Raw genomic sequence first — 55695 nt, 5'->3', positions numbered from 1 at the left:
CGCGAACATCGACCCCGAACTGCGCGGCCAGCCCTTCACCTGGGCGCCCAGGTCCTTGATCAGGAACGGCACGCCCTTGAACGGCCCATCGGGCAGGTCGCCGGCGGCGGCCTTGCGGGCGTCGTCATAGGCCTTCCAGACCACGGCGTTCAGGGTCGGGTTATGCGCCTCGATCCGCTCGATGGCCGCCTCGACCAGCTCGCCGGGTGAGACCTTGCCGGTCTTGACCAGCTGGGCCAAGCCCAGGCCGTCGTGCTCGGCGTATTCGCTGAAGGCCATGTCTCTCTCCCGATGTGTTCTGATTTTTCGCAAGCTTTGCACACCACTCTCCCTCACGCGAGTGGGGGAGTGGCTTTGGCGAGCGCTGCAAGCGAGCCAAACCGAGGGGGTCCCTCTGCCGCTGGAACGCCAATCCCTGACCGCCGGCGCTGCCCCGCCTCCTGGTCCGTCGCTCACGCTCCGAATCGTCCTTCGCCCCCTCGCGGGGGCGGAGAGCGAACGCTAGCCCGCCATCAGCGCGCCGCCAGGAAGGCCAGCTTCTCCACCGGCCCGAGCGACCCGGCGTCCCGCCTCAGGTCCCCAAACGCCCCCTCGGCCGCGTCGAGCGCCATGGAGATGTCCTCCTCGCTCATCGCCGCGCAGAGGAACATGTTGTGCCAGGGGTGCACGTACACACCCCGCGCCAGCATGGCGCTAGACCAGGCGAAGCCGAGACGCAGGTCCGGGTCGTCATCGAACAGGAACAGCGGCATGGTCGCCGGTCCCGTCTGGCGGAAGCCGAAGCCGGCCGCCGCCGCCCGCTCCGACAGCCCGGCGCGAAGGGTCTCGCCCAGCCGCTGCATCCGCTCGAGATAGTCTGTCTCCCGCACCAGGCGCAGGGTCTCCAGCCCGGCCGCCATCGCCGCCCCGGCGAACCAGAAGCTGCCCGTCACATAGATCGAGGCCGCCGCCTTGCGGGCCTTGTCGTTGCCCAGAAGGGCCGAGATCGGATGGCCGTTGGCGATGCACTTGCCCCAGGTCGACAGGTCCGGCGCCACCCCGATGGCCGCCCAGCTGCAGTCGCGGGCCACCCGCAGACCCGCCCGGACATCGTCGACCACCAGCAAGGCGCCGCGTTCGTCGGCCAGTTCCCGCGCCCGGCGGGCGTAGGCGGCGTCCGGGGCGGCCTGGTCGATGAAGGCGTCATGGCGGAACGGGGCGGCGAAGATGGCCGCCAGGTCATCGCCCGCCGCCGCGACCGCCGCCTCCAGGCTGGCGATATCGTTGTAGGCGCAGAAATGCTGATGGGCCTTGTCGCTGGGGACCACTCCGGCCGGCCGTGGCGTGCACCAGGGCGCGGCCCCGTGATAGGCGCCCCGCGCCAGCACCAGGCCCTTAGCGCCGGTATGGGCGCGGGCGGCCATCATGGCCATGGTGGTGGCGTCCGTGCCGTTCTTGCAGAACATCGCCCAGTCGGCGTGGCCGACCATGGCCACCATCGCCTCGGCCAGTTCGACCATCAGGGCGGTGGGGCCGGTCAGGGCGTCGCCGGTTTCCAGCTGGCGGACGTAGGCGGCGTTGATCGAGGCGTGGCCATAGCCGAACAGGTTCGGCCCATAGGCGCACATCAGGTCCAGGTAGCGTCGCCCGTCGGCGTCCGTCAGGTGGGCGCCCTCGCCGCCGGTGAAGAACTGCGGATAGTCATCGGGCAGCAGCCCGATCGACTGGTGGCCGTACATGCCGCCCGGGATCACCGCCTCGGCGCGGCGGCGCAGGGCCTTGTCGACGGGTCCGGACATGGTGGGCCTCCCTTTTTGGCCCACGATATACCGGCGTCAGCGGAGCGCCAGCGCCTCGCCGAGGATGGCGACGAACAGCTGGATGTTGGCTTCCAGGTTCTTGCGGCTGACCCCCTCGTCGAGGATCACATACCGGCTGAGGCTGACGGTCCGGGGATCATCCCGCGTCGCCTTCACCGCCGGATAGTCGAGCCGTGTCAGCGCCGCCTGGGCCTTGGCTGGTGTGTCGTAGGTCACGAAGGCCACCAGGCTGACGCCCTTGCATCGCGTGGCGGCGCCCGCGCCGCTGCAGGCCGCGCCATAGAGGGCGAAGTTGGCGCCGCCGCTCTGGACGATCAGGAAGGGGTCGCCGTTGTCCAGTTTATCGACCTGGGCCACGGTCAGCCCGGCCATGCCGCCAACCAGCGACCGCATCTCCGGCGCGCTCCAGCTGGAAACGAGCGGCTGGGCCCACGCCGGCCCGCAGGCCAGCGCCGCCGCCAAGACGATCCCCGCCCCCAGCCGCATCAGTTGGGATGCCGCCGCAGCCAGGTCGCGGCATAGCCGCAGATCGGCACGATCGTCTCGCCCTTGGCCCTGGCGTCGGCCTGGACCCCACGCATCAGCCGGTCGGAGGTCCCCTTGCCCCGCAGCGGCACGGGCGAGAACACATAATCGATGATAAGCCGGCCGTCCTCGCGCCGATAGTCGGCGTAGGCGGTCAGCCCCTCCTCTTCCAGTTCGTAGCGGCCGGCGGCCTGGTTGTCGGTCACGTGGGTCATCATAACGAATATAGCGCCTCGCGCGGCCGGATGATCCCCGTTATCGTCGGGAAAATCGCCACAGTGTCTCCAAGGATTCTCATGCGCCACCTCCTCGCCAGCGCCACCGTGATCGCCGCTCTGGCCCTGCTGGGCGCCTGCGACAAGGATCCGGCCAAGACCGACGCCAAGCCGGCAACGAAGACCAAGGTCACCGGCGGCGAGGGCCCGCCGCCTCGCGAACTGGGACAATGGCAGCATGTGGTCACAGCCCGCGGCCAGACCCGAACCATGTCCATCTGCCTGGACAAGGAAACCGAGCAGCGGGTCAGCTGGCTGAGCGTCGCCGATGCCGGCGACTGCAGCCAGCGGGAGTACAGCCGCCAGGCCGACGGCACCTGGACCTTCTACACCGTGTGCAAGACCAGCGTCGGCGGCGAGACGACCACCTCCGGCGCGGCAAAGGGCGATTTCACCAAGGATTTCACCGTGATAGCGACCCTGACCACGGTCGGCGCCAATCAAGCCGCGGCCAATGGCACCGTCGATATGGCCGTGCAACTCAAGCACCTGGGTCCCTGCCCCGCCGGCCACCGCGGCGGCGACGTCCAGATCGCAGGCGTGCCCGGTGTCCGCAACATCAACGACCAGGGAGCGGGCCGGTAGGCTCAGACCAACTCCACCGCCATTGCGGTCGCCTCGCCGCCGCCGATGCACAGGCTGGCCAGGCCCCGCTTGCCGCCGCGCGCCTTGAGGGCGCTGAGCAGGGTGGCGAGAATACGCGCGCCCGAGGCGCCGATGGGATGGCCCAGCGCCGTCGCGCCGCCGTTGACGTTCAGCTTGTCGCGCGGGATGCCCAGCTCCCGCTGGGCGATCATGGCCACCACGGCGAAGGCCTCGTTGACCTCGAACAGATCGACGTCCTCGACACTCCAGCCGGCCTTGTTCAGCGCCTTCCGCATGGCCGGCACCGGAGCGGTGGTGAACTGACCCGGCTCATGGGCGTGGGCCGCATGGGCCACCACGCGGGCGACGATCGGCATGCCCAGCGCCCTGGCCACCGACTCGCGGGTCATCACCAGGGCGGCGGCGCCGTCACTGATCGAGCTGGCGTTGGCCGCGGTAATCGTGCCGTCCGACGCGAAGGCGGGCTTCAAGGTCGGAATCTTGGCCGCGTCGCCCTTGGGCGGCTGCTCGTCCTGGCTGACCGTCTCGACGCCCTTGCGGGTCTTGACCTCGACCGGAACGATCTCCGCTTCGAAGGCCCCGCTGTCGATCGCCGCCTTGGCCCGGTTCAGGCTCTCGATGGCGTAGGCGTCCTGGTCCTCGCGGGTGAATTGGTAGCTGCGGGCCGAATCCTCGGCGAAGGCCCCCATCAGCTTGCCGGGCGTGTAGGCGTCCTCGAGGCCATCGAGATACATGCTGTCCTTGATCGTATCATGCCCGATCCGCGCCCCGCCCCGGTGCTTGGTCAGCAGGTAGGGCGCCCCGGACATGCTCTCCATGCCGCCGGCCACGATAATGTCGGCGCTGCCCGCGGCCAGGGCGTCGTGCGCCATGATCGCCGCCTGCATCCCGCTGCCGCACATCTTGTTGACCGTGGTCGCCTCGACCGACAGGGGCAACCCGGCGTTCAACGCCGCCTGCCGCGCCGGCGCCTGCCCCAGCCCCGCCGGCAGCACGCACCCCATGAAGATCTGCTCGACCTTGTCGCCGGAGATCCCGGCCCGATCCAACGCCGCCTTGACCGCCACGGCCCCCAGATCAGTGGCCTTCACGCCGGACAAAACCCCCTGGAACCCCCCCATCGGGGTACGCGCGAATGAGGCAATGACGACAGGATCGGCGGACATGTTGGCTTTCCCTCGAAGTTCAGGCCAGGTTCAGGCGCGGGCTGTCATGTGAGCCATGTATCGGCCCGCGACAAGACCCGCGGGAGCTTTGGGTCCCCCCACCCGTTCAGGTGGCCCCGGTTGAAGGAGTACCGCGATGTTCAAGCCCGCCCTGTTGGCGTCCGCCGCCGCCCTGGCGCTGACCCTGGCCGCCTGCGACCAGCCGGCCAAGACGCCGCCCGTGGCCGAGGGGCCAACCTCCGAACAGCTGGCCATCGACCTGACCGAGGACGTCGCCCCCCTGGCCGAGAACCTCCCCGACGCCCCGGCCGTACCCGTCCTGGCCGCCGCCGCCCCCGCCGCCCAGCGCGACTACTGGCAGGATGTCGCCGCCGCGGACGGCTACTACGCGGACGAGGCTCCGGACTATTATTACGAGTATGACGATGTCGATCCCGTCTACTGGGAGGACGAGAACGATGGCTGGCGGGTGATGGAGCCCCTGCCCTACGGCGGTGAGCGCTATTATTACTATCGGGCCGGCGAGGATGAGCCCTGGTTCGTTCGGGACCCGGATTTCGGCTACGCCTATGCCGGCGGGGCGCTGGCGGTGGTCTATGACAGCTATGGTCGGCCTCTGCCCTATGAGTATCGGCGCAGCCGCTCGAACTATGCCAGCCGCTACTATGTGCGGGCCGCCGAACTGCGGCGCGCGGCCCGGCGGGCCGAGCGCCGGCGGGTTGAGAACGCGACCTGGCGCCGCCGCGAGGTGATCGCGCAGCGCGAGCGCGAGCGCTGGAACGATGTCTATGACCGCCGGGGCGACGACTGGCGCCGGGCCGACCGGCGCGAGCGGCGGGACGACCTGCCCCCGCCGTTGGTGGTCGCGCGCCGCGCCGAGGCGCTGGAGCGCCGCCGCCAGGATCAGCTGGATCAAGCCCGCGCCGAGCGTGAACGGCGCACCGTCGAGGCGCGGCAGGAGGCTCAGCAACGGGCCGTGGAGCAGCGCCGCGAGGATCGCCGCGAGCAGAAGCAGGATCGGCTGGAACAGAAGCAGGAACAGCGCCAGGAGCAGCTTCAACAGAAGCAGGAACAACGCCAGGATCGGATCGAGCAGAAGCAAGGGCGTCGTCAGGACCGTCTGGAACAGAAGCAGGAGCAGCGCCAGGATCGGATCGAGCAGAAGCAAGAGCGTCGTCAGGACCGTCTGGAACAGAAGCAGGAGCAGCGCCAGGAGCAGCTTCAGCAGAAGCAGGAGCGCCAGCAGGAGAAGCAGGAGCGCCAGCAGGAGAAGCAGGAGCGCCGCCAGGACCGCCAGGAGCAGAAGCAGGACAACCAGGCCCAACGCCAGGCTCAGCAGCGCGCACAGCAGGAACAGCAGGCCGCCCGTCAGGCCCAACAGCGACAGCAACAGCAGGAGCAGCAGGCCGCCCGCCAGCGTCAGCAGCAGGAGCAACAGGCGGGCCGTCAGGCTCAACAGCGCCAGCAGCAGGAACAGCAGGCTGAGCGCCAGGCCCAGCAGCAGCGGCAACAGCAGGAGCAGCAGGCGGCTCGTCAGGCGCAGCAGCGCCAGCAGCAGGAGCAGCAGGCCGCCCGCCGCGCTGAACAGCAGGCGGCGCAGCAGGCCGCCCAGCAGCAGCGGCAGCAACAGCAACAGGCGGCGCAACAACAGCGCCAGGAGCAGAAGGCCGCCCAGCAGCAGCAGAAGCAGGAACAGAAGGCTGATCGGCAGGAAGAAAAGGCCAAGCGGCGCGAGGAGAAGGCCGCCGCCAAGGCCGCGCGCCAGGGCGACGGTCAGGAGTAGCCGGCTAGGCCCCTCCCCGCCTGGGAGGGGCCGCCCGTTCTCCGTCTTTAATCAAAACCCCCCTTGCCTTCCCTGCGGGGAAGGATCACTTTGACGGTTATGGGCCGAACCGCCGATTATTCCCGTCAGACCTGCCCCATCGCCGCGACGCTGGAAGTGGTCGGCGATCCCTGGACCCTGCTGATCCTGCGCGACGCCTTCAACGGGGTGCGGCGGTTCGAACAGTGGCAGGAACGGCTGGGGGTGGCACGCAACGTGCTGGCCTCGCGGCTGAAGGCGCTGGTCGCCCACGGGGTGCTGGAACCCCGGCAATACTCCGACCGCCCGCCCCGCCAGGAATACCTCCTCACCGCGCGAGGTCGCGATCTGCGCCCCGTGCTTCTGACCCTCTACGACTGGGGCGAGCGGCATGTGTACGGCGAGGGCAACGGGCCGTTCGTGATGACCCATGACGGCCATCCGTTCCGCCCCAAGATGGTCTGCGCCACCTGTGACGAGGCCCCCGGCGAGCGCGACCTGCGCCGCACCGACCAGGACGTCGCCGCCCCGACGGTGGGCGAGGCTCTGGCGCGGGCCGCCGGCTGAACAGGCCCCACAGGCTGGCCTGCGCCGCCCTGGCGGCGGCGAGCGGCCTGTTTTCCGTCCCCGCCCTGGCCGCCGACTGCTGGTTCGAGAACGGCGCGGTGGTGGTCCCCGCCGAGGTGGCCGGGATCGCCGGCGACTATCTGATCGACCCTTCCGCCCCCACCACCCTGATCCACGAGACCCGCGCCCAGACCGAAGGCTTCGCGGCGGTCGACCTGGTGGCGGCGGTGCGCATCGACGGGCTGAGGATCAAGGCCCTGCCGGTGAAGGTGGCCGACCTGGACGGCCGCGCACCGGGGTTCGACACCCCCATCGCCGGGGTGATTGGGGCCGACGTCCTGGCCGGGCAGGTGGTGGACCTGGATTTCAAGCCCTGCCGGGTGAGCATACAGCCGCGGAGCGCAACGCGCCTGGGCGGACGGACCCTGCCCCTGGTCATGGTCGGCGGAACACCGACGGTGCGGGCGTCGGCGTCGGACGATCGGCGAGCGCGGTCCGGCCTGTTCGCCATCGACTGGAGCTCCGCGGGCTTGGTGCGGCTGAACGACCGGATCGCCGCCCTGAAGCCGCCGCGCGATGCGCTGGACCCGCTGGCCCGCAACGCCGCCCCCGCGCGATTGCGAGCGCTGTCGGTGGCCGACGCCCTCTATGAGGAGGCCGAGGCGGGGCTGATCGCCGGGCTGGACCCGGCGCTGACCGGCTCGCTGGGTGCCGACTTCTGGTCGCGTTGGCGGGTTCGGCTGGACATGAGGCGTGGCGTGGTGGTCCTGTTCCCCAAAACTTGAGGGGAAACGGCATGAACCCGGTGGAGACGGCCCGGAGCTTCCAGGCGGAAGCGCGCGAGCGGGCGCGGGAAATCGAGGACGCTCGACGCATGCCGGCCGATCTGGCCGGCAAGCTGGCCGGCGCAGGCCTCCTCAGGATGCTGATTCCCAGGTCCCTGGGCGGGCTGGAAAGTGAACCGCTCGAGGTAGCCGGCGCCATCGAGGCGCTCAGCGAAGCCGACGCCTCGACCGGCTGGTGCCTGATGATCGCCTCGACCACCGCGATGATGTCGGCGCGCCTCCCGCCCGATCAGGCCGCCGAGGTGTTCGGAGATCCGGGCGCCATCGCCGGCGGTGTGTTCGCCCCCATGGGCCGGGCCATCGACGAAGGCGACTGCTGGCGGGTCACCGGCCGTTGGAAATGGGGCAGCGGGTCTCAGAATGCCGCCTGGATCGCCGGCGGGGCGATGCTGATGGGCGAGGACGGGCCCCAGCGTGACGCCGCGGGCCAGCCGCAGCACCGGATGATGTTGTTTCCCGCCGCCGAGGTGGAGTTCATCGATACCTGGCGCACGGCCGGCCTGTGCGGCACCGGCAGTCTCGATTTCGCGGTCAGGGACGTGCTGGTCCCCAAGGGCCGGTCGGTGGCGCTGCAGTCCGACCCGCCGCTGGCCGATGGGGCGGTGTTCCGCTTCCCGCCGTTCGGCATGTTGGCGCTGGGCATCGCCGCCGTGGCCCTGGGCAACGCCAAGGGCGCCCTGGACGATTTTTCGGCCATAGCCGCCGCGTCCTCCTCGCAGGGCTCTCGCCGAACTCTGGCCGAGCGCAATGTGGTGCAGGCCGAGTTCGCCCGTGCGGCCGCCGAGGTAGAAGCGGCCCGCGCCGGGGTATTCGGGGCGGCAGAGCGGGTCTGGACAGCGGTGCGGGACGAGGGCGGGGCGACGCTGGCCGACCGCGCCCGGCTGCGGCTGGCCTGCGCCCACGCCGCGCGGACCTGCGCGGAGGCGACACGGCGGGTTTATGATCTGGGCGGCGGGGCGGCGGTATTCCTGGACAGTCCCTTGCAGCGGCGCTTCCGCGACGCCCATGTGATCCCGCACCACATCATGGTCTCCTCGCAGATCTTCGAACTGGCCGGCCGCGCCCTGCTGGGCCAGCCGACCCGCGAGGACGAGCTGTAACCAACTCTGGGCGGTATTGCGGGGCGGCTGGCAACCCGCACCGCGTATCAGCGTTTCAGCAACCATCGGGTCCCGGGACGGGGAGGCCCGCGCGTGCGGCCGTCAAGGCCGTTCAATCGTTTGGGAGCTGAAAAACGATGAGACATATACTGACGATCACCATGGCCAGTGCCCTGGCCATGAGCGCGGGCGCCGCCCTGGCCCAGCAGCGCTATCCGGCGCCGCAGACCTACGAACAATGGCAGGACCAGCAGGAAGACTACCGCCAAGAGCAGCGCGAGTACGAGCAGGCCCGCCGCGAGTGGGAACGCCGCCAGGCCGACTATGAGCGCCGCCAGGCCAACTACCAGCAGCGTCGCCAGGACTATGAGGCCCGCCGCGCCCAGTGGGAGCGCGACCGCGCCGACTACGATCGCCGGTACGGCTACGGCGCCTATGTTCGCCGCTACGGCGAATGGCGCTACGACCCGAACGCCCGCGTCGACTATGGCTATGACCGCGGCGGCCCCGGCCGTGACCGGGACGGCTACGGCCTCGACCGCGATGGCCGCGACTACTATGCCGGCTGGCGGCACGAGGACTGCGAGCGTCGCGAAGACCGCGGCCAGGTGATCGGCGGCCTGTTCGGCGCCCTGGCCGGCGCGGCCATCGGCTCGAACGTCGTCGACAACGAAGCCCAGACAGAAGGCACCGTGCTGGGCGCCATCGTAGGCGGCGCGATCGGGGCCAACATCGGCGAGAAGTCGGCCGCCTGCGACACGGACGGCTACTATTACACCTACGCCCAGACCTACGAGTACCGTGAGCCGCGCTATCGGGCCGGTTCGCGCAGCGGTCGATATGACCGCGACTGGTACATCCGCAACCGCTGCCGCCTGGCCGTGGCGCCGACCGATTACCGCGGCCGGACCGACTATCGCTACGTGCGCGTCTGTCCCGACCGCCGTGGCCGCTACCGGATCACCAGCTAAGCGCTGGAGGAAGGTTTGAGGGAGGGGCCGTCCGTCTGGGCGGCCCCTTTCCGTTGGGGGTCAGTTGGCAGCCGCGTAGGCGTCGATCGCCTGGAGGTGGAGTGCCACCCGTTCCTCATCGAGGAAGCTGCCGGTGAAGCTGTTCTTGGCCAGAAGGATCAGGTCTTCCCTGGTCAGGCCCAGGGATCCCGTCACGGCCCGGTAGTTGTCGCCGACATAGCCGCCGAAATAGGCCGGGTCGTCGCTGTTGATGGTGGCGTGCAGGCCCAGGTCCAGCATGCGTTTGAGCGGATGGTTGGCCAGATCCTCGACCACGCAAAGTTTGTGGTTCGACAACGGACAGACGGTCAGGGTCATGTCCATCGCCGCCAGGCGTGCGGTGAGGGCGGGGTCTTCCAGGCTGCGGTTGCCGTGGTCGATGCGGTCAACCTTCAGCAGGTCCAGCGCTTCCCAGACATATTCAGGTGGGCCTTCCTCGCCGGCGTGGGCGACCTTCAGCAGGCCGCGTTCGCCCGCCGCCTTGAACACCTTTGCAAACTTCGAGGGCGGATGGCCGACCTCCGAAGAGTCCAGGCCCACCCCGGCGATGCGGTCGAGATAGGGCTCGGCGGCCTTGAGGGTCTCGAAGGCGGCGTCCTCCTCCAGGTGTCGCAGGAAGCAGAGGATCAGCTTGCTGGAGATGCCATGCTTGGTCTGGGCCGCCTTCATGCCCGACAGCAGGCCGTCGGCGGCGATGCTGAACGGCAGGCCGCGGTCGGTGTGGGTCTGAGGATCGAAGAAGATCTCGGCGTGCACCCCGCCGTCGGCAGACAGTCGGTCGAAATAGGCCATGGCCAGGTCGTGGAAGTCCTGTTCCGTCTGCAGCACCCCCGCGCCCTGGTAGTAGATGTCCAGGAAGTCCTGCAGGTTGGAGAAGGCGTAGGCCGCCCGGACCTCCTCCACGGTCTTGAACGGCAGGTCTACGCGGTTGCGGCGACCGAACTCGAACATCTGCTCGGGCTCCAGGCTGCCTTCGATATGCAGGTGCAGTTCGGCCTTCGGCAGGCCGGCGATGAAGGCGTCAAGATCGGTCATGGAAACTCCAGCAGGTCGGCCGTCGATTTCATGATGGCTCGGAGGCGGGGTCAAGAGCGCTGAATGTCGGGCAATCGACAAATAACCGCGGTCGCCGACCAGGCGAATTAAGAGTAGGCCAAAGCGCCAGCATACAGTATACTGTTAGCTATCGTCGGGATTACACAGTGAGCCACCGACGCCTGAGAGACAGATAGGAGCTCCCGCTTCAGAACTGACGGAGCTACCCGTGCGTATCTTTTCTTTTTACATCCATGATACCCGCTACAGCGTGCCGACGCTTCAGATCGTCAATGCGCCGGACGAGGATCAGGCCCGCGAGATCGCCCAACAGCGGCTCGACGAGTCGATGGCCCACCTCGCCATCGAGGTGGTGGAAGACGACAGGCGGTTGTTCGAGCTGACCCGGGGCTGAGCTCCGGTATTCGCCCCCTCTTGCCAAGCAACAGGTTCGGGACCACTATCTCCGCTCAAAGGCCCCCTGCCGGCGAAAACCGGCGGGGGCTTTTTCGTTTCTGGAGAGCCCACGGGCCAACTACGCATGTCACTCAATCGTCAAGGTCACATCCGGCTGACGTCCCACCCGGGCGTCGGCGGCGCCAGCCGCTTCCCCCTGAACTGGGGCGCCCCCACCGCGCAGGAGCGCGGCCCGGTGGTCGCCACCGTCAACGCGGGTGTCGACCGCAACGCCATCGGCGCCCACGGCGGCGCCTATAGCGTCTATCGCGCCCTGGCCATTTCCTCGGGGGCGATGAACCCCCTGGCCCGTCCCGACCTCACCGACACCTCGCCGGTGGTCGATATCGGCCCACACGATCAGTGGAAGAACGCCGAAAAGATCGTCAGCCTCGATCCCTGGGGTCACCGGGTGTCGGTCGATTTCGCGCGGGAGATCGCCGAGGGCGTCGATATCCGTCCTACCATCGCGATCACCAAGGCCCGGCTGACCCTGCCGGAGATTTCCGAGGCCATTGCCGCCGGCCGGCTGAAGGTGGACGGCGACATCGTCCATGAGGGCGGCGACGTGGCGGTGACCAAGGCGGCCATCGACCCGGTGTGGTATCTGCCCGGCATCGCCGAGCGGTTCGAGGTCGAGGAGACCCAGCTGCGCCGGACCCTGTTCGAACAGACCGGCGGCATGTACCCCGAGCTGGTCACCCGGCCGGACATGAAGGTGTTCCTGCCCCCGATCGGCGGCATCACCCTCTACATCTTCGGCGACCCGGCCTTCATCGGCCGCGAGGACAAGCGCCTGACCTGCCGCGTTCATGACGAGTGCAATGGGTCGGACGTGTTCGGCTCTGACATCTGCACCTGCCGCCCCTACCTGACCCACGGGATCGAGGAGTGCGTGCGCGAGGCCCAGAACGGCGGATCGGGCCTGATCGTCTACAATCGCAAGGAAGGCCGGGCGCTGGGCGAAGTGACCAAGTTCCTGGTCTACAACGCCCGCAAGCGCCAGCCTGGCGGCGACCAGGCGGCCACCTACTTCGAGCGCACCGAATGCGTCGCCGGGGTGCAGGACGCCCGCTTTCAGCAGCTGATGCCCGACATCATCCACTGGCTGGGCATCAAGCGGATCGACCGGTTCGTCTCGATGTCCAACATGAAGTTCGACGCCCTGGCGCAGGGCGGGATCGAGATCAAGGAACGGGTGCCGATCCCCGCCGACCTGATCCCCGACGACGCCAGTGTCGAGATGGAGGCCAAGAAGGCCGCCGGCTACTACACGCCGGAACCGCCGCCGAGCGCCGAGGACCTGACCAAGGTTGTCGGTCGTGGGTTGGACAAGTTCTAGGCACGAACCTGCTGGATGACCTTCCAACAATGAGCTCGGGCGCTGTTTCCTTGCCCCTCTCCCGCGAGGGAGAAGGTTTACGAACGCCAACCGTCAAACACCGTAAACCCTCCCCCTACCCCCTCCCTCAGGAAGGGGGGCGCTAAGATGCCCAATCAACTGAGATCACCCGACCCCATGGGCAGGGAAGACGTGAACATGACCGACACCGAAGCCGCCCTCTCCCTCCTCAACGCCGCCGCGGTCCGTCAACGCGCCCATGAGATGCTGGCCCTGGCCATCGACGGCGACCTCTCAGACTGGCGGGTCGATCTGACCCAGCTGGAGCCGGTCGCCGACCGGGTCACCGCCGTCATCCGCAGCCAGTATCCATCGCTGCAGGTGCCGTTCCACGCGCGCTGGCGCCACTTCGTGGTCGGCGGCCGGGACCTGTGGGCCGAGCTGGCCGGCCGCAACGACTGGGTCGACGCCGCGCACAGGGGTCGGGCCGCCTTCGACCTGGCGATCACCTCAGTGCTCCTCGACGCCGGCGCCGGGCCGGCCTGGCGCTATAGCGACGCGGCTACCGGCACGATCACCAGCCGCTCGGAAGGGCTGGCCGTGGCGTCCCTGCGGCTGTTCGAATCCGGCGCCTTCTCGACCTGCCCCGACCCCTTGCGCGCCGACAATCTGTCGGCCCTGACCACCAAGACTCTTGCCAAGGGCTTCCAGGTCAGCGACGCCAACCCGTTGCTCGGCCTCGACGGCCGCGCCGATCTGCTGCGGCGCCTCGGCGACCAGTGCGCCGCCCGGCCCGACCTGTTCGGCGCCAAGGACAGCCCCCGCCCCGGCGGCCTGTTCGACGCCCTGGCGGCGCGGGCGACCGACGGGCGGCTGCCGGCGCCGGTGATCCTTGAAGTGCTTCTGGAAGCGCTGGGGCCGATCTGGCGCAATCGCCTGACCCTGGGCGGTGTCGACCTGGGCGACACCTGGCGACATCCGGCGATGCGGCGGGACGATCCGACGGACAACCTGGTTCCCATCCACAAGCTCAGCCAGTGGCTGGCCTACAGCCTGATCGAGCCGCTGCTGGACGCCGGGATCGAGGTGTTCGACATCGATGGCCTCACGGGTCTGGCCGAATACCGCAACGGCGGCCTGTTCATGGACGGGGGTGTGCTGGTGCTGAAGGACCCCAGCCAGCAGCCGCTGAGCCAGGACGTCTCCCGCCCCCTGATCGTCGGCTGGCGCAGCCTGACCGTCGCCCTGCTCGACCGCATCGCCCCGATGGTGCGCGCGCGGCTGGGGGTGGCCGAGGCCGACTTCCCTCTTGCGCGGGTGCTGGAGGGCGGCACCTGGGCGACGGGCCGGATTTTGGCCCGTGAGCTGCGAGACGATGGCGGCCCGCCCCTGCAGATCGTCAGCGATGGGACGGTATTCTGATGTACGACCGCCGCACCGTCACCGTGGTCGACCATCCCCTGGTGCAGCACAAGCTGACCCGGCTGCGCGACCGCCAGACCTCGACCAAGACCTTCCGCGAGCTCATGCGCGAGCTCAGCACTCTGCTTTGCTACGAGGTCACCCGCGACCTGGAGCTTGAGCAGCACGCCATCGAGACGCCGTTGGAGGCCATGGAGGCCCCGCAGATCGCCGGCAAGAAGCTGGTCTTCGCCCCGATCCTGCGGGCCGGCGAGGGCATGCTGGAAGGGATGCTGAACCTGGTCCCCAGCGCCCGGGTGGCCCACATCGGCCTGTATCGCGACCCGACCACCATGGTGGCCGTGGAATACTATCTGAAGGTCCCCGAGACGCTGGCCGAACGGGAGGTGATCGTCATCAATCCCCTGCTGGCCACCGGCGGCACCGCCTGCGCGGCCGTCGAGCGCCTGAAGGAACAGGGGGCCCGGGATCTGCGGTTCGTCTGCATCCTCGCCTGCCCCGAAGGGCTCGGGCGGCTGCAGGGCGAGCACCCGGACGTGCAGGTCTGGTGCGCCGGGGTGGACCGGGGACTGGACGCTCGGGGCTTCATCGTGCCGGGCATCGGCGATGCGGGCGACCGACTGTACGGGACGCGCTAGCTCCCCCTCCCCCACACCCCGTCATCCTCGCACTTGTTGCGAGGACCCATGATCACGGACCCGTGCGGTGAGGATCACGACGGGGCCTACGCCAAACGCCTGCGCGTATGGGTCCTCGCAACAAGTGCGAGGATGACGGAAGGGGGGGGGTAGCGGCGCCTACAGCCGCCAGACGTTGACGCATCCCCCAGCGATCGCCGCCAGGTGCAGCCGCCCGTCGATGGTCGCGGCGATCAGGGTCGGCTTGCCGCCGGCGGCGCGGCCGTCGCAGGTCGGGGCGGGGATGCTGACGTCGACCGGTGCGCCGCCGGGCGCCACCCGCACCACGCGGTCGTCCTGAACCAGCAGCAGCTCGGCGCCGTCATAGGCCACGGAGGAAATCGTGCCGGGCGGCAGGTCGCCCAGCGCTTTGGCCTTCAGGGTTTCGCCGACCAGTTCGATACGGCCGATCCGGTGGGTCCCGGCCTGCTTGCCGCTGACGAACCAGACCGGGCCGCGCGGAGTGACGGCCGAGGCGATGATCTCGGTGGTGAAGGGGGTGAAGGCCTCCGGCAGGCAGACCGAGGGCCCGGGCGCGACCTTCAAGGCCGCATCGATGCGGGTCAGGGAGAAGCCGGCCCGGCGGCCGCACTCGCCCTCCTCGGCCAGCCGGGTGAGCAGGCTCCAGCCGCCGCTGCCGTCGGCCATCATCTGCGAGGGGCCGACCTCGGCGGGACCGCCCGGCCAATCGGCCACCTGCGCCTCGCGCAGGTAGGTACCCGGCTTGTAGCGGACCAAGCGATAGCCCGGTGTCTCGACGAACGGCGGCGCCTTGGCCCAGACCAGCATGGTCAGGGAGCCGTCGGCGTTCTCGGTCGCCGCCACAGGCCAAGCGGCGTTGTGCAGCACCTTGCTGTGCTCGGAAATCGGCAAGGCGGCGTCGAGATCGCCCAGCACCATCCTGCCCCGCCGCTGGGGCTCCATGAAGCCGCCGGTCTTGGGCTTCTCCACCGCCAGCAGCCAGCGGCCGCCGGTCTGGGCCGGTGTGACCCAGCCCTGTTTGGCCCAACTGACTACGGTCCGGTCGCCCTCCAGCGGGACCATCCCCTCCTCGCCGATCAGCGCCAGGCCGCCGGCCGTGCGCACCAGCCGCCCCTCGGCCTTGCCGGAGACCTGTTTGGCCAGCACCCGCTCGGGCTCGGCGGCCAAGGACGATGTCGCCAGGCCGGCCACGGCCAGAGCGGCGAGGATGGTCTTGAGCATGGGGCGCCTCCTGACCCTACTATGGAGGCGAAGCGGCTACAGCCGCCAGATGTTTAGGCAGGTTCCGTCCGGTTCGCGCGCCGCCAGAGTGGCGTGGGCGACGCCGTCGATGGTGTCGAGGTGCAGGATGGCGTTCTTCCCGGGCGGTCCGTCGCAGCCGGCGTGAGTCAGCGCGAACTCATCGGCCGCCCCGTCCGGCGCCACGCGATAGAGGCTCCAGCCGTCGATACGGTCGCGGGCCAGGTAGACCGTCCCGTCGGCGGCGACCGCGAACGGCGGGCGATAGAAGCCGCCGCGCCCGCCCGTGGTCCCCAGCAAGGCTTTCAGCGACGGGCCGGCGGGGCCTTCGGTCACCTGAAACAGACGGATCGACCAGGAGTCACGCGCGCTGACGAACCAGTCGCCATGAGCGCCGGCCTCAATGCTGACCCGCCCCAATTTGCTGGGCAGGCAGAGGTATTGCCGCCGGACGATCTTCAGGTCGGCGCCGATGGTGGTCAGCACCACGCCATCGACGCCCTTGCCGCACGCCTCGCCGGCCTTTCCATGGCTATCCAGCAGCGACAGCATCCGCCAGGAGCCGTCCGGGCGGGCCGACAGGGTGGCGTCGCCCATCGAGCCGATACGCCAGTCCTGGCTGGCGACCACGCCCTCGGTCGGCGACCACAGGACCATGCGGTGACCCCGCCCCTGGACCAGCGGCAGGCCCTTGGTCCACAGCACCACGCCGAGCCGGCCGCCCGCCTGCTCCGTCGCCGACAGCGGCCAGCCAACGGCCTGTACGGCTTTCGCCGGGCGGCCAGTGATCCGACGGGCGGGGTCGAGGGACCGGACAACGATGCGGCCACGCATCTGGGGATCGAAATAGCCGCCATGGCCCGCTTCGTCCGCGGCCAGTATCCAGCGCGGCGCCGCGACCAACACGCCCCTCCCCTCGCCGAGGTCGATGTCCTCGCCGCCTTCCAGCGCCTGCAGACCCCACGGCCCGGCCCAGCCCAGCCCCTGGCTGGTGCGGACCAGGCTGCCCCAGTGAGTCACCGGCTTGAACGCCACCTTGGCCGACAGCTCATGCCGGGGCTCGGCCGCCCGGCCTGGACCCGCCAGGAGCGCCATGGCCACGCCCAGGATCACCGCTATCGACCGCATTCCATGCCCCCCCAACTCCGATGCGCCCATCTCTATGAGCGAATATGGCCATCCTTGGCCCCCAGGGAACCGCCTGAACCGTTGCCGGAACGCCGCGGTCATCCGAACATTGTCTTCAGGGGCTCGCCTGACAGGAGTCAGGATGGCGCCTTGTTTGGGAACGTGCGTTAACCTTCGGGGCGAAAGCTATTCATGGGGTCTGGGTCTGTGACGACGGGGCGTAGGGTCGGAGCGGTCGCGTTTGCGTTGATGGGCGTGTTGGGCATGGCGGCCCTGGGGCCGGCCTCTGCCCAGCCGCAGCCCTATCGGCCCGGAGGTCCTGCGACGTCCGCGGCTACGGCGATCAATCCCACCCCCGAACAGGCCGCGCAGTTGCGCCGCGCGCTCGACAACGCCCAAGTCCACGGTTTTCCGGTCGGCGCCTTCACCCCGCGGGGAAATGACAACGCCGCCCTAGTGGCCGCCACCCTGCGCTATGCCAAGGCCGTGCGGACCGGCCGGCTGCCGACCTCGGGCTTCCGCCAGGACTGGGGGCTGCGGCCGGGCGCCTATGATCCGGCGCCGGGCCTGGCCCAGGCGGTGGCAAGCAATAGGGTGCAGGCCTGGCTGAACAGCCTGGCGCCGCCCTACACCGGCTATCAGACCCTGCAGAAGGGACTGGTCCAGTACCGCGAGATTCGCGATCGGGGCGGCTGGAGCCCCCTGGCCAATGTCGACCTGAAGCCCGGCGCCACCGGTCCAGCCGTCGAGGCCCTGCGCGAACGCCTGGCCATGGAAGACCCGGCTGTGCCGGAAGTGACCCGCGTGGCCCCGGCCGGCGCCCCCGCCGGCGCGGCCCGCACCATTGCCGTCTATGACGAGGCCATGGCCGAGGCCGTGAGCCGGGCCCAGCGGCGGTTCGGCTATCAGCCGACCGGGGTGCTGACCGCCGGCATCCGGGCCCAGCTGAACGTGCCGGTCCAGCAGCGGATCGAACAGATCCTGGCCAATATGGAGCGCTGGCGCTGGCTACCGCAGGTGCTGCCCGAGCACCGCATCCAGGTGAACATCGCCGACGCCCGCCTGACCGTGTTCGAGGGCGACCAGCCGACCATGTCCATGCGGGCGGTGACCGGCAAACCGGGGTCTGAGACCCCGATGCTTCACTCCACCATCCACAGCATCGTGCTGAACCCGCCCTGGAACGTGCCGGCGGGGATCGCCCGCAACGAGCTGCTGCCCAAGGGTCGGGGCTATCTGGCCGCCAACGGCTTCCGCATCCTGCCGGGCGGCGGGCTGCAGCAGGCGCCGGGGCCGGGCAGCGCGCTGGGCCTGATCAAGTTCGACTTCCAGAACCCCTACGCGGTCTATCTGCACGACACCCCCAGCAAGGGCCGGTTCGCCAGCTATAGCCGGCTGGCCAGCCACGGCTGCGTGCGGCTGGAGAAGCCGCTGGCTCTGGCGCGCCACGTCCTGGCCGGCGATCCCTACTGGACGCCTGAGCAGATCGACGCGACCATCGCCGGGGGCAAGACCACCCGGGCGCAGGTGCAGCGGCCGGTGGATGTGTTCCTGCTCTACTGGACCGCTTACGTGACCAACGATGGCCAGGTGAACTTCCGCGCCGACCCCTATGGCTGGGACGGCCTGTTGATGCAGCGGATCGCTGCCGCGGGCGGGGCCGTCGCGTGACAAGCCGGCGGACCCTGCTGCGGGCCGGCGGCGGAGCGCTGGCGGCTGCGTCGTTCGGGCTGACGGCCCTGGCTCAGGAGGAGCCGCCGGGCGAGCCGCAGAGCGCCGAGGACCTCAATCTCGCCCCGACCCCGCTTCGACCGCCGCCGGATGGGCCGCGCCGGCTGAAGTTCCGCCACCTGCATACGCTCGAGGAACTAGACGTCACCTACTGGGCCGAGGGCCGGTACGTCTGGGACGGGCTGATGAGCGTCAAGAAGCTGCTGCGCGACTTCCGGTCGGGCGAGGAGCATCCGATCGATGTCCGCCTGCTCGACATCCTGTTCACCCTGCAGCAGCAGTTCGGCTCGACCGAACCCTATCGCATCATCTCCGCCTTCCGCTCGCCGGTGACCAACGCCGCCCTGCAGGATCGCAGCGCGCAGGCCAACGGCAAGAGCGAGGTCGCCACCAAGTCCATGCATATGGAAGGCAAGGCGATGGATGTGCGGCTCAACGACGTGGCGCTGACCGCCTATCGCGACGCCGCCCTGGCGTTGAAGGGCGGCGGCGTCGGCTGGTATCCGGACAGCGGATTTGTGCACGTAGACATTGGCCGGGTGCGAACCTGGCAAGGGACCTGAGGAAGACTGGAATGGCTGAGAAGCGTGGCGGCGGCGGTTTCTTCTGGGGGATTGTCGGCTTCCTGATCGGGGTGGCGGCGACTCTTGCGCTTCTCGCTTTCATGAGCCGGGAGACCACCCTGGGCCCTGATCCGCGCACCGCCGCCGACGAAGCGGCCGAGGACGCCCGCGAATTGCCGGCCCCCACCGTCCCGGCTCCGGAAGTCGCCGCCCCGAAGGCGGAGACCCGGGCCCCGGTTCAGCCCCGCGTCGAACGTGGGATCGATCCCTCGACGGACGACCAGCTGGTCGATGATGCGGCGTCGGCCGGCATGACCTCGCGCGCGCCGCCGCCTGAGGAATAGGCGGACCCTGCGGAAGCAAACCGGCGCGCCGCGCCAGCGGTTCGCGAATGATTCTCAAGTGACCCTGAAGGCCTTGTCCCGTACCGACTCACGGGTCTAACGTCTGTTTAACAAGGCATTCTGTGCGGGCGTAGGGCGTGGTCGCCCGGTAGCGGCTTCGTCTCACCTCCCAGACACGGGAGCGGGGGAAGAGGAGCGTTCCGCAGTTGGAACCGACGAATATCGAGTCGCCTGATTACTTTCATAAAGTGGTCGATTGCCAGTGGGCCTGTCCGGCCCATACGCCGGTGCCCGAATACATCCGGATGATCGCCCAGGGCCGGTTCGCCGACGCCTACATGGTCAACTGGAAGTCCAACGTCTTCCCGGGGATCCTGGGCCGCACCTGCGACCGCCCGTGCGAGCCGGCCTGCCGGCGCGGGCGGGTCGAGGAGGAGCCGGTCGCCATCTGCCGCCTCAAGCGCGTGGCCGCCGACAACAAGGGCGAGCTGAACGGGCGCATGCCCAAGCCCGCCGAAGCCTGGAACGGCAAGACGGTGGCCTGCGTCGGGGCCGGCCCGGCCAGCCTGACGGTCGCCCGCGATCTGGCCCCGCTCGGCTACAGGGTCGTGGTCATCGACCGCGACGCCAAGGGCGGCGGCATGATCCGCAGCCAGATCCCCCGCTTCCGCCTGCCCGAGGAGGTGATCGACGAAGAGGTCGGCTACATCACCGCCATGGGGCCGGAGCTGGTGCTGAACCGGGAAGTCACCAGCCTCAAGGGCCTGCTGGCCGAGCCCTATGACGCCATCTTCGTCGGCACCGGCGCGCCGCGCGGCCGCGATCTGGACGTGCCCGGCCGGGCCGAGGCCGCCGCCAACATCCATATCGGCATCGACTGGCTCTCATCCGTATCCTTCGGCCATATCGAGAAGATCGGCCGGCGGGTGATCGTGCTGGGCGGCGGCAACACCGCCATGGACTGCTGCCGCACCTCGCGGCGGCTGGGCGGCGAGGACGTCAAGGTCATCGTCCGCAGCGGCTTCGACGAGATGAAGGCCTCTCCCTGGGAGAAGGAGGACGCGATGCACGAAGGCATCCCCATCCTCAACTTCCTGGTCCCCAAGAGCTTTACCCACGAGGCTGGAAAGCTGACCGGCGTCTGGTTCGAGAAGGTCGGCTGGCAGACTGGCGAGGATGGCCGCAGGTCGCTGAAGCCCACCGGCGAGCCGGACCAGCATTTCGAATGCGACGACGTGCTGGTCGCCATCGGCCAGGAAAACAGCTTCCCCTGGATCGAGCGCGAGGTCCTCGACTTCGACAAATGGGGCATGCCGGTGGTCGGCGAGACCACCTTCCAGTCGTCCAACCCCAAGGTCTTCTTCGGCGGCGACGCCGCCTTCGGCCCCAAGAACATTATCTGGGCGGTGGCCCAGGGCCATGAGGCGGCGGTCAGCATCGACCTCTACTGCCGCGGCCAGGACGTCGGCCTTCGGCCGCCGCCGGGGGTGACCCTGGCCAGCCAGAAGATGGGCATCCACGAGTGGAGCTATGACAACGACATCTCGCTCGACGAGCGCAAGAAGGTGCCGTTACTGGAAACCACCCTGGCCCTGTCCTCGGTGAAGGCCGAAGTCGAGCTCGGCTTCGACATGGCCCTGGCCTATGCCGAAACCCAGCGCTGCCTCAACTGCGACGTCCAGACGGTGTTCAGCGCCCCGGCCTGTATCGAATGCGACGCCTGCGTCGATATCTGCCCCACCGACTGCATCACCTTCACGGCCAATGCCGACGAGCCGGACCTGCGCGCCAGCCTCAAGGCCCCGGCCCTAAACCTGACCCAGGACCTCTATGTCTCCACCGCCCTGCCGACCGGCCGGGTGATGGTGAAGGACGAGGACGTCTGCCTCCACTGCGGCCTCTGCGCCGAACGTTGCCCGACCGGCGCCTGGGACATGCAGAAGTTCCTGCTCAACACCACGCAAGCGGGGGGATGCCGCTAATGCCCATCACCGCTGTGAATGATTTCGTGGTGAAGTTTGCCAACGTCAACGGCTCGGGCTCGGCCAGCGCCAACGGCCTGTTCGTCAAGTCGATCCTGCGCATGGGGGTGGCCGTCGCCGCCCGCAACATCTTCCCCTCCAACATCCAGGGCCTGCCGACCTGGTACGAGGTGCGGATCAGCGGTGAGGGGTGGCTGGGCCGCCGGGGCGGGGTGGATCTGATGGTCGCCATGAACCCCCAGACCTGGGACCGGGATCTCGCCGAAATCGAGCCCGGCGGCTACCTGTTCTACGACTCCACCCGGCCGATGCCGCCGGAGCGCTTCCGCAACGACATCACGGTCATCGGCGCCCCGCTCCAGCGAATCTGCAACACCGCCTACAGCGACCCGCGCCAACGCCAGCTGTTCAAGAACATCATCTACATCGGGGTGCTGACCTATCTGCTGGGCATCGAGAACGAGGTCATCGAGACCCTGCTGGCCGAGCAGTTCGCCAAGAAGCCCAAGTTGATCCCGGCCAACATCGAGGCCTTCCACATGGGCGTCGAGTACGCCCGCGAGAACCTCAAGCCGCTGGGGCTGCAGGTGCAGCGCGCAGACGCCGTCGGCGACCGGATCTTCGTCGAGGGCAACGCCGCCGCCGCCCTGGGCGCCGTTTACGGCGGGGCCACCGTCTGCGCCTGGTACCCAATCACCCCCTCGACCAGCCTGGCCGAGGCCTTCACCGACTGGTGCGAGCAGCTGCGGGTCGACCCGGTCACCGAGGAGGCCAAATACGCCATCGTCCAGGCCGAGGATGAGATCGCCTCGATCGGCATGGTGGTCGGCGCCGGCTGGAACGGCGCCCGCGCCTTCACCTGCACCTCCGGCCCCGGCATCAGCCTGATGCAGGAGTTCATCGGGCTCAGCTACTTCGCCGAGATTCCGGCGGTGATCTTCGACGTCCAGCGCGGCGGCCCCTCCACCGGCATGCCGACCCGCACCCAGCAGTCGGACATCCTCAGCGCCGCCTACGCCAGCCATGGCGACACCAAGCATGTCCTGCTGCTGCCCCGCGATCCGGGCGAATGCTTCGAGTTCGGCGCCCAGGCCTTCGACCTCGCCGACCGGCTGCAGACCACGGTCTTCGTCATGCTCGATCTCGACATGGGCATGAACGAGTGGCTGACCGAACCCTTCCAATGGGATGACGCCAAGCAGCTCGACCGCGGCAAGGTGATGACCGCTGAGATGCTGGAGGCGGGTCGCGACTTCGGCCGCTACCTCGATGTGGACGGCGATGGGGTGCCGTTCCGCACCTATCCCGGCACCCACGCCAGCAAAGGCGCCTACTTCACCCGAGGCACCAGCCGCGACCGCTACGCCCGCTACAGCGAGGAGGGCGCGGTCTATGTCGACAACATGGAACGGCTGCTGAAGAAGTTCGAGACGGCCAAGTCCCTGGTCCCCGCCCCCATCGAGGCCAGGGCCAGCAGGCCCACCCGCTTCGGCGTCATCCACTACGGCTCCACCGGCCCGGCCATGGATGAGGCGATGGCGGCGCTGGAGGCCAAGGGCCTTTATGTCGACGCTTTGCGCATCCGCGCCTTCCCCTTTCCCGGCGAGGTGTTCGACTTCATCGAGCGCCATGACTTGGTGTTCGTCATCGAACAGAACCGCGACGCCCAGCTGCGCACCTTGCTGATGACCGAGGGCGGGGTCGATCCGGCCCGGCTGGTCAAGATCCTGCACTATGAGGGGGCGCCGATTACCGCCCGCTTCATCACCAAGGAAATCTCGGCCCTGATGGGCGCGCCCGTTCAGAGCGAGATGGCCCAATGACCTACATCGCCAAGCCGAAATTCGCCCACCCCTCGTTGCAGCCCAACGCCGTCGGCTACACCCGCCGCGACTATGAGGGCCGGGTCTCCACCCTCTGCGCCGGCTGCGGCCACGACAGCATCAGCGCCGCCATTGTCCAGGCCTGTTTCGAGCTGGACCTTGAGCCCCACCGCCTGGCCAAGCTCAGCGGAATCGGCTGCTCGTCCAAGACCCCCGACTACTTCCTGGGGGCCAGCCACGGGTTCAATACCGTACACGGACGAATGCCCTCGGTGCTGACCGGCGCCAACCTGGCCAACCGCTCCCTGGTCTATCTGGGTGTCAGCGGCGACGGCGATTCCGCCTCCATCGGTCTGGGACAATTCGCCCATTCGATCCGGCGCGGGGTCAACATGACCTACATCGTCGAAAACAACGGGGTGTACGGCCTGACCAAGGGCCAGTTCAGCGCCACCTCCGACAAGGGCAGCAAGTCCAAGAAGGGCGTGGTCAACCACGACAGCGCCATCGACATGGTCAGCCTGGCCCTGCAGCTGGGCGCCACCTTCGTCGCCCGCAGCTTCAGCGGCGACAAGGCCCAGCTGGTCCCCCTGATCAAGGCCGCGCTTCGGCATAAGGGCGCCGCCTTCATCGACACCATCAGCCCCTGCATCGCCTTCAACAACCACGCCGGCAGCACCAAGAGCTTCGACTGGGTCCGCGAGCACAATGAGGCGGTCAACCGGCTGGACGTGATGATCGGCCGCTCGCCGATCACCGCCGACTACGCCGCCGGCGACACCGTCCGGGTCGAGCAGCACGACGGCACGGTCCTGACCCTGCGCAAGCTGGCCGCCGACTACGATCCCACCGACCGCATCCGCGCCATGGGCTTCCTGCAGGAACGCCAGGCGGCCGGCGAGGTGGTCACCGGCCTGCTGTACGTCGACCCGGAAGCCGAAGACCTGCACGATGCGCTGGGCACCACCAGGACGCCGCTCAACGAACTAAACACGGCCGACCTGACCCCCGGCTCGGCGGCGTTGTCTGGCATCAACGCGAGTTTGCGGTAACGTCCACCACGCTTGGAGTTTATCTATGGGAGGCCAAACACTAAGCGCTAGCGGGCCAAACCAGGTAGTGATCCACCGGGATGCACTATCATTGGCGGCGACGAAGGCCTTGCATAAGCTCGTAAATATCGAACCGTCAACTGTAGTCAATCTTGAGATATACGACAACTATCCCAATAAGATTGATCATGTGCCATTTGGCAAAATATGTGGATATAGACTTCCTGACGTAGATTGGGGAGGATTGATTCACTATCACCACGAAGAACGTTTTGATGATCCAGAATTCGGCAAAGGTTTTTTCATGGACATTGCAAGCACCTCACTCGAAAGGTTAAGCATTTTCGTTTTGGAACTATCAATACTTTGTTCGGCGACACATATGCTTGGCGGGATCAAAATATATGACTACGAAGGATCATTGAGCGATCTAGAGGGAATAGATATCAACGAACTTTATAGTCTGAAGACAAGGGAACTTTTGGATTTCGAGTCTGCGGCACAAGAATTCGTGCAAAATTTACCTTTGAAGCTCAGGCTTGATCTCCCGCCCAGCTCCAAACCTTAGGTCTCCGCCATCTCCGCCAGCTTGAGCACCGTGTTCCAGTTCCGCGCCGTACCCCTCGCTCCGAGCCGCTTCTCGATCGCCGCCCCGGCCAGCTTTGATTTCCCAGCCCCCTCCGGGAAGCAGATATAGAGCGCTCGGCCGACCAGCTTCATCTCCTCTCCCAGCGTGGCGATGGCTTCGACTTCGGTCAGCCGCTTAGGGTCCGGATCGGTCTTGAACACCGTCACCAGGTACTTGCTGGGTGACGCCTTGGCGAAGTCGGGAAACGGGCTGGCCGCGATCATCGCCATCCATTCGGCCGGCGTCCGCAGGATCCAGTCGGTCTTGAGCCCGAGTGTCTCGGCCGACGCCGCCTCCAACTGGGCGGAGATCGCATCGGTCGTCCGCCCGTCCCCCGTGAACACCAGATTGCCGCTGGCGATGTAGCTGGCAACATCGGCGAATCCCTCGTCGGTCACGAACTGCCTCAGACGCCCGATCGGCACGGCGTTGTGTCCGCCCAGGTTCATGGCCCTGAGCACGGCGATGATCTTTCCCATGCCGACAGCCTAGTCCTCGCATCCGCCTGTTCAAACCTTCGCGCGGCGCCCCGACGTCACGCTTTCCCCCGCCACGGTAAAGCCTACAGTGGTCCCGAAGAGCGCCCGCGAGAGGCGCCGCGAGGAGACTTGAGCCATGGACGGCGAAACCGCGCCCGCCACCCCCTTCGCCCTGACCGGCGAAGACCTCGACGCCGCCCTGGCCGAGGCCCACATCCCCAGCCTGATGGTCGCCCTGGTCCACCTGACCGGCAACACCGACCACCTGACCGAGGCCCGCAGGCCGGTCTATGAGGTGCTGGGGGACGGCCAGGGTGGCATCTCCGAGGCCGACACGAAGGCTATCCGGGATCTCGCCAAACAGGCCCTGGCCGACCTCGCCGCCGGCAAGCCCCTGCCCCCGCCGCCGACCGCGGCCCAGGTCCGGTTCATGATGGACTTCGTGGCCGGCGCAGAAATCCCCGAACGCTACGGCCCGATGCTGATGGAACAACTCGGCCTCGACGGGACCGACGCCGACCGTCCGGTCTGGACGCCGCAGGAGAAGGCGGCTGGGGCCAAGCTGAAGGTGATCATCATCGGGGCCGGCATGTCGGGCCTGCTCACCGCCATCCGGCTGAGTCAGGCGGGGGTGGGCTACACCATCCTCGACAAGAACCCGGATGTCGGCGGCACCTGGCTGGAGAACAGCTATCCCGGCTGCCGGGTCGACACCCCCAACCACCTCTATTCGCTCAGCTTCGAGCCCAACCACGACTGGCCCCAGCGCTATTCGACCCAGGACGTGCTGCTGGGGTACTTCCAGCGACTGGCCGACAAATGGGGCCTGCGCGAACACATCCAGTTTGGGGCCGAGGTGGAGGAAGCCCGCTTCGACGAAGGGTCTGCGAGCTGGACCGTGACCACCAAGGACGGCCGGTCCTTCACCGGCAACGCGGTGATCAGCGCTGTAGGCCAGCTGAACCAGCCCAACTTCCCCAACATTCCCGGCCGCGAGCTGTTCGAGGGGCCGAACTTCCACTCAGCCCGTTGGGACCATTCGGTCGACCTGAAGGGTAAGAAGGTCGCGGTCATCGGCACTGGCGCCAGCGCCTTCCAGTTCGTGCCCAAGATCGCCCCGGAGGCCGGCCAGGTCACCGTCTTCCAGCGCTCCCCGCCCTGGCTGGCCCCGACCGAGGACTATCACGAGACCGTCGGCGAGGGGAAAAAGGGCCTGCTGGAGCACGTGCCCTTCTACGACAAATGGTACCGCTTCTACCTGTTCTGGACGATGACCGACGGGGTCTATGAGGCGGTGAAGGCAGACCCCGCCTGGAACGGCCCGCAGGGGACGATCAGCGAGGCCAGCGCGGGCCTGCGCGAACTGCTGGTCATGAAGATCGGCGAACAGACCGGCGGGGACGAGAAACTTTTCGAGGCTGTGACGCCGCAATATCCCTTCGGCGGCAAGCGCGCCCTGCGCGACAACGGCGTCTGGATCGAGGCTCTGCGCCGGCCGAACGTCAACCTGGTCACCCAGCCGGTAACCGCCGTCACCAAGGGCGGGGTGGTCACCGCCGACGGCGCAGAACACCCTTGCGACGTTCTGATTTATGGCACCGGCTTCAAGGCCAGCCAGTTCCTCACCCCGATGAAGGTGGTCGGCAAGGGCGGGGTGTCGCTGCACGACGCCTGGGACGGCGACGCCCGGGCATATCTCGGCATGACCACGCCCGGTTTCCCGAACTTCTTCATGCTCTACGGCCCCAACACCAACATCGTGGTCAACGGCTCGATCATCTTCTTTTCGGAAGCCTCGGTCCGCTACATCGTCGAGGCCCTGCGGCTGATGGTCGACGAGGGCGCCAAGACCCTGGAGGTCAAGGCGGACGTCCACGACGCCTTCAACGCCAAGGTCGACGAGGCCAACGCCCAGATGGCCTGGGGCGTCGAAGGGGTGTCCAGCTGGTACAAGAACGCCAAGGGCCGGGTCAGCCAGAACTGGCCCTTCCCGCTGGTGGACTATTGGGAAGCGACGCGGGCGCCGAATCGCGGGGATTTCGAGCTGAATTAACCAGCACCGTCATCCCGGCCGGAAGCCCGAAGGGCTGGAGAGCCGGGACCCAGGGGTGCGTGAACTTGCTATCGGACGCAGCGTTGCGGCCCGCGCCCTGTCACTCCTGGGTCCCGGATCGCCCCTGCGGGTCGTCCGGGATGACGGGTGTGGTGGTGCTTCCGCTACGACACGCTTTCAAAGACCGCCGTTTCAGTTAGCGTCCCCTACCAAGACTCATCGCTTGGGAGGGCGAGATGACGTTCCAGGGACAATCCGTGTTCGAATCCGTGCTGGCGCCGGCGCTGGTGCTGGTGATCTGGTCGCTGCTGGTCTGGGTGTGGATGTACGCCACCCGGCTGCCGGCCATTGGCAAGGCAGGGCTGAAGCCCGACGACGCCCGCTTCCCGGGCAGCCTCGACGTGCTGCCGGACGGCGCCCGGCAGGTGGCCAACAACTACAACCACCTGATGGAGCAGCCGACGATCTTCTACGCGCTGGCGGTCATCACCTATCTGGTCGGGGCCCAGTCGCCGTTTACCGCCGCCCTGGCCTGGGCCTATGTGGGGATCCGGATCCTCCACAGCCTGGTGCAGAACACCATCAACCGGGTGGCGATCCGTTTCCTGCTGTTCAGCCTGTCGACCATCGCCCTGACGGTCTGGGCCGGCTGTCTGGCGCTGGAGACATTCGCCTAGACCTTCGCTCTCCGCCCCCGCGAGGGGGCAGAGGACGGTTCGGAGCGTGAGCGACGGACCAGGAGGCGGGGCAGCGCCGGCGGTTGGGGTTAGCCTTGAACCGGCGGTGCCCCCCCCTCGGCTTGGCTCGCTTGCAGCGCTCGCCAAGGCCACTCCCCCATCTGCGATGGGGGAGAGCGAAGCGCCTAATCCTCTTCGTTCGCCCAGCTCTTGAGCAGCTGGTGAGCAATGGCCAGCGGCGGGGGGCAGAACAGGCCCTCCAGCTCGCCGGCCAGCAGCTTGCGGGCCTCCTCGCGGGTGAACCAACGCACGGCCTCCAGCTCGGTCTGGTCGGGCGTGGCCTCGTCGCTGTCGACCTCGGCGATCAGCCCGATCATCAGCGAATTGGGATACGGCCAGGGCTGGGTGGAGTGGTAGCGCACCGACACCGCGTTGAGCCCGGCCTCTTCCTTCAGCTCGCGGGCGCAGCATTCCTCGATGCTCTCGCCGGGCTCCAGGAAGCCGGCCAGGGCCGAGAACATCCCCTTTGGCCAGATCGCCTGGCGACCCATCAGGCAGCGGCCGTTGTGCGTGGCCAGCATGATCGACACCGGGTCGGTGCGCGGGAAATGCTCGGCCTTGCAGGCCGGGCAGACCCGCTTCCAGCCGCCGTCCTGGGGCGCGCTCGGCTCGCCGCAGTTGGCGCAGTGGCGATGCTTGCGCCGCCACTCGAACATCCCCTTGGCGGTGGCGGCGATCGCCGCCTCCGTGCCCGGCAGCGCCATGGCCAGGCTGCGCAGATCCTGGAACCGGCCCAGCCCCTGCAGCGGCCCCTCGGCCGGATCGGCCCCGCCCTCGATGTCGAGGGCGAACACCGCGGTCTCCTTCCACAGCCCCATGAACAGCAGCCGCTCCCAGCCGCCGCTCAGCTCCTGGGCCATGTCGGCGGGGATGTAGGAGAGTTGGACCTTGCCGTCCTTGGTCTCGACCAACGGCTGGCCGTTCCACAGCGCCACGGCCAGGGAATCCCCCGCCTCCAGCTTTGCGTCCATCCAGGCGGCGTCGGGCCGCCGTTCGCTGGCCCGATCGAGGGGATTGCCGGTGAAGACGTTGGCGATGGCGGAAAGAGGCATGGCGCTGTTCTGCCACCGAGGCCGAGCCCGCGACAAGGAAGACCTTGCGTCAGCGACCTTCCATCGCGATATAGGCCTCGGAGATCGGCGATGGGCGGAGTCCTCGCCAACCTGGTCAGGGCCGGAAGGCAGCAGCCACAACGAGATTTGCTCCGGGTCGTTGTCCGGTCTCCACCTTCCCTTGGGGACCGGTACCTGTCCCCGATCAGCGCCGCCGATCGATCCAGGCGCGCTTCAGCCGCCTCTCCCGAACACCCGCATCTCGGTGAGACCAACTCTCCGCGCCATACTGGGGACAGGTACGCCGCTGTGCGGCGAACCAGTCCCCACCTTTCGGCATCGACGTCGGGGGACTAGAGTGGGCCTGACTGAGATTCCCCTTCCGTTCGTCATCCCGAGCCTCGATGTCCGACACAGCACCGCCCTGGGATGAAGATGAGCCCCGCGACGAGGCCCCGGAGCGCGATCCCGACACCGTGGACATCTTCGGCGATCCCGATCCCTCGCCTCAGCCTGCGATGCCGGAGCCGCCCCCACCGGCCCCGGATCTGGCCGAAATGCCGGCCTATACCGTGCTGGCCCGCAAGTACCGGCCGCGCACCTTCGAGGACCTGATCGGCCAGGAGGCGATGGTGCGCACCCTCACCAACGCCTTCGCCACCGGCCGCATCGCCCACGCCTTCATGCTCACCGGGGTGCGGGGGGTGGGCAAGACCACCACTGCCCGCCTGCTGGCCCAGGCGCTGAACTACGAGAGCGACACCGTCCACCAGCCCTCGATGGACCTGTCCGTCGACGGCGTTCATTCGGCCGCCATCCGCGAGGGCCGGCACATGGACGTGCTGGAGCTCGACGCCGCCAGCCGCACCAAGGTCGATGAGATGCGCGAGCTGCTCGACGGGGTGCGCTATTCGCCGGTCGAGGCCCGCTACAAGGTCTATGTCATCGACGAAGTGCACATGCTGTCGACGGCGGCGTTCAACGCCCTCTTGAAGACGCTGGAAGAGCCGCCGCCGCACGCCAAGTTCATCTTCGCCACGACCGAAATCCGCAAGGTGCCGGTGACCATCCTGTCCCGCTGCCAGCGTTTCGACCTGCGCCGGGTCGAGCCGGACGTTCTGGCCCGGCATTTCGAGCGCATCTGCGAAAAGGAAGGCGCCAAGGTCGAGGCCGAGGGCCTGGCGCTGATCAGCCGCGCGGCCGAGGGCAGCGTGCGCGATGGCCTCTCCCTGCTCGACCAAGCCATCGTCCAGACCGAGCCTGGCCAGGTGGTGCCGACCAAGATCGTGCAGGACATGCTCGGTCTGGCGGACCGGTCGCAGACCATCGAGCTGTTCGAACAGGTCATGCGCGGGGAGACCGGCGCCGCCATCCACACCTTCCGGACCCTCTGGGGCTTCGGGGCCGATCCGGTCCAGGTCGTGCTCGACCTCCTTGAGCACAGCCATCAGGCCGCGGTATCGAAGGCGCTCGGTCCGGACGCCCTGACCCTGCCCAAGGAGCAGGCCCAGCGGATCGCCGCCGTCGGCGCATTGGCCTCGGCAGGCAGCCTGTCGCGCCTGTGGCAGATGCTGCTCAAGGCCCATGACGAGGTCCGCCGGGCGCCAGACCCCAGCGCCGCCGTCGAGATGGCGCTGATCCGCCTGACCTACGCCGCCGACCTGCCCGGCCCCGAGGAGGCGCTGAAGGCCCTGCGCGACGGCGAGCCGATCGGCGGTGGCCCGTCGGGCGGCGGCGGACAGGTAGCGGCCGGCGGCGGGGCGGTGGCCCAGGCCCGCTTCGCCCAGCCGGTCATGCAGGCTGCGCCGCAAGCCGAAACCGTCACCCTGGCCAGCTTCGACGACGTGCTGGCCCTGATCGAGAAGAAGCGCGACATGCGCCTCAAGCTCGACGTCGACGGCTATGTGCGGCTGGTCAGCTTCCGTCCTGGCGCCATCGTTTTCGAACCGGCTCCCGGCACGCCGAAGGACCTGGCCCAACGCCTTGTCGCCCGGCTGAAGGAATGGACCGGCCAGCCCTGGCTGGTCGCGGCCGAGGGCGGCGGTGGGGCGGAGACCGCGTGGGAACGCCAGAAGCGCGAACAACGCGAGGCGCGGGCCGAGATCGAAGCCGACCCCTTCGTCCGCTCGGTGCTGGACGCCTTCCCCGGCGCCGAAATCCTGGCGGTGAAGTCCCTTGCCATTCCGCAAGGGGAAGCCGCTAGCGATCCTCCGGTGGAACCGGACGACGAGGACTGATCCTCCGGACACAGGGAGAGACGCCATGACCACCGCCAACGGCCGCAAATCCATCTTCATCACCGGCGCCGCCAGCGGCATGGGCCTGGAAACCGCCCGGCTGTTCTCCAAGGAGGGCTGGTTCGTCGGCGGGGTCGACGTGAACGCGGCGGGCCTCGATGCCCTCAAGGCCGAGCTGGGCGAGGCCAACATCCTGACCTGGGTGCTCGACGTCACTGACCGGGACGCATACGCCGCCGTGCTGGACGCCTTCGCCAAGGCCACCGACGGCAAGCTGGACCTTCTGTTCAACAACGCCGGCATCGGCCGGGGCGGACCGTTTATCGACCAGCCGTGGCAGGACGTCATGGATGTGGTGAACATCAACTTCGTCGCCGTGCTCAGCGGCATCCACCTGGCCGCGCCGCTGCTCAAAGCCACGCCCAACAGCCTCTGCTTCACCACCTCTTCGTCCTCGGCCATATTCGGCATTCCCAACATCGCCGTCTATTCGGCCACCAAGCATGCGGTGAAGGGGCTGACCGAGGCCCTGTCGGTTGAGCTTCGCGCCCATGGGGTGCGCGCCGCCGACACCCTGCCGGGGATGATCGACACCCCCATCCTGCCCGACGAGGCCAAGGCGACCGCCCCGACCGAGGGCATGTGGCGGCTCACACCTCCGCGAGAAGTGGCCGAAGCGGTCTGGGGCGCCTACCATTCGAACAAGATCCACTGGTATGTCCCCTCCGAACTGGAGGCCTACGACGCCATGCAGACCCAGAATCCGGAAGCCATTCGCGACCAGATGCTGACCATGGGCGGCCTCTTCAGCGAAGGAAGTGAGAAAAAATGAAAGATCTCCAGGGGCTGATGAAGCAGGCCCAGGCCATGCAGGCCAAGCTGGCCGAGGCCCAGGAGAAGGCGGCCGCCATCGAGGTCGAAGGCACCTCGGGCGGCGGCATGGTCACCGTCACCCTGCGCGGGGCCGGCGAGCTGGCCAAGGTGGTGCTGGACGAGAGCCTGATCGAGCCCGGCGAGGGCGAGGTCATCGCCGACCTGATCATCGCCGCCCACGCCGACGCCCGCCGCAAGCTGGAGACCCAGACGGCGGAGCTGATGAAGGCCGCCGCCGGGCCGCTGGCCGGGATGAAGATTCCGGGGATGCCGTTCTAGGTGGCCTCCGTCGCCGGGCCTGAGATCGAGCGGCTGATCAGCCTGCTGGCCAAGCTGCCGGGGCTGGGTCCTCGCTCGGCCCGGCGAGCGGCGCTGACCCTGCTCAAGCGTCGCGACCAGCTACTGGGGCCGCTCGCGTTGGCCCTGGCCGAGGCGCAGGCCCATGTGAAGACCTGCAGCGTCTGCGGCAACCTCGACACCCGCGATCCCTGCGGCCTCTGCGCCGACACCCTGCGCGATCGCACCCTGATCTGTGTGGTCGAGGAGGTGGGCAGCGTCTGGGCCATGGAGCGGGCCGGGGCCTTCCGTGGCCGTTATCACGTGCTCGGCGGCCTTCTCTCGGCCCTGGACGGGGTTGGCCCGGACAATCTGCGGATCAACGAGCTGACCGAGCGGGTTACCGAAGACGAGATTCGCGAGGTGATCCTCGCCCTCCCCGCCACGGTCGACGGCCAGACCACCGCCCACTACATCGCCGAGCGGCTGAGCAATCTCGATGTCTCGGTGACCATGCTGGCGCGTGGCGTCCCCGTCGGCGGCGACCTCGACTGGCTCGACGACGGCACGATCGCGCAGGCCATGCGGGCCCGGCGACCGGCTTAGCGCGCTCTTTGGGGGACCGGTTGCGCGCAAGCGCTACCTGTCCCCGATCAGCGCCCGGATTAATACCATCAGCACTCCAGACGTCTGGATCGCGGAAGCGTCCGCCTCCTCCGCAAATCGGGGACAGGTAGCGCTCTGCGAGCGCAACCGGTCCCCCTACCGCACCGCGCGCGACTCCGCTAAGAACCAACCATGAACGCCGCCACGCTCGCCCTGGTCATCGCCGCAGCCTTTGCGCTGCTGGCCATTGTCGCCCTCGCCTGGGCCCTGATGGAGCGTCGGCGGGCGACCGCGGCCGAGGCCAAGGCCTGGTCGCTGCAGGAGCAGTTCACCCTCGCGGACGCCCGGGCGCGCAGCCTGGAGGACCAGTCCGGATCGGCCGCCGCGCTGCTGAAAGCCCAGGCCGAGCAGCAGGCCGGCGCCGTCGCCGAAGCGCTGCTCAAGCGCACCGAGGAAACCTTCCGCAATCGCGAGCTGATGGCCCAGCAAAGGCTGGAGGCCCAGCTCAAGCCGGTCGCCGACACCCTGGCCAAGTTCGAGGCCCAGGTCACCGCCGCCGAGCAGAAGCGCGCCGAGGACCAGGGCGGCCTCAAGCAACAGATCGCCGCCCTGATGGAGGCCTCCGTCGCCACCCAGGCCGAGGCCCGCAAGCTGTCCACGGCGCTTCGCCGGGGCGCCGGCGTGCAGGGCCGATGGGGCGAGCAGACCCTGCGCAACGTGCTCGACGCCGCCGGCCTGACCAGCCACTACGACTTCGTCGAACAGTTCAGCCTGGAGAGCGAGGAGGGCCGCCGCCGCCCGGACGTGAAGGTCCGCATGCCGGCCGGCGCGGTGTTCGCCATCGACGCCAAATGCTCGCTCAACGCCTTCATGGAGGCGCAGGACGCCATCGACGACACGGCCCGCGAGGCCGCCCTCCACCGCCACGCCCAGAGCGTGCGGGGTCACATGCAGGGGCTTTCCGCGAAAGCCTACTGGGACCAGTTCGCCACCGAGCGCTCGCCCGACTTCGTGGCCATGTTCGTGCCCGGAGACGGCTTCCTGGCCGCCGCCCTGGACCGCATGCCCGAACTTATGACCGAGGCGATGGACAAGCGCGTCCTGCTGGTCACCCCCACCACTCTGTTCGCCCTCTGCAAGGCCGTCGCCTATGGCTGGCGGGTCGAGGAACAGGCGGCCAACGCGGACAAGATCGCCAAGCTCGGCCGCGACCTCTACGCCCGGCTGTCGGTGATGGGTGGCCATGTGGTTGGGCTGGGCAAGGCGCTGGAGACCGCGTCCGCCAAGTACAACCAGTTCGTCGCCAGCCTTGAGACCCAGGTGCTGAGCCAAGCCCGCAAGTTCGAGGACCTCAAGGTCGATCACGAAGGCAAAGAGATGCCCGAGCTGCCGACGGTCGAAGGCGGCATCCGGCCATTGGCCAAGCTCAGCGTGGAGACACCCGCCCTGGAGAAGCATTGATCGCCCGCGACCAAGCCCCAGCTTGACGCTCAACTATCGAGACCCTACCTCCCCGCCATGGCCATCCGTCGCATCCTCACCGTCGACAACGCCGCCGATCTGGCGGTGCTGAAGCAGAAGTCCGTTCCCGTCGAGGCGGTCACCGACGAGACCCGCGCCCTTATGGACGACATGCTGGAGACCATGTACGCGGCCCCCGGCATCGGCCTGGCCGCCGTTCAGATCGGCGTGCCCGAGCGGATCATCGTCATGGACCTGGCCCGCGAGGGCGAGGAGCCGGCGCCGCGGTATTACGTCAATCCCGAGATCGTCCGGAAGAACGACCAGTTGGCCCCCTACGAGGAAGGCTGCCTGTCGGTGCCCGACATCTACGAGACCGTCGAGCGCCCCGACCAGGTTCACCTCCGCTACCTCGACTACAACGGCAAGCTGGTCGAGGAAGACGCCGACGGCCTCTACGCCGTCTGCATCCAGCACGAGATGGACCATCTGGAAGGCGTATTGTTCATCGACCACCTGTCGCGCCTGAAGCGCGAACGGGCCATCACCAAGGTCAAGAAGGCCGCCCGCGCGGCCTGATCCGAACACGATCCCCGCACCGGCATTTGACTCGCCTGTGATCGGCTCCACATTCAACAAGGGGCCGAGCGGAGAGACCCATGCTGATCCGGAACGCCGGCGACCTGACCGAGAACGACGTCACCCCCGAACCGATCTATCGGCGACGTCGCGAATTCATGACCGGCATTGCCGCAACCGGCATCCTGGCCGCCTGTTCGGCGCCGACCGAAGCCGCCGCCGCGCCGCTGAAGGCCGCGCCCTGGCCCTATTCGACGCCGGAACCGAAGACGTCGTTCAAGGACATCACCAGCTATAACAACTTCTACGAATTCGGCGTCGACAAGGACGATCCGGCCCGCAACGCCGGCGGATTGAAGACCCGGCCCTGGACGGTCAAGGTCGACGGCCACTGCGCCAAGCCGGGGACCTATAACCTCGAGGACGTGCTCAAGGGCCATGCCCTGCAGGAGCGCATCTATCGCCTGCGCTGCGTCGAGGGCTGGTCGATGGTCATCCCCTGGATCGGCATTCCGCTGGCCGACATCCTCAAGCGCTATCAGCCGACCGCCAAGGCCAAGTTCGTCGCCTTCGAGACCCTCAATCGGCCGTCGGAGATGCCGGGGCAACGCCGCGCGGTCCTCGAATGGCCCTATCGCGAGGGCCTTCGGCTGGATGAGGCCATGCACCCGCTGACCCTGATGGCCGTCGGCCTCTACGGCCAGACCCTGCTGAACCAGAACGGCGCGCCGATGCGGCTGGTCGTGCCCTGGAAGTACGGCTTCAAATCGATCAAATCGATCGTCCGCATTTCCTTCACCGAGACCCAGCCCCGCACCGCCTGGCAGGTCTCGGCGCCGCAGGAGTACGGCTTCTATTCCAACGTCAATCCGACCGTGGACCACCCCCGCTGGTCCCAGGCCACCGAGCGGCGGATCGGCGAGTTCAAGCGCCGCAAGACCCTGATGTTCAACGGCTACAACAGCGTGGCCTCGCTCTACCGCGGCATGGACCTGAAGAAATTCTACTGATGGCGTCCAAGACCCGGGACAACCTCGTCTACGCCCTCGTCTGGCTTGCCTGCTTCGCCCCGATCCCCTGGCTGGGCTGGAACCTGTTCAACGGCGACCTCGGCGCCAACCCAATCGAGGCCCTGATCCGGCAACTGGGCGTCTGGGGCCTGCGGTTCATCCTGATCAGCCTGGCGATCACCCCGGCGGCCCGCATCCTGCGCATGCCCCGGCTGATCCGCTTTCGCCGCACGGTCGGGCTGTTCGCCTTCGCCTATGTGCTGCTGCACTGGACCAGCTACATCGGCCTCGACCAGATCTTCGACTGGGGCGCCATCGGCAAGGACATCCTCAAGCGGCCGTTCATCACCATCGGCATGACCGCCTTCGTCCTGCTGATCCCGCTGGCGATCACCTCGACCAATGCCGCCATCCGCAAGCTTGGCCCGGTCCGCTGGCGGCGGCTGCATCGGCTGATCTACGTCATCGCCCCGCTGGGGGTGTTGCACTACTACATGCTGGTGAAGGCCGACCATCGCCCGCCGCTGATCTACGCGGCCTTCCTGGCGGTGCTGCTCGGCTGGCGGATCTGGGACTGGGCGCGAAAGGCCAACAGGAAAACTTAAGTCCCCACGCGCGGCGTGACCCGCTAGGCTCCCGGCAAACACATAGGGAGCCCGCCATGAAAGCCGCCGTCTACTACGAGAACGGTCCCCCCGACGTCCTGAGATATGAGGAGGTCCCCGACCCCGTCTGCCATCCCAAGGGCGTGATCATCCGCGTCGAGGCGATCAGCATCGAGGGCGGCGACACCCTCAACCGGTTCGGCGGGCCGCTCGTCAATCACCCTCACGTGGTCGGCTATCAGGCGGCGGGCGAGATCATCGAGGTCGGCTCCGAAGTCACCCACCTGCGCCCCGGCCAGCGCGTGGCCACGGTCGACGGCTTCGGCAGCCATGCCGAACTGCGCGCCGTGCCGGCCCGCAACTGCTGGCTGGTGCCGGACGGCTACGACATCAAACAGGCCTCGGCCATCCCGGTCACCTTCGGCACCGCCCACGACTGCCTGTTCGAGTTCGGCCGCCTGAAGGCCGGGGAAACGGTTCTGGTCCAGGCCGGCGCCAGCGGCGTGGGCCTGGCCGCCATCCAGCTGGCCAAGCGCGCCGGCGCCCGGGTGCTGGCCACCGCCTCCAGCGACGAGCGGCTGGCCAGGCTCAAGGCCTACGGCCTCGACCACGGCATCAACTACCAGGCCGAAAGCGTGCCGGACGCGGTCATGCGGCTGACGGACAAGAAGGGCGTTAACCTGGTGGTCGACAGCGTCGGCGGCGCGACCCTCAAGGGCTCGCTGGCCAGCCTCGGTTACCGCGGCCGCCTCTCCATGGTCGGCAACGCCGGGCGCGAGCCCATGGTCGTCGACGTCTCCAGCCTGATGGGCGGCAACCGCACCCTCAGCGGCGTCTTTCTCGGCGCCGAGATCATGAGCGACCGGGCCCACGACATGATCCAGACCCTGGTCGACGACTGCGCCCGCGGCGGGCTGCAGGTGGTGATCGACAAGGTGTTCCCGCTGTCCGACGCGGCGGGCGCGCACCGCTATATCGAAAGCCGGCAGGCGGTCGGGCGGGTGGTGATGGTTCCCTGAACGCTTGACCGCCGCCACGTCACCTGGCGGCCAACTGACGGCAAATGAGGGAAGCGCCATGACCACGCCCAAGCCGTTCGAAGTCTCCTGGGACGAAGCCGCCGTCGCCGACGTGATGCGCCGGGTTCGCGAGTATCCCTTCCCAGTCGCCCCCATCGAGGGCGGCTGGGGCTGCGGGACCGATCCGCAGTTCCTGCGCGAGATCTGCGCCCACTGGACGGATGGCTACGACTGGCGCGGAGCGGTCGCCGATCTCAACCGCTTCCCGCAGTTCACCGCCCGGGTGGAGGACTTCGACCTCCACTTCGTCCACCTCGTCGGCGAGGCCGGCGGCAAGCGACCCCTGCTGCTGAGCCACGGCTGGCCGGGCAGCCACTACGAGTTCTGGGGCGCGGCCGAGCGGCTGGCCTTCCCCAGCCGGTTCGGTGGCGATCCGGCCGACGCCTTCGACCTGGTGATCCCCTCGCTGCCGGGCTTCGGCTTCTCATCCAAGCCGGCGCGGCCGTTCGGCCAGCGGGCGACGGCGCGGCTGTTCAACACCCTGATGACGGAGGTGCTCGGTTACGACACCTATCTCGCCCAGGGCGGCGACTGGGGCGCCCTGGTGACCAGCTGGCTGGGCCACGACCACGGAGCCCACGCCCACGCCATCCACCTCAACATGATCGGCCTGCGTCCCTTCGGCCCGCCGCAGAGCCAGGACGAAATCGATTGGATCACCCGCACCGGAGCGGCCGGCGACATGATGGGCGCCTATCTGCGGCTGCAGGTCTCCAAGCCCCAGTCGGTGGCCTGGCTGGGGGCCGGCAACCCGGTCGGCCAGGCGGCCTGGATCCTCGAGCGGTTCCATGACTGGGCCGACCTGCGGACCAAGCCGTTCACTGAGGTCTTCAGCCTCGACCAGCTGCTCACAAACGTCATGATCTACGTGATGACCGGCAGCTTCACGACCGGCGCCTGGTACTACCGCGCCCTGATCGAGGAGGGCGGGATCGTCCTGCCCGAAGGGACCCGGTGCGAGACCCCCACCGCCTTCGCCAACTTCCCCGGCGAGGCGCTGTACAGCGCCCCACCCCGCAGCTGGGCCGGCCGCGCCTACAACATCAGCCGCTGGACCGATATGCCCCGCGGCGGCCATTTCGCGGCGATGGAGGAGCCTGAGTTGTTCGTCGAGGAAGTCCGGGCCTGGGGGCGGGAGGTCTAGCTCGCTCCGGTGAACTCAGCTCGGACGGCCCAGCACCCCATTTGACAAATTTTCCTTTCTATTGTTCCTTCGCTGTATGACCACGCCCCTGGCCCTGCTGGACGATGCCGATCGGGTGCGTCTCGCCCTGTCGCCGATCCGGCGTCAGTTGCTGGAGGCCCTGCGCGAGCCGGGCTCGGCCGCCAGCCTGTCGGTCGCCTTGGGGATTCCGCGCCAGAAGTTGGGCTATCACCTGCGCGAACTGGAGGCGGCAGGCCTCGTCCGCTTGGTCGAGGCGCGCAAGCGGCGCGGGTTCACCGAGCGGCTGCTGCAAGCCAGCGCCGACGCCTACATGGTCGACCCGGAGGTGGTCAGCGGGCCAAGCACGGCGGCCGCCTGGACCCAGGACCGATACGCCGCCGATCACCTGACGCGGACCGCCGCCGAGATCGTCCGCGACGTCGGCCGGATGCGCGGCGCGGCGGAGGCCGAGGGCCGCCGGCTGCTGACCTTCACCCTCGACGCCGAGGTGGCGTTTGCCGCGCCCGGCGACCTGGAACGCTTCGCCGACCGGCTGGCCGCGGCCTTGGCCGATCTGGTCACCGAGTTCGACACCCCTGGCGGGCGGCCGTTCCGGCTCGTCGCCGGAGCCCATCCCGCCGCCGGCGCGCGGCTTCGCAAGACAACCAGACAATAGGAGGCGGCGATGGCCGACCGCGTGCTGATCGACATGACCATCTCCGCTCCCGTGGCGGAGGTCTGGGACGCGGTGCGCGACCCGGCGAAGGGCCTGCGCTGGTTCGGCTGGGACTCGGGCAGCCTGGCCGATGAGGTCGACTTCATCTTCGTCAAATACGCCAAGGCGGACGAGGGGACCGGGACCATCCTGTTCGAGGGGACCCAGGACCGGTTCGAGATCACCGCCGAAGGGGCCGGGACCCGGCTGCGGGTGGTGCGGGCGGCGCCGGCCGACGGCGCGACGTGGGAGGACGTCTACGAGGACATGACCGAGGGCTGGATCGCCTTTGTCCTGCAGCTGAAGTTCGCCATCGAGCGGCATGGGCTGGGCCAACGCCGCACCCTCTATTTCACCGCCCCGAAGGGCGAACGGGAGGGTGATCGACCTATGGCGGCCCTGGGCCTGAGCGACCTCGCCAGCGCGGCCGAAGGCGCGGCTTTCGAGCGGGCCATCCCCACCGGCGACAGCCTCAAGGGGACCGTCTGGTACGCCTCAAAATGGCAGGTCGCCCTGACCGTCGAGGCCTGGGGCGATGGCCTGCTCGACCTGCACGACGCCGGCGCCTGGACCGGCGGCGGCGGCCATGGCGCCGGCATGGCCATCCTCACCACCTATGGCCTCAGCGACGCCGCCTTCGCGGACCTGGAGGCCCGCTGGAAGGGCTGGTGGGAACCGCGGTTTGCTAAGCCCGACGCACCGTAAACCCCCTCCCTCCCACGCTGCTGCACAGAGCGGGCCCCTCCCTCTCCCGCGGGAGAGGGGCTTTGTGCGGTGCTGGCTCTAACTTGAGCGTACTGGCGCTCGCGAACCCTCTCCCGCGAGGGAGAGGGAGGGGCCCGCGCCGAAGGCGTGGGAGGGAGAGGCCTTACGGTGTCGGCCAGGTTCCACTCCGCCGCGTCTCTCGCTAGACACCCTCCATGACCGACGCCCGCTACGACTTCGCCTCCGACAACGTTGCCGGGGCCATGCCCGAGGTGATGGAGGCGCTGATCGCCGCCAACGCCGGGACGGCCTCCGGTTATGGGACCGACCACATCTCGGCCCGGGCGGCCGACTTTATCCGCGCCGCCCTCGACGCCGACGCCGAGATTCGCTTCACCGCCTCCGGCACGGCGGCCAACGCCGTCGCCTTGGCGGCGCTGGCGGCGCCGCATGAGGCGGTGCTGGCCCATGCCCATGCCCACGTCTGCACCGACGAGACCGGGGCTCCCGGCTTCTTCGGGGCGGGAGTCGGTCTGATCCACCTGTCGGGCGCCTCTGGGAAGATCGAGCCTGCCGGCCTGACCGCCGAGCTGGCCAAGCCGGACGTCTCCTACCATCAGCCCGCCGCGGCCCTGTCGCTGACCCAGGCCACCGAGTACGGCACCGTATATTCCGCCGCGCAGCTGCAGGCCCTGGTCCGGCCGGTGAAGGACATGGGCTATGGCGTCCACCTGGACGGCGCGCGGCTGGCCAACGCCGTGGCGGCCGGGTTCGAACTGAAATCCATCGCCGCCATGGGCGTGGACATCCTGGTCATGGGAGGCACCAAGAGCGGCTCGACCCCGAGCGAAGCCCTGGTGCTGCTGAACAAGAACCTTGCCCGCCGCTTCGACGCGCGGCTGAAGCACGCCGGCCAGCTGGTCTCCAAGGGTCGCTACCTGGCCGCCCCCTGGATCGGCCTGCTGGAGACCGGCGCCTGGACCCGCCGCGCCGCCCACGCCAATGCCATGGCCCGGCGGCTGGCCGAAGCCATGCCCTTCCCGCTCAAGCATCCCGTCGAGGCCAACGGACTGTTCGTCGAGATGGATGAGGCGGCGCTGGACCGGTTGAAAGCCAAGGGCTGGTTCGTCTACCGCTTCCTGGACGGCAGCGTGCGGTTTATGTGCAGCTGGGCCACCACCCCGGAAATGGTCGACGAACTGGCGGAGGCCTTGGCTCAAGTCCGTTAGCGGCCCGAAACCGAATGTGAAGGCCGTTGGCCCTCGTCGCCCTTCCCGCGCGCCGCCGGCACGTCCATATTAGCGCCATGTCCAACGCCACTCCCAACTCCGCCCGACCGCTCGGCCTGGGCATCAAGCGGGGCCTGAAGCACCGCTGCCCCAACTGCGGCGAGGGCGAGCTGTTCAGCAGCTACCTCAAGGTGCAGCCGGAATGTGCCGCATGTGGGCATGACCTGTCGCAATACCGCGCCGACGATGGCCCGGCCTATCTGACCATCCTGCTGGTCGGCCACCTGCTGATCGCCCCGGCCTTCTTCTTCCCCTTCATGTGGGAAGTGACCCCCTGGATCATCGTGCCGGCCTCGTTGTCCATCCTCACTGCCGTGGTGCTGCTGCTCCTGCCGCGCATCAAGGGCGGCTTCCTGGGCCTGCTGTGGGCCAACCGGGTGACCAAGGACCAGCTCGCCTAGCCCCGGGTGGGGTGCGTGGTCAGCAGGTCGTCCGTCACCAGCATGTTGCCGATCATCTCGCCTGGCCGACTGTCGTCCTCGAGCGCGTCCATGAACGCCGCCCGGGCCTCCGGATCGTCATAGACCATCTTGGCGTCGAAGGCCTTTCGCCAGGTTTCCTCGTCGGGCCACTCCGCATAGCCGATGAACCGACCGTCCTCGGCCTGGTGCAGCCGCGAGCCGAACGAGCCATAGAGTTGGGTGATGGCGCGGGTTCCTCGCCGCCAGGCCTCCCGGAACTGCGCCTCCTTCCCCGGCTTCACCCGCCAGGCGTAGACGGCGACATACATGGGACCTCCCGGAACTTTGCTGCTGTTTCAGGGATTGAACGGCCAAGGCGCCTCGCTGTTCAAGGAAACATCCCCATGAGTCTTGGTCTTATCCTGATCATCATCCTGATCCTCGCGCTGGTCGGCGCCCTGCCGACCTGGGGCCACTCGCGCTCCTGGGGTTACTTCCCCAGCGGCGGTCTCGGCCTGGTCCTGGTGATCGTCATTATCCTCGTGCTGCTTGGCTATATCGGCTAGCCAGCAAGGTTGTTGGACAGCGGAACAACCTTCCCGTTCCCTTTTTCAGGGAACCTCGCTATAGCTAATTCCAAGACCCGCCCGGCCGAAAGGCCGGGCGCCGCTGTTTCTGGAGCACGCCAATGGCCGAACCCATCCTGATGCCGAAGGCCACCGCCGTCTGGCTGGTGGACAACACCTCCCTGACCTTCGAGCAGATCGCCGACTTCTGCGGCCTGCACCCCCTGGAGGTGCGCGGCATCGCCGACGGCGAAGTCGCCCGCGACATCCGCGGCGCCGACCCGATCACCAATGGCCAGCTGAACCGCGAGGAGCTGGACAAGGCGACCGCTAACCCGGCTTACCGCATGCAGGTGCAGAAGAGCCGCCACGCCGAACTGCTGAAGCCGCAGAAAAAGGCCCCCCGCTACACCCCGGTGTCGCGTCGCCAGGATCGGCCGGACGCCATCGCCTGGTTCGTGCGCAACCACCCGGAAGTGACCGACGCCCAGATCTCCAAGCTGCTCGGCACGACCAAGTCGACCATCGAGGCGGTCCGCGACCGCACCCACTGGAACAGCGCCAATCTCAAGCCGGTCGACCCGGTGACCCTGGGCCTGGTCGGCCAGATCGAGCTGGACGCAGTGGTCCGCAAGGCCGCCGACAAGAAAGCCAAGGACGACCTGAAGAAGGGCATCGTTCCGGACGGCCCGTCCCTGCGCCCGGCGGGCGAGGTCGAGGATGTCCAGCCGGAGCCGGTCTATGAGGACGAGGACGACCGGGGCGACGATGTCGACCTGAAGAACGTGTTCGCCAACACCCCGACCTCACATCACGACGATGAGGACGAGGAAGACTAGACGCCGCGCGTCCGCACAAACCGAAAGCCCCTCCCGGATGGTCCGGAGAGGGGCTTTCTTTTGTCTAGTGCACTTTGGCCCTAAGGCCTTCGATCTCTTCCTTCAGGCGGAGCTTCTGCCGCTTGAGTTCCGCGATCCTGATGTCATCGGATGCCGGGTGGGTCAGTTCCTCCTCGATGGTCCGGTCCAGTTTCCTGTGGCGGTTATCGAGCTCCCGCAGACGGGCTTCCAAGGCCATGGTATTTCGCCTCCTTGGCTGTTAGCGCAGACTGAGTGAACACCCGACGCGGACATGAGTCCGTTCACAAACCCGCGAGGCGAGGCCCCCAACATGCCTGTTCCGAGCCGTCTGATCGTCGGAATCTCCGGAGCCAGCGGGGCTTTGCTGGGGGTCCGGGCGCTCGACGCCTGCCGTGAATTAAATGTCGAAAGTCACCTGGTGATGTCGCGCTCGGCAGCCTTGACCATCACTCAGGAGACGGATCTTACCGTTGCCGAGGTTGCTGCCCGCGCCGACGTGCTGCACAAGGTCGGTGATGTGGGCGCCTCGATCGCGTCGGGCAGTTTCCGCACCCTGGGCATGATTATCGCCCCCTGCTCGGTGCGCACCATGAGCGAGATCGCCACCGGGGTGACCTCCACCCTGCTGACCCGCGCCGCCGACGTGGTGCTGAAGGAGCGCCGGCCCCTGGTGCTGATGGTGCGGGAGACGCCGCTGCACCTGGGCCACCTGCGGACCATGGCCGCCCTGGCCGAGATGGGGGCGATCATCGCCCCGCCGATGCCGGCCTTCTACGCCAGGCCAGCCAGCATCGCCGAGATGATCGACCAGGCGGTCGGCCGGGCCCTTGATCCCTTCGGCCTCGACTGGGCGGCGGTGAAGCGCTGGGGCGAGGACCTGCCGCCGATCCGGAGCGAGACATGAGCTTCTGGACCTGGGCCTTGGCCGCCTACGGCAGGCCGGGCGTGGCTGAGGCCTGCCTCATGCTGCAGGACGACCACGGCCAGCAGACCGCCTTTCTGCTGTGGGCCGCCTTCGCCGACCCCGCCCCCAAGGCGCTGGCTGACGGAGCCGAACTGGCCCGGCATTGGGAGCGCGAGGTGCTGGGGCCGATCCGCCAGGCCCGGCGGGCGCTCAAGCCCGCCCTCCCCCCGGTGGAGGACGGCGCGCGGCTGGGCCTGCGCGAGGAGGTCAAGGTGGTCGAACTCGGCGCCGAACGTCTTCTGATGGAAACCCTGGAGGCGCTCGCGAGCGGCCCGGCGACAGGCGTCGACCCGATGCCGGCGTTAAGCGCCGCCGCCCGGGCCTGGGGCCATTCGCTGCCGAACGAGGCGCTGCAACGGCTCGCGAGCACTCTGGCGTGACGCCGCGATCCTGCTATTTTTCAGGATCGTGTCTTGGGGACAGTGAATGGCTGACGATCACGACCTGATCCCGCTGCCCAACGTGGAGATCCGCGGCAAGCTGGTCGAGCTGCGCCAGCGCCACCAGGACCTCGGCGACGCGGTCGAGGCGCTCGGCCTCATGCCCACGCCCGACCAGCTGCAGATCGCCCGACTGAAGAAGCAGAAGCTGGTCCTGCGCGACCAGATCGTGAAGCTCGAAAACATGCTCACCCCGGACCTGCTGGCCTGAACCCGGCTGCGACCGAATCGCGCGGTAGGCTCCCCGCACCGGGGCGATAACCCGTCGGTAACCCGGCCGAGGGCAGGTTCCGCCCGAGCAACTTCGGGGGAAGTATGGGCTGCGACTGCAACACTCTTGTCCGCTGGCCGGCGATGTCGCGGCGGGCGCTAATGGCCGGCGGGGTCGCGGGGATGATGGCCGCGGCGCTGCCGGCGTCTCGGGCATTGGCGGGGGGCCATTGCGAGGCGCTGCTGCTGACCTGCATGGACTACCGCCTGACCCATGAGATCACCGACTACATGGACAAGCGGGGCCTGACCCACAAATACGACCATGTGATCCTGGCCGGCGCGTCGCTGGGGGCCTTGAACGACCGCTTCCCGCACTGGGCCGAAGGGTTCATGACCCACATCGACCTGGCGGTGCAGCTGCACCAGGTGCACCGGGTCATCGTGCTCGATCACCGCGATTGCGGCGCCTACAAGATGCTGCTCGGTGAGGCGGCCGTGAAGGACGCCGACACCGAACTGAAGAGCCATGTGAAACAGCTCTACGCCCTGCGCTCCGCCGTGCTCGCCAAGCACCCGCACATGGAGGTCGAAATCGGCCTCATGGCGCTCGACGGCACGGTGATGCAGATCGTCTAGGTTACTGGGGGTAGGGGCTGGTTTCCGCTTCGGAGACCGGGGCCGCGTCAGCCGCCTCGTTCAGCGATTCTGCCGCTTCCGCTCGCGCCCGCTCAGTGGCCGCGCGGGTCTCCGCCGCGGCGGCGCGCGCCTCGGCGGCCGCGCGGTCGGCGGCGATCTGGGCGTTGCTGGCGGCGGTGTTGTAGCTGGCCTGGGCCTGGGCGCTGGCGGCATTGTAGCCGGACTGGGCGCCCTCGATCAGCCCCTGAGCGCGGGCCTGTTCGGCCACGGCGGTCAGGTCTTCGGAGGTCACCGCATCCTCGCGGCCGGCGGTTCCGACCATGAAGGCCACCGCGATGATGGCCACCACCGCCACCACGGCGGCGACGATCCAGGCGACGGTGTTGTTGCTCTGGCGGGCCTCGATCCGCATGTCTTCGCGGATGGCCTGGCGAGGGGTTTCCTCGAAGGTGTGGCGGGTTTCGCCGGGCTGATAGGTCATGTCGGCCTCTCGTTCCATCGTCCCCGATGGGCGCTAAACGAGGGGCCGGAAGGACGGTTCCGGCCTCAGCCCTTTTCGAGGACCAGGGTGGCCCAGGCGTCACGGTGCAGCCGGCGCTTCAGCCGAAAGCCGCGCGCCAGATAGGCCGCCCGCACCCGCCGCTCCTGGGTGCGCAGCAGCCCGGACAGGATGGCGATGCCGCCGGGCCTCAACGCCGTCCGGATATCCTGCGCCAGGGAAACCAGCGGCGGAGCCAGGATGTTGGCGAACACCAGATCGTAGGGGGCTGTGGCCGCCACCCGCCGATGGCCGAGGCCAGAGGCGTGCACGAACCGGGCCTTGGCCTGGTTGACGGCCGCGTTCTCGCCGGCGATGCGCACGGACGGCTGGTCGATATCGGTGCCGACCGCCAGCTTCGAGCCGGTGCGCGCCGCCGCGATGGCCAGCACCCCGGTGCCGGCCCCGACATCCAGCACCTTGGCGAACCGCCGGCCCTTCAACAGGTCATGAAACACCCGCAAACAGCCGGCCGTCGTGCCGTGATGCCCGGTGCCGAAGGCGGCGCCGGCCTCGATGCGCAGTTGCACCGCGTTCGGCGGCGCCAACCCCTTGTCGTGCAGCCCGAAGACGAAGAACCGCCCCTCCCGCACCGGCGGCAGTCCCGACAGCGACATGGCCAGCCAGTCGGCGTCGGCCAGGTCCTCGGTGACCACGGTCAGCTCGGCCCAGCCGGCCAGCACCGCTCGGATCTCGTCGGCTTCTTCCAGGGTCACCGGGAAGGCGTCGATGCGCCAGACGCCGCGATCCTCGTCCTCCTCCAGGATGGAATAGGTCGCCCCCTCCAGCAGGGGGTTGGCGTCCATCGCCGCGGCGGCGGCCTCGGCGGCTGCGCGCGGGCCGCGGGCGATAATCTGGACGGCGTCGTCGGTAATCTCAGTCATGCCGGGCGGGTTAGGCGGGAACGCCCGCCTTGGCAACGCTGTCTGTGGGCAACGCTATCTGGTGGCAGAGGGCCCAGCAATTTCACCCGGGTAAAATTATCCGCCCATCTCGCCCTCGAAGGCGGCCATCGCCGCCGGCGGCGCATCGGCCGGCTCGATCACCTCGGGGCCGAGGTCGGCCGGAGCCGCGTCGAGACCAGCCAGGATGCCGCCACCCTGGCTGGGATAGTGGACCACCGCGTCATAGGTGGGGGTCGGCGTCGGCTCGGGCGTATAGCTGGCCGGTTCGATGGCCGGCAGGTCCGCCGAGACGCCGCCCCAGTCGGCTTGCGCGTAATAGGTTTCCGGCGCCGTCGCGTAATCGACCTGGGCATAGAGGTTGTCGGTGCCGATCACATAGTCCGGCGTCCCGTTCGGATAGTGGGTCGTGCCGCCGTCGAAATCGCCATAGGCGGCCCGGCCGCTGTCGCCGAGCGCGATCTGGGGACCGCCGATCCGGTCCAACATGATCTCGGGCCGCAGGGCGCCGCCGAGCATGATCCCGGAAAGGGTGGCGACGCCGATGCCGTAGAACAACGATTTCATATCCGGGCTCCTTCGCCTCAACAGCGCAAGGAGCCCGGCTTTGGTTGCATGGTCCCGAAGGCGATCGCGTGCTGTGTCCTACAGGACCCAGTCGGCCGTATCGGCCCGCACGTCGCCGTTGATCCGCAGGCGATAGTCGGCCGACCGGTCGCCGTCGATATCGAGCGAGAGGGTGGTGATCCCGCCGGCGAAGGTCAGGGTCATCCGGCCGGCCTGGCCGTCGAAGGCCCCGACGATCGTGAAGGCGTCGTTCACCCCGCCGCCGACGGCATTCGCGTCGATAACGGACAGGTCCACGATGTCCTCGCCGATGACGTAGTCGCTGATGGTGTCCGTCTCGATCAAGCGGCCCTGAGGATTGCTGCTGGTGAACACCGACTCCTGGCGGGTGATGAAGCGGTCCTCTCCGCCCCCGCCGATCAGGATGTCGGAGCCCAACCCGCCGGCGATGAGGTCGTTGCCCAGGCCGCCGTTCAGGGTGTCATTGCCGTCCCGGCCCTCCAGGTAGTTCCAGCCTGCGTTACCGGTGATGGTGTTGCCCAGGGCATTGCCCACGCCGGTCCAGTGCCCGGCGCCCTCGATGATCAGCCGCTCGAAGTTATCGCCCAGGGTCCAGTCGATGGTGGCGCGGACGGTGTCGGCCGTCCCCTCGTTCAGGGCCTCGACCAGGGTGTCGCTGGTGTCCTCCACGTAATAGGTGTCGTCGCCCGCTCCGCCGTAGAGGCTGTCGTTTCCGGCCCCGCCGCGTAGGATGTCGTTGTCTGCCGAGCCATAGAGCTGATCGACGCCGTCGCCGCCCTGAAGCTGGTCGGCGCCGTCGCCCCCCTGCAGCACGTCATTACCCGCCCCGCCGTCGAGGTTATCGGTCCCGGCATCGCCATAGATCAGGTCTCCGCCATCGTTGCCCTGCAATATGTCAACGCCGGCGCCGCCGTGGAGAATGTCCGTCCCGTCGCCGCCGAGCAACTGGTCGGAGCCATCGTCGCCGAACAGCTCGTCGTCGCCCAGCCCGCCACGGATGAGGTCATTGCCGCCCCCGCCGCTTAGGACATTGTTGCCGCTGTTGCCGTCGATCTGGTTGGCCTCGCCGTTGCCCGTGCCGTTGATGCTGCCGGACCCGGTCAGCTGCAGGTTCTCGACATTGGCGCTGAGCGTGAAGCTGACGCTGGCCCGCACCCGCTCGGAGCCCTGGCCCGCCGCCTCGGTGACGGTGTCGTTCTCATCGTCCACCACATAGGTGTCGTCGCCCGTACCACCGGCCATCTGGTCCGCGCCCACACCGCCGTCCAGCAGGTCGCCGCCGGCACCGCCGACCAGGTCGTCCGCGCCCAGCCCGCCGTAGAGCCTGTCGGCGCCATCCCCGCCGTCCAGGGTGTTGGCGCCGTCATTGCCGGTGAGGATATTGGCCTGGCTGTTGCCCGCGCCGTCGATGGCGGCGCTGCCCGTCAGGGTGAGGTTCTCGAAGCCCGCCGCGAGGGTCCAGTTGACGGTCGAATAGACCAGATCCACCCCATCGCCGCCCGTCTCGTCGGTGACGTCGCCCGCGTTATCGACATAGTAGGTGTCGTCGCCCGTCCCGCCGATCAGCCGGTCAGCGCCCAGGCCGCCGTTGAGGATGTCGTTGCCGCCCCCGCCGCTGAGCGTGTCGGCGGCGTCGCCGCCCAGCTGGTCATCGTCCCCGCCCGTGCCGGGGAGGACGATCGGGACGGGCGCCTGCTGGCCGTAAATGACATAAGCGGCGCCGGACGAGGAGCCATTGGCGGCGGCGAAGGGCGCGCCGACGACCAGATCGTCGATCCCGTCTCCGTTGACGTCGCCCGCACCCGCGACGGACCAACCCGCATGACCGGAGGTCAGACCGCCTTCGATCCTGAAACCGTTGGTCCCGTTCAGGGCCGCCAGATTGATGACGGCGCCAAAGCCCGCGTCGTTCCCATACAGGACGAAGGCCGCGCCTCGGCTGTCGTTGAAGTAGGGCGAGGTCAGGACCAGATCGCCCCGGCCGTCGCCATTGACGTCGCCTGCCGAGGCGACCCTGAAGCCGGCGGCGGACTGGCCCGCGACGCCGGTGAGCTTGAAGCCGTTCGTGCCGTCAATGCTCGAGAGGTCGAGATCGGTCGGGAAACCGGTGGTCGAGCCGAACACCACATAGGCCGCGCCGACAAAATCTTCGCCCGAGGCCCCGATCATCACATCGTCGATGCCGTCTCCGTTGACGTCGCCAACAGAGGCGACCGAGATCCCGGCATTGGCATAGCTGTCGACGCCATCGATCCTGAAGCCCGCCGAACCAGACAACGCAGAGGCGTTGATCAGGGCGGGGAATCCGCTGTCTGAGCCGAACACCACATAGGCCGAGCCGGACTGGGCGCCGCTTTGGCCCGCCCGCCAGGCGCCGACGATCACGTCGCCGAAACCATCGCCATTGATGTCGCCCGCCGATGACACCGAGTATCCGGTCTGTTCACGCGCCAGCACGCCCGCGATCTTGAAGCCGTTGGTTCCATCCAGGCCGCCCAGATCCAACGGGCCGATGAAGGCGGTGGTTTGGCCGAATACCACATAGGCCGCGCCCACATCGGAGACGGCGCCGTCGGCGTAGCTGGCGCCGATGATCAGGTCGTCGATGCCGTCGCCGTTGACATCACCGGCCGAGGATACCGAGATGCCGGTTTTCGCCATCACCTCATACCCGTTGATGACAAGGCCGGCCGATCCGCCCAGAGACGAGAGCGTGAGGGCGTTGGGGAATCCGGACCCGCTGCCGAACACGACATAGACCGCGCCGCTGGCGTAAACCGAGGTGGATCGTCCCCGGGCCCCCACGACCAGGTCGTCGAACCCGTCACCGTTGAAGTCGCCGGCCGAGGACACCGCATAGCCGGAATAGTCGAAGAAGCCCCCGCCTTGCAGTCGGAAGCCGTTGCTTCCGTCGAGGGTGGCAAGGTCGATGTTGTGCGGCAGTCCGGCGGCGTTGCCGAACACCACGAAGCTCGACCCGGAGTAGGGGCCGCTGGGGGTGTCGCGCGGCGCCCCGACGATGAAGTCGGCGATGCCATCGCCATTGATGTCGCCCACACCGGACACCGACTGACCGGCCAGGTCACCCGCGCCGGCGTAGAGCCGCACGCCGTTGGTTCCATCGATGGAGCTGAGGTTGAAAGTGGCGGCGAAGGGCATCTGGTCTATCTCTGATGAGCGCTGAAGGGCCGAGGTGTCGCGACCGGCTAGAGGACCCAGTCGGCCGTATCGGCCCGCACGTCGCCGTTGATCCGCAGGCGGTAGTCGGCGTTCCGGTCGCCATCGACATCGAGCGAGATCGTGGTCACGCCGCCGGCGAAGGTCAGCGTCATCTGGCCGGCGTTTCCGTCGAAGGCGCTGACGATGGTGAAGGCGTCGTTGGCGGTCCCGCCGAGGGCGTTGGCGTCGATGTCGAGGAAGCTCAGCTCGTCCTCGCCGATCGCATAGTCGCTGACCGTGTCGGTCTCGATGGTCCGGCCGCCCGGGTTGGCGCTGGTGAACACCGACTCCTGGCGGACGACGAAGACATCGGCCCCGCCGCCGCCCGACAGGATGTCGCCGCCGGTCCCGCCGATGAGGGTGTCGGCGCCCAGGCCGCCGTTGATGTTGTCCACCCCGGCCCCGCCGTCGAGGATGTTGGCCCCGGCGTTGCCGACGATCACATTCGCCAGTTCGTTGCCCGTGCCGTTGAGGTCGCCCGAGCCTTCCAGGATCAGCCGATCCAGATGGGCGCCCAAAGTCCAGTCGATGGAAGCCCGTACGATGTCGGTCCCCTCGCCGGACAGCTCCACCAGGGTGTCGAGGTCGTCGACATAGTAGGTGTCGTCCCCGATGCCACCGGTCAGGGTGTCGGTCCCCGTCCCGCCGCGCAGGATGTCATTGCCCTCGCCGCCGAACAGCTGGTCGTTCCCATCGCCGCCCTGCATCTGGTCGGCGCCCGCCTCGCCGTGGAGGATGTCGGTCCCCGCGCCGCCATCGAGGTTATCGAGGCCGGCCCCGCCGTACAGGGTGTCGTTGTCGGCGTTGCCCTGCAGGACGTCGTTCAGGTCGCCGCCGTAGAGGGTGTCGTTCCCATCCCCGCCCAGCAGCTGGTCGGCGCCGTCGTCCCCGTTCAGGCCGTCAGTCCCGGCATTGCCGCGGATGATGTCGTTGCCGCCGCCGCCGTTGAGGGTGTTGTTACCGCTGTTGCCGTCGATCTGGTTGGCCAGGCTGTTGCCCGTGCCGTTGATGTTGCCGGTCCCGGTGAGCTGAAGGTTTTCGAGCTCGGCGGTCAGGGTGAAGGTCACGCCGGCCTTGACCCGGTCGGTCCCCTCGCCGCCCAGCTCGGTGATTGCATCGCCCAGATCGTCGACCACATAGGTGTCGTTGCCGGTCCCCCCGGCCATCTCGTCCGCCCCGGCCCCGCCATCGAGCAGGTCGCCACCCGCTCCGCCGACCAGGTCGTCCGCGCCGCCGCCGCCGAACACCTGGTCCGCCCCATCGCCGCCATCCAGCACATCGGCGCCCAGGCCCCCGTTCAGGATGTCGTCCCCACCGGCCCCGCTGAGGGTGTCGTTGAAGTCGCCGCCGGCGTAGGTGTCGGCCCCGCCCGTGCCGGGCTGGGTGATCGACGACAGCTGGCCGAAGACGACGTAGGCGCCGCCGGTCGAAGCGGCATAGGGGTTCCCGATGACCACGTCATCGATACCGTCGCCGTTGATGTCGCCGGCCGCGGCGACTGAGCGGCTATAGCTGCTCACGGCGAGACGGACCCCGTTGGTTCCGTCCCAGGTCGATAGATTCAGGTCAGCTGCGAACGCCGAGCTTTTGCCGAACACGATATAGTTGCCGCTGGCACGAGTCGCGATGATCACATCGTCGAAGCCATCGCCATTGACGTCGCCTGCCGCCGCGACTGACGCGCCGGCGCCTGCGTAGCTAAAGGGTCCGCGGATTCGGAAACCGCTTGTTCCGTTCAGAGCTGAAAGGTCGAGATTGGCGGCGAAGATAGCGCGGCCGAACACCACGTAGGCGGCGCCGGCATCGGCGCCGTTCGCGTCAGCAAACCGGGCGCCGATGATCATGTCATCGATGCCATCCCCGTTGATATCTCCGGCCGAGGCGACCGAATAGCCGCTTCGGTCACCCGCCGCGGCGCCGCTGATCCGGAAGCCGTTGGCTCCGTTCAGGCCCTGAGGACTCAGATTGCTCGCAAACGGCGTCGACTTGCCGAACACGACATAGCTGGCGCCGGAATTGGCGCCGTTCGGGTCAGCATACCAGGAGCCGATGATCAGGTCGCCGATACCGTCTCCGTTGACGTCGCCCGCCGATGCGACGGAATTCCCCAAGCGGTCGTGTTCAGCAGGCGAAAAAACCCGGAACCCGTTGCTTCCGTTCAGCTGCGACAGGTTGATTTCGGCCGTGAACCCGGCAGAGCGGCCAAACACCACATAGCTGGCGCCGGAATTCCAGGCGACGTCGGCCAGGGGGGCCCCGATGATCAGATCATCGATGCCATCGCCATTGATGTCGCCGGCCGAGGCGACCGACCAGCCGACCTGGTCATCGTGCAGGAAGCCGTTGATCCGGAAGCCGTTGGCGCCGTTCAAACTCGACAGGTTGAAATCGGCGGCGAACCCGGTGGCCTTGCCGAAGACCACATAGCCGGCGCCGGCATTGTACATCCCGCCGGGGTCGAAGCCTGGGGCTCCGATGATCAGGTCGTCGAATCCGTCGCCATTGATATCGCCCGCCGACGCGACTGACACGGCGTTCTGATCCCCTAACGCGGCGCCGGGAATGCGAAAGCCGTTTGTTCCGTTCAAGCTCGACAGGTTGAGGTTCGCCGCAAACCCGGCATTGCTGCCGAACACCACATAGCTGGCGCCGGGGTTGTTGCCGTACGGAGTCGCGATACGAGCCCCGATGATCAGGTCGTCGATGCCATCGCCATTGACGTCTCCGGCCGAGGCGACCGACCAGCCGACGCGATGACCGGAGTTGAAGCCGCTGATGCTGAAGCCGTTGGTTCCATTGAGGGCACTGATGTTGAACGTTGCGGAAAACGGCATTCGGTCTGTCCCTTGTTCAGTCTTCGACGTCGCGGGGGCCCATCGCGATGCGCCGCGGGCGCGCGGTCAGGCGCGCGGTTCGGTCGCAGGAACCTGCCGAGACCGGAAAGGGATGAAAACTGTAGTAATCGGTACGTGTTCGCGCCAATCGAACACTGCTGAAGCGCACAACTCGCAATGGGTAAAAGCAGCGTCAGGGCGCGAATTTCACCCTCGAAAGCAGCCAATCTGAGGGATTTTTCGCGTCGCCCTATTGCGGGGGGCTCGGGCTGCGCAGGATTCAAGTGTAAAAAATCGGATGCTTTTCGGTTTCCGCGAGATGCCCAAGCTCACGGTGCGGCCGGTGGGCCGTGTTTGGGTCTGCGCCTGAGCCTACAGCACCCAGCCACCCGTATCGGCCCGCACATCGCCGTTGATCCGCAGGCGATAGTCGGCGGTCGCATCGCCATCGACATCCAGCAGGACGGTGGTGATCCCGCCAGCGAAGGTCAGCGTCATCTGGCCGGCATTGCCGTTGAAGGCGCCGACGATGCTGAAGGCGTCGTTGGCGGTTCCGCCGACGGAGTTGGCGTCGATGTCGAGGACGTCGAGTTCGTCCTGGCCGATGACGTAGTCGCTGATGGTGTCGGTCTCGATGACGCGACCGCCGGGGTTGCCGCTTGTGAACACCGACTCCTGGCGGACCAGGAAGATGTCGTTTCCGCCGCCGCCGATCAGGGTGTCGCCGCCGAGGCCGCCGATCAGGGTGTCGGCGCCGAGGCCGCCGTTCAGGATGTCCGCGCCCGCGCCGCCGTCGAGAACGTTCGCCCCGACGTTGCCAGTGATTTGGTTGGCCTCGCCATTGCCGGTCCCGTTGATGTCTGCGGAGCCCTCGAGGATCAGCCGTTCGAGATTGGCCACCAAGGTCCAGGAGACCGTCGCCTTGACGATATCGCTGCCCTCGCCGGCCGCCTCGACCAGAGAGTCGCTGTGGTCGTCGACCACATAGGTGTCGTCCCCCAGACCGCCGGTCAGGGTGTCGGCGCCCGACCCGCCGCGCAGCACATCGTTATCGGCCCCGCCGTAAAGCTGGTCGTTTCCGTCGCCGCCCTGCAGCTGGTCGTTGCCTGCTTCACCGTAGAGGACGTCCGTCCCGGTCCCGCCGTCGAGGGTGTCGACGCCAGCCCCGCCGTAGAGGGTATCGTCGTCCGCGCCGCCCGACAGGATGTCGCTGGCGTCTCCGCCATAGAGCTCGTCGTTTCCTTCCCCGCCCAGCAGTTGGTCGCTGCCGTCCTCGCCGTTCAGGCCATCGAGGCCGGCGTTGCCGCGAATGACATCGTTGCCCCCGCCGCCCGACAGGATGTTGTTTCCGCTGTTGCCTTCGATCTGGTTGGCCGCGCCGTTGCCCGTGCCGTTGATGTTGCCCGTGCCGGTCAGCACCAGGTTTTCCAGCTCCACCCCAAGGGTGTAGCTGATGCCGGCCCGGACCCGGTCCACGCCCTCCCCACCCAGTTCGGTGATCGCATCGCCGAGGTCGTCCACGACATAGGTGTCGTC

General features: G+C 68.1%; 57 protein-coding genes and 1 other RNA gene (1 of these 58 only partly in view). 40 read left to right on the top strand and 18 right to left on the bottom strand.

What is annotated here, in order from left to right; all coding sequences use genetic code 11:
• The 4 genes from GVN21_RS13615 to GVN21_RS13600 form a co-directional block, all read right to left on the bottom strand.
• Positions 1-279 carry the start of an amidase gene (locus GVN21_RS13615; protein WP_166575303.1) on the bottom strand. The gene continues 1152 nt to the left of window position 1, outside the view, so only the first 279 of its 1431 coding nucleotides appear in the window; it begins with the start codon at positions 277-279; its stop codon lies off the left edge, out of view.
• Positions 280-512: 233 nt separating this feature from the next.
• A complete protein-coding gene (locus GVN21_RS13610) occupies positions 513-1778 on the bottom strand; it encodes an aminotransferase class III-fold pyridoxal phosphate-dependent enzyme (RefSeq protein ID WP_166575302.1) in 1266 nt (421 codons plus the stop codon).
• Between the two features lie 36 nt (positions 1779-1814).
• Entirely contained in the window at positions 1815-2285 is a 471-nt protein-coding gene (locus tag GVN21_RS13605) for a YbjN domain-containing protein (RefSeq protein WP_166575301.1), read from the bottom strand.
• Positions 2285-2539 carry a GNAT family N-acetyltransferase gene (locus tag GVN21_RS13600; RefSeq protein ID WP_166575300.1) on the bottom strand — a complete coding sequence of 85 codons (255 nt, stop codon included), beginning with the start codon at positions 2537-2539 and terminating at the stop codon, positions 2285-2287. Before GVN21_RS13600 ends, GVN21_RS13605 begins: the two co-directional genes overlap by 1 nt.
• A gap of 81 nt (positions 2540-2620) precedes the next feature.
• Between GVN21_RS13600 and GVN21_RS13595 the strand changes: the two genes are divergently transcribed.
• A complete protein-coding gene (locus GVN21_RS13595) occupies positions 2621-3184 on the top strand; it encodes a DUF3617 family protein (protein ID WP_166575299.1) in 564 nt (187 codons plus the stop codon).
• A gap of 2 nt (positions 3185-3186) precedes the next feature.
• On the opposite strand, the gene GVN21_RS13590 is transcribed toward GVN21_RS13595, so the two are convergent.
• On the bottom strand, positions 3187-4371 hold the full coding sequence (locus tag GVN21_RS13590; RefSeq protein WP_166575298.1) for an acetyl-CoA C-acyltransferase: 1185 nt from the start codon (positions 4369-4371) through the stop codon (positions 3187-3189).
• Between the two features lie 136 nt (positions 4372-4507).
• Here GVN21_RS13590 and GVN21_RS13585 point away from each other — a divergent pair, with 136 nt between their 5' ends.
• The 5 genes from GVN21_RS13585 to GVN21_RS13565 all read left to right on the top strand — a co-directional run bounded on the left by GVN21_RS13585 (position 4508) and on the right by GVN21_RS13565 (position 9655).
• Complete coding sequence (locus GVN21_RS13585; protein WP_166575297.1) at positions 4508-6154, top strand: hypothetical protein; 1647 nt, start codon at positions 4508-4510, stop codon at positions 6152-6154.
• Positions 6155-6253: 99 nt separating this feature from the next.
• Complete coding sequence (locus tag GVN21_RS13580; RefSeq protein ID WP_166575296.1) at positions 6254-6739, top strand: helix-turn-helix domain-containing protein; 486 nt, start codon at positions 6254-6256, stop codon at positions 6737-6739.
• Positions 6740-6837: 98 nt separating this feature from the next.
• The gene (locus GVN21_RS13575; protein ID WP_166575295.1) at positions 6838-7524 is read left to right on the top strand and encodes a hypothetical protein; all 687 of its coding nucleotides are present in this window, start codon (positions 6838-6840) and stop codon (positions 7522-7524) included.
• A gap of 11 nt (positions 7525-7535) precedes the next feature.
• Complete coding sequence (locus GVN21_RS13570) at positions 7536-8684, top strand: acyl-CoA dehydrogenase family protein (RefSeq protein ID WP_166575294.1); 1149 nt, start codon at positions 7536-7538, stop codon at positions 8682-8684.
• Positions 8685-8845: 161 nt separating this feature from the next.
• Entirely contained in the window at positions 8846-9655 is an 810-nt protein-coding gene (locus tag GVN21_RS13565) for a glycine zipper 2TM domain-containing protein (protein WP_240902935.1), read from the top strand.
• A gap of 60 nt (positions 9656-9715) precedes the next feature.
• Here GVN21_RS13565 and GVN21_RS13560 read toward each other — a convergent pair whose 3' ends face one another.
• Positions 9716-10729, bottom strand: coding sequence for an adenosine deaminase (locus GVN21_RS13560; protein WP_166575292.1), 1014 nt, complete (start codon positions 10727-10729; stop codon positions 9716-9718).
• A gap of 229 nt (positions 10730-10958) precedes the next feature.
• On the opposite strand from GVN21_RS13560, the gene GVN21_RS13555 reads away from it, so the two are divergent.
• The 4 genes from GVN21_RS13555 to upp all read left to right on the top strand — a co-directional run bounded on the left by GVN21_RS13555 (position 10959) and on the right by upp (position 14587).
• Complete coding sequence (locus GVN21_RS13555) at positions 10959-11144, top strand: hypothetical protein (RefSeq protein WP_166575291.1); 186 nt, start codon at positions 10959-10961, stop codon at positions 11142-11144.
• Positions 11145-11270: 126 nt separating this feature from the next.
• Positions 11271-12527, top strand: coding sequence for a GTP cyclohydrolase II (locus GVN21_RS13550; RefSeq protein ID WP_166575290.1), 1257 nt, complete (start codon positions 11271-11273; stop codon positions 12525-12527).
• 198 nt (positions 12528-12725) lie between these two features.
• Positions 12726-13949, top strand: coding sequence for a DUF1688 family protein (locus GVN21_RS13545; protein ID WP_166575289.1), 1224 nt, complete (start codon positions 12726-12728; stop codon positions 13947-13949).
• Positions 13949-14587 carry a uracil phosphoribosyltransferase gene (gene upp / locus GVN21_RS13540; protein WP_166575288.1) on the top strand — a complete coding sequence of 213 codons (639 nt, stop codon included), beginning with the start codon at positions 13949-13951 and terminating at the stop codon, positions 14585-14587. Before GVN21_RS13545 ends, upp begins: the two co-directional genes overlap by 1 nt.
• A 159-nt stretch (positions 14588-14746) precedes the next feature.
• Here the strand turns inward: upp and GVN21_RS13535 are convergent, their stop codons facing one another.
• A complete protein-coding gene (locus tag GVN21_RS13535; protein WP_166575287.1) occupies positions 14747-15829 on the bottom strand; it encodes a hypothetical protein in 1083 nt (360 codons plus the stop codon).
• A 36-nt stretch (positions 15830-15865) separates the two neighbouring features.
• A complete protein-coding gene (locus GVN21_RS13530; protein ID WP_166575286.1) occupies positions 15866-16975 on the bottom strand; it encodes a hypothetical protein in 1110 nt (369 codons plus the stop codon).
• Between the two features lie 264 nt (positions 16976-17239).
• Between GVN21_RS13530 and GVN21_RS13525 the strand changes: the two genes are divergently transcribed.
• The 7 genes from GVN21_RS13525 (at position 17240) to GVN21_RS13495 (ending at position 25038) form a co-directional block, all read left to right on the top strand.
• A complete protein-coding gene (locus tag GVN21_RS13525; RefSeq protein ID WP_240902934.1) occupies positions 17240-18646 on the top strand; it encodes a L,D-transpeptidase family protein in 1407 nt (468 codons plus the stop codon).
• The gene (locus GVN21_RS13520; protein WP_166575284.1) at positions 18643-19269 is read left to right on the top strand and encodes a DUF882 domain-containing protein; all 627 of its coding nucleotides are present in this window, start codon (positions 18643-18645) and stop codon (positions 19267-19269) included. The genes GVN21_RS13525 and GVN21_RS13520 overlap by 4 nt, the downstream gene beginning before the upstream one ends.
• A gap of 11 nt (positions 19270-19280) precedes the next feature.
• On the top strand, positions 19281-19613 hold the full coding sequence (locus GVN21_RS13515; protein ID WP_166575283.1) for a hypothetical protein: 333 nt from the start codon (positions 19281-19283) through the stop codon (positions 19611-19613).
• 206 nt (positions 19614-19819) lie between these two features.
• Positions 19820-21595, top strand: a complete 1776-nt coding sequence (locus GVN21_RS13510) for an FAD-dependent oxidoreductase (RefSeq protein WP_166575282.1) — start codon at positions 19820-19822, stop codon at positions 21593-21595.
• Entirely contained in the window at positions 21595-23418 is a 1824-nt protein-coding gene (locus GVN21_RS13505; protein WP_240902933.1) for a 2-oxoacid:acceptor oxidoreductase subunit alpha, read from the top strand. Before GVN21_RS13510 ends, GVN21_RS13505 begins: the two co-directional genes overlap by 1 nt.
• Positions 23415-24470, top strand: coding sequence for a 2-oxoacid:ferredoxin oxidoreductase subunit beta (locus GVN21_RS13500; protein WP_166575280.1), 1056 nt, complete (start codon positions 23415-23417; stop codon positions 24468-24470). The genes GVN21_RS13505 and GVN21_RS13500 overlap by 4 nt, the downstream gene beginning before the upstream one ends.
• Positions 24471-24561: 91 nt before the next feature.
• Complete coding sequence (locus GVN21_RS13495; RefSeq protein ID WP_166575279.1) at positions 24562-25038, top strand: hypothetical protein; 477 nt, start codon at positions 24562-24564, stop codon at positions 25036-25038.
• Here GVN21_RS13495 and GVN21_RS13490 read toward each other — a convergent pair.
• A complete protein-coding gene (locus GVN21_RS13490) occupies positions 25035-25577 on the bottom strand; it encodes a DUF1697 domain-containing protein (protein ID WP_166575278.1) in 543 nt (180 codons plus the stop codon). The two genes, GVN21_RS13495 and GVN21_RS13490, sit on opposite strands and share 4 nt — an antisense overlap.
• Positions 25578-25713: 136 nt before the next feature.
• Here GVN21_RS13490 and GVN21_RS13485 point away from each other — a divergent pair, with 136 nt between their 5' ends.
• Both GVN21_RS13485 and GVN21_RS13480 read left to right on the top strand, forming a co-directional pair.
• A complete protein-coding gene (locus GVN21_RS13485; protein WP_166575277.1) occupies positions 25714-27630 on the top strand; it encodes an NAD(P)/FAD-dependent oxidoreductase in 1917 nt (638 codons plus the stop codon).
• 236 nt (positions 27631-27866) lie between these two features.
• Positions 27867-28307 carry an MAPEG family protein gene (locus tag GVN21_RS13480; RefSeq protein ID WP_205690085.1) on the top strand — a complete coding sequence of 147 codons (441 nt, stop codon included), beginning with the start codon at positions 27867-27869 and terminating at the stop codon, positions 28305-28307.
• Positions 28308-28492: 185 nt separating this feature from the next.
• On the opposite strand, the gene nudC is transcribed toward GVN21_RS13480, so the two are convergent.
• Positions 28493-29419 (bottom strand): NAD(+) diphosphatase, encoded by a 927-nt coding sequence (nudC, locus tag GVN21_RS13475; RefSeq protein ID WP_166575276.1) that lies wholly within the window; start codon positions 29417-29419, stop codon positions 28493-28495.
• Positions 29420-29497: 78 nt separating this feature from the next.
• On the opposite strand from nudC, the gene ffs reads away from it, so the two are divergent.
• The 15 genes from ffs (at position 29498) to GVN21_RS13400 (ending at position 42399) form a co-directional block, all read left to right on the top strand.
• Positions 29498-29596: signal recognition particle sRNA small type (gene ffs, locus GVN21_RS13470), an RNA gene on the top strand.
• A gap of 227 nt (positions 29597-29823) precedes the next feature.
• Positions 29824-31656, top strand: a complete 1833-nt coding sequence (locus GVN21_RS13465; protein ID WP_166575275.1) for a DNA polymerase III subunit gamma/tau — start codon at positions 29824-29826, stop codon at positions 31654-31656.
• 25 nt (positions 31657-31681) lie between these two features.
• A complete protein-coding gene (locus GVN21_RS13460) occupies positions 31682-32488 on the top strand; it encodes an SDR family oxidoreductase (protein ID WP_166575274.1) in 807 nt (268 codons plus the stop codon).
• Positions 32485-32808 carry a YbaB/EbfC family nucleoid-associated protein gene (locus GVN21_RS13455; protein WP_166575273.1) on the top strand — a complete coding sequence of 108 codons (324 nt, stop codon included), beginning with the start codon at positions 32485-32487 and terminating at the stop codon, positions 32806-32808. Before GVN21_RS13460 ends, GVN21_RS13455 begins: the two co-directional genes overlap by 4 nt.
• Complete coding sequence (gene recR, locus GVN21_RS13450; protein WP_166575272.1) at positions 32809-33411, top strand: recombination mediator RecR; 603 nt, start codon at positions 32809-32811, stop codon at positions 33409-33411.
• Positions 33412-33603: 192 nt separating this feature from the next.
• Positions 33604-34872 carry a DNA recombination protein RmuC gene (gene rmuC / locus GVN21_RS13445; protein WP_166575271.1) on the top strand — a complete coding sequence of 423 codons (1269 nt, stop codon included), beginning with the start codon at positions 33604-33606 and terminating at the stop codon, positions 34870-34872.
• 57 nt (positions 34873-34929) lie between these two features.
• Positions 34930-35451: a peptide deformylase gene (def, locus tag GVN21_RS13440; protein ID WP_166575270.1), complete on the top strand. Its 522-nt coding sequence runs from the start codon at positions 34930-34932 to the stop codon at positions 35449-35451.
• Positions 35452-35531: 80 nt separating this feature from the next.
• Positions 35532-36461, top strand: coding sequence for a protein-methionine-sulfoxide reductase catalytic subunit MsrP (gene msrP / locus GVN21_RS13435; RefSeq protein WP_166575269.1), 930 nt, complete (start codon positions 35532-35534; stop codon positions 36459-36461).
• Positions 36461-37066 (top strand): protein-methionine-sulfoxide reductase heme-binding subunit MsrQ, encoded by a 606-nt coding sequence (gene msrQ / locus GVN21_RS13430; RefSeq protein ID WP_166575268.1) that lies wholly within the window; start codon positions 36461-36463, stop codon positions 37064-37066. Before msrP ends, msrQ begins: the two co-directional genes overlap by 1 nt.
• Positions 37067-37122: 56 nt before the next feature.
• A complete protein-coding gene (locus GVN21_RS13425) occupies positions 37123-38085 on the top strand; it encodes a zinc-binding alcohol dehydrogenase family protein (RefSeq protein ID WP_166575267.1) in 963 nt (320 codons plus the stop codon).
• A gap of 58 nt (positions 38086-38143) precedes the next feature.
• On the top strand, positions 38144-39289 hold the full coding sequence (locus GVN21_RS13420) for an epoxide hydrolase family protein (RefSeq protein WP_166575266.1): 1146 nt from the start codon (positions 38144-38146) through the stop codon (positions 39287-39289).
• A gap of 76 nt (positions 39290-39365) precedes the next feature.
• A complete protein-coding gene (locus GVN21_RS13415) occupies positions 39366-39965 on the top strand; it encodes a winged helix-turn-helix domain-containing protein (protein ID WP_166575265.1) in 600 nt (199 codons plus the stop codon).
• 9 nt (positions 39966-39974) lie between these two features.
• On the top strand, positions 39975-40709 hold the full coding sequence (locus tag GVN21_RS13410) for an SRPBCC domain-containing protein (protein ID WP_166575264.1): 735 nt from the start codon (positions 39975-39977) through the stop codon (positions 40707-40709).
• Between the two features lie 215 nt (positions 40710-40924).
• Positions 40925-41938: a beta-eliminating lyase-related protein gene (locus GVN21_RS13405; protein WP_166575263.1), complete on the top strand. Its 1014-nt coding sequence runs from the start codon at positions 40925-40927 to the stop codon at positions 41936-41938.
• 77 nt (positions 41939-42015) lie between these two features.
• A complete protein-coding gene (locus tag GVN21_RS13400; RefSeq protein ID WP_166575262.1) occupies positions 42016-42399 on the top strand; it encodes a DUF983 domain-containing protein in 384 nt (127 codons plus the stop codon).
• Here the strand turns inward: GVN21_RS13400 and GVN21_RS13395 are convergent.
• Positions 42396-42728: an antibiotic biosynthesis monooxygenase gene (locus GVN21_RS13395; protein WP_166575261.1), complete on the bottom strand. Its 333-nt coding sequence runs from the start codon at positions 42726-42728 to the stop codon at positions 42396-42398. The two genes, GVN21_RS13400 and GVN21_RS13395, sit on opposite strands and share 4 nt — an antisense overlap.
• A 75-nt stretch (positions 42729-42803) precedes the next feature.
• On the opposite strand from GVN21_RS13395, the gene GVN21_RS13390 reads away from it, so the two are divergent.
• Complete coding sequence (locus GVN21_RS13390) at positions 42804-42965, top strand: DUF3309 family protein (RefSeq protein ID WP_166575260.1); 162 nt, start codon at positions 42804-42806, stop codon at positions 42963-42965.
• A 122-nt stretch (positions 42966-43087) separates the two neighbouring features.
• Complete coding sequence (locus GVN21_RS13385) at positions 43088-43804, top strand: cell cycle transcriptional regulator TrcR (protein WP_166575259.1); 717 nt, start codon at positions 43088-43090, stop codon at positions 43802-43804.
• 64 nt (positions 43805-43868) lie between these two features.
• On the opposite strand, the gene GVN21_RS13380 is transcribed toward GVN21_RS13385, so the two are convergent.
• Positions 43869-44042, bottom strand: coding sequence for a DUF465 domain-containing protein (locus GVN21_RS13380; protein WP_166575258.1), 174 nt, complete (start codon positions 44040-44042; stop codon positions 43869-43871).
• Between the two features lie 93 nt (positions 44043-44135).
• Here GVN21_RS13380 and GVN21_RS13375 point away from each other — a divergent pair, with 93 nt between their 5' ends.
• The 4 genes from GVN21_RS13375 (at position 44136) to GVN21_RS13360 (ending at position 46078) form a co-directional block, all read left to right on the top strand.
• Positions 44136-44729, top strand: a complete 594-nt coding sequence (locus tag GVN21_RS13375; RefSeq protein ID WP_166575257.1) for a UbiX family flavin prenyltransferase — start codon at positions 44136-44138, stop codon at positions 44727-44729.
• Positions 44726-45169, top strand: a complete 444-nt coding sequence (locus GVN21_RS13370) for a TIGR02444 family protein (RefSeq protein WP_166575256.1) — start codon at positions 44726-44728, stop codon at positions 45167-45169. The genes GVN21_RS13375 and GVN21_RS13370 overlap by 4 nt, the downstream gene beginning before the upstream one ends.
• A gap of 46 nt (positions 45170-45215) precedes the next feature.
• Positions 45216-45440 (top strand): DUF465 domain-containing protein, encoded by a 225-nt coding sequence (locus GVN21_RS13365; RefSeq protein WP_166575255.1) that lies wholly within the window; start codon positions 45216-45218, stop codon positions 45438-45440.
• Positions 45441-45601: 161 nt separating this feature from the next.
• Positions 45602-46078: a carbonic anhydrase gene (locus tag GVN21_RS13360; protein ID WP_240902932.1), complete on the top strand. Its 477-nt coding sequence runs from the start codon at positions 45602-45604 to the stop codon at positions 46076-46078.
• Between the two features lies 1 nt (position 46079).
• On the opposite strand, the gene GVN21_RS13355 is transcribed toward GVN21_RS13360, so the two are convergent.
• From GVN21_RS13355 to GVN21_RS13330, 6 genes are all read right to left on the bottom strand, one after another.
• Positions 46080-46559 carry a hypothetical protein gene (locus GVN21_RS13355; protein WP_166575253.1) on the bottom strand — a complete coding sequence of 160 codons (480 nt, stop codon included), beginning with the start codon at positions 46557-46559 and terminating at the stop codon, positions 46080-46082.
• Positions 46560-46624: 65 nt separating this feature from the next.
• Positions 46625-47500, bottom strand: a complete 876-nt coding sequence (locus GVN21_RS13350; protein ID WP_166575252.1) for a 50S ribosomal protein L11 methyltransferase — start codon at positions 47498-47500, stop codon at positions 46625-46627.
• Positions 47501-47596: 96 nt separating this feature from the next.
• Positions 47597-48085 (bottom strand): hypothetical protein, encoded by a 489-nt coding sequence (locus GVN21_RS13345; RefSeq protein ID WP_166575251.1) that lies wholly within the window; start codon positions 48083-48085, stop codon positions 47597-47599.
• Between the two features lie 78 nt (positions 48086-48163).
• Complete coding sequence (locus GVN21_RS21185) at positions 48164-51265, bottom strand: M10 family metallopeptidase C-terminal domain-containing protein (RefSeq protein WP_166575250.1); 3102 nt, start codon at positions 51263-51265, stop codon at positions 48164-48166.
• Positions 51266-51312: 47 nt separating this feature from the next.
• Positions 51313-54159, bottom strand: a complete 2847-nt coding sequence (locus GVN21_RS13335) for an FG-GAP-like repeat-containing protein (RefSeq protein ID WP_166575249.1) — start codon at positions 54157-54159, stop codon at positions 51313-51315.
• A 372-nt stretch (positions 54160-54531) separates the two neighbouring features.
• On the bottom strand, positions 54532-55695 hold a 1164-nt coding region (locus tag GVN21_RS13330; protein ID WP_166575248.1), incomplete at its 5' end, for a calcium-binding protein.

The organism is Caulobacter sp. SLTY, assembly GCF_009905535.1.
Classification (GTDB): Bacteria; Pseudomonadota; Alphaproteobacteria; order Caulobacterales; family Caulobacteraceae; genus Caulobacter.
The sequence above is the reverse complement of the archived record's forward strand: the minus strand, read 5'-3'. Positions and strand labels throughout refer to the sequence as shown.

Coding starts and splice junctions, on each gene's coding strand:
- GVN21_RS13610 (WP_166575302.1), bottom strand. CDS start 1,778: ATGTCCGGACCCGTCGACAAGGCCCTGCGCCGCCGCGCCGAGGCGGTG.
- GVN21_RS13605 (WP_166575301.1), bottom strand. CDS start 2,285: ATGCGGCTGGGGGCGGGGATCGTCTTGGCGGCGGCGCTGGCCTGCGGG.
- GVN21_RS13600 (WP_166575300.1), bottom strand. CDS start 2,539: ATGACCCACGTGACCGACAACCAGGCCGCCGGCCGCTACGAACTGGAA.
- GVN21_RS13595 (WP_166575299.1), top strand. CDS start 2,621: ATGCGCCACCTCCTCGCCAGCGCCACCGTGATCGCCGCTCTGGCCCTG.
- GVN21_RS13590 (WP_166575298.1), bottom strand. CDS start 4,371: ATGTCCGCCGATCCTGTCGTCATTGCCTCATTCGCGCGTACCCCGATG.
- GVN21_RS13585 (WP_166575297.1), top strand. CDS start 4,508: ATGTTCAAGCCCGCCCTGTTGGCGTCCGCCGCCGCCCTGGCGCTGACC.
- GVN21_RS13580 (WP_166575296.1), top strand. CDS start 6,254: ATGGGCCGAACCGCCGATTATTCCCGTCAGACCTGCCCCATCGCCGCG.
- GVN21_RS13570 (WP_166575294.1), top strand. CDS start 7,536: ATGAACCCGGTGGAGACGGCCCGGAGCTTCCAGGCGGAAGCGCGCGAG.
- GVN21_RS13565 (WP_240902935.1), top strand. CDS start 8,846: ATGGCCAGTGCCCTGGCCATGAGCGCGGGCGCCGCCCTGGCCCAGCAG.
- GVN21_RS13560 (WP_166575292.1), bottom strand. CDS start 10,729: ATGACCGATCTTGACGCCTTCATCGCCGGCCTGCCGAAGGCCGAACTG.
- GVN21_RS13550 (WP_166575290.1), top strand. CDS start 11,271: ATGTCACTCAATCGTCAAGGTCACATCCGGCTGACGTCCCACCCGGGC.
- GVN21_RS13545 (WP_166575289.1), top strand. CDS start 12,726: ATGACCGACACCGAAGCCGCCCTCTCCCTCCTCAACGCCGCCGCGGTC.
- upp (WP_166575288.1), top strand. CDS start 13,949: ATGTACGACCGCCGCACCGTCACCGTGGTCGACCATCCCCTGGTGCAG.
- GVN21_RS13535 (WP_166575287.1), bottom strand. CDS start 15,829: ATGCTCAAGACCATCCTCGCCGCTCTGGCCGTGGCCGGCCTGGCGACA.
- GVN21_RS13530 (WP_166575286.1), bottom strand. CDS start 16,975: ATGCGGTCGATAGCGGTGATCCTGGGCGTGGCCATGGCGCTCCTGGCG.
- GVN21_RS13525 (WP_240902934.1), top strand. CDS start 17,240: ATGGCGGCCCTGGGGCCGGCCTCTGCCCAGCCGCAGCCCTATCGGCCC.
- GVN21_RS13515 (WP_166575283.1), top strand. CDS start 19,281: ATGGCTGAGAAGCGTGGCGGCGGCGGTTTCTTCTGGGGGATTGTCGGC.
- GVN21_RS13505 (WP_240902933.1), top strand. CDS start 21,595: ATGCCCATCACCGCTGTGAATGATTTCGTGGTGAAGTTTGCCAACGTC.
- GVN21_RS13500 (WP_166575280.1), top strand. CDS start 23,415: ATGACCTACATCGCCAAGCCGAAATTCGCCCACCCCTCGTTGCAGCCC.
- GVN21_RS13490 (WP_166575278.1), bottom strand. CDS start 25,577: ATGGGAAAGATCATCGCCGTGCTCAGGGCCATGAACCTGGGCGGACAC.
- GVN21_RS13485 (WP_166575277.1), top strand. CDS start 25,714: ATGGACGGCGAAACCGCGCCCGCCACCCCCTTCGCCCTGACCGGCGAA.
- GVN21_RS13480 (WP_205690085.1), top strand. CDS start 27,867: ATGACGTTCCAGGGACAATCCGTGTTCGAATCCGTGCTGGCGCCGGCG.
- nudC (WP_166575276.1), bottom strand. CDS start 29,419: ATGCCTCTTTCCGCCATCGCCAACGTCTTCACCGGCAATCCCCTCGAT.
- GVN21_RS13465 (WP_166575275.1), top strand. CDS start 29,824: ATGTCCGACACAGCACCGCCCTGGGATGAAGATGAGCCCCGCGACGAG.
- GVN21_RS13460 (WP_166575274.1), top strand. CDS start 31,682: ATGACCACCGCCAACGGCCGCAAATCCATCTTCATCACCGGCGCCGCC.
- GVN21_RS13455 (WP_166575273.1), top strand. CDS start 32,485: ATGAAAGATCTCCAGGGGCTGATGAAGCAGGCCCAGGCCATGCAGGCC.
- rmuC (WP_166575271.1), top strand. CDS start 33,604: ATGAACGCCGCCACGCTCGCCCTGGTCATCGCCGCAGCCTTTGCGCTG.
- def (WP_166575270.1), top strand. CDS start 34,930: ATGGCCATCCGTCGCATCCTCACCGTCGACAACGCCGCCGATCTGGCG.
- msrP (WP_166575269.1), top strand. CDS start 35,532: ATGCTGATCCGGAACGCCGGCGACCTGACCGAGAACGACGTCACCCCC.
- msrQ (WP_166575268.1), top strand. CDS start 36,461: ATGGCGTCCAAGACCCGGGACAACCTCGTCTACGCCCTCGTCTGGCTT.
- GVN21_RS13425 (WP_166575267.1), top strand. CDS start 37,123: ATGAAAGCCGCCGTCTACTACGAGAACGGTCCCCCCGACGTCCTGAGA.
- GVN21_RS13420 (WP_166575266.1), top strand. CDS start 38,144: ATGACCACGCCCAAGCCGTTCGAAGTCTCCTGGGACGAAGCCGCCGTC.
- GVN21_RS13415 (WP_166575265.1), top strand. CDS start 39,366: ATGACCACGCCCCTGGCCCTGCTGGACGATGCCGATCGGGTGCGTCTC.
- GVN21_RS13410 (WP_166575264.1), top strand. CDS start 39,975: ATGGCCGACCGCGTGCTGATCGACATGACCATCTCCGCTCCCGTGGCG.
- GVN21_RS13405 (WP_166575263.1), top strand. CDS start 40,925: ATGACCGACGCCCGCTACGACTTCGCCTCCGACAACGTTGCCGGGGCC.
- GVN21_RS13400 (WP_166575262.1), top strand. CDS start 42,016: ATGTCCAACGCCACTCCCAACTCCGCCCGACCGCTCGGCCTGGGCATC.
- GVN21_RS13395 (WP_166575261.1), bottom strand. CDS start 42,728: ATGTATGTCGCCGTCTACGCCTGGCGGGTGAAGCCGGGGAAGGAGGCG.
- GVN21_RS13390 (WP_166575260.1), top strand. CDS start 42,804: ATGAGTCTTGGTCTTATCCTGATCATCATCCTGATCCTCGCGCTGGTC.
- GVN21_RS13385 (WP_166575259.1), top strand. CDS start 43,088: ATGGCCGAACCCATCCTGATGCCGAAGGCCACCGCCGTCTGGCTGGTG.
- GVN21_RS13380 (WP_166575258.1), bottom strand. CDS start 44,042: ATGGCCTTGGAAGCCCGTCTGCGGGAGCTCGATAACCGCCACAGGAAA.
- GVN21_RS13375 (WP_166575257.1), top strand. CDS start 44,136: ATGCCTGTTCCGAGCCGTCTGATCGTCGGAATCTCCGGAGCCAGCGGG.
- GVN21_RS13370 (WP_166575256.1), top strand. CDS start 44,726: ATGAGCTTCTGGACCTGGGCCTTGGCCGCCTACGGCAGGCCGGGCGTG.
- GVN21_RS13365 (WP_166575255.1), top strand. CDS start 45,216: ATGGCTGACGATCACGACCTGATCCCGCTGCCCAACGTGGAGATCCGC.
- GVN21_RS13360 (WP_240902932.1), top strand. CDS start 45,602: ATGGCCGGCGGGGTCGCGGGGATGATGGCCGCGGCGCTGCCGGCGTCT.
- GVN21_RS13355 (WP_166575253.1), bottom strand. CDS start 46,559: ATGACCTATCAGCCCGGCGAAACCCGCCACACCTTCGAGGAAACCCCT.
- GVN21_RS13350 (WP_166575252.1), bottom strand. CDS start 47,500: ATGACTGAGATTACCGACGACGCCGTCCAGATTATCGCCCGCGGCCCG.
- GVN21_RS13345 (WP_166575251.1), bottom strand. CDS start 48,085: ATGAAATCGTTGTTCTACGGCATCGGCGTCGCCACCCTTTCCGGGATC.
- GVN21_RS21185 (WP_166575250.1), bottom strand. CDS start 51,265: ATGCCCTTCGCCGCCACTTTCAACCTCAGCTCCATCGATGGAACCAAC.
- GVN21_RS13335 (WP_166575249.1), bottom strand. CDS start 54,159: ATGCCGTTTTCCGCAACGTTCAACATCAGTGCCCTCAATGGAACCAAC.